Raw genomic sequence first — 54,245 nt, forward strand, 5'->3', positions numbered from 1 at the left:
AAATGTAAGCATAAAAGCAATTTTTTACTTCAATATTTTTGTTGAGTGTATTCATTATAGCCATGATTTATGGGCTTTAAATAAACTTTATCTAGGCACTAAAACAACTCATATTTACACTTTATAAAAAAATTACAAAGAAAAAGAGATAAATATGAGCTTTTGCTTAATGATATTGATATATGACAACCTTTTAAGCTCAAAAAGTTGTAAAAAAAAGATTCTGAGATTGAAGTGCGTCGGCTAAATTTGATTAAACCCAACTTGGTAAATGATTAAATAGTAGTTTGTACTTCTTTATACTGATAAATATCCAAATAAAATTACTGAAAAACTATGAGAATATAGATACTTCATGAAATTTAGGTAAAGTTAGCTGTCATCCTGGGATATTTACTAGTAAACCTTCGCAGAAATACAGCTAACACCACAATTAACAAGACTTGGAGAAAAATTAATCCTCTTTTCAAAGTTAGATAAATTTCCGCATTGCCGTAATAGGTGCATCAAACCTAAGTATTCTGTAGTTTACTTAGTACTCAGTAATGCCCCTAACTTCTCAGCGCTGAATCTGGTTAATATGCGAATCAAATATATCTCAACTTACATTTCTTATAGCCGTAATCCTGAATGTCAGATTACAGCTATGAATGCAACTATTCCAATTTGAGTTGGGGCATGAGTTGGAGAGTGCCAATACCTAAATCTTTCGGTGAAAGCGATCGCGTTTCAAACAAAGCCATCATGTCTCGTAACTGAGGATTGCCACGGGAAGCTCCTGTTAATCCTTTAGCAATGATTAAGCCACAGTAGCCCTTAGTATTTTTACACCTCTGATTCCATTTTTTTCGAGCTTCTACATGAATAGGATCTTCATCTAAAAATTCACCAAATAGGAACAATTCACCATTTTGAGTTTGCAATAAACCCAGATCGTAGCGATCGCCATCGAAAGGATCGGCACCTGGATTAAAGCAAATTGCTCTCAGCCCACCAGCTGCTTCAATTCTTTCAATTACAGTTTTAGCCTTGGGGCGAGAAGTTTGAATTAAAATCACCGGCAAACCGTCACCCACTTGTTTAATTTCACCAGCCTTATGGTAGATTACCCCCTTACGGAGGTGATCCAACATTTCCCAGGACACTACGCCTAAGCTGAGAAAGGAGTCTTCCGGTATCAAGTCATCTTGCAATGATTGGAAATTTGAGGAGTCAAGGTTGTCAATTTCCTGATCATCTTCACCAAAGCCTGCCATTTCCTCTAATTCTGCTGCTAACTGCGGCATTGTAGAGACTGTCACAGCAACAGATTTAGTTGATTCTTCCGACTGCGGCAGAGATATGCGATAGCGACGGCTGAGGGTAGGGAAGATATCCTCATGCAAATGGCGGCGGTGATCGCGAATAAAGCGGATCAGACTTTCGATCGCAACGAAGATTACCAGTGCTTCTTCGTCATACAAAACAGACCGCAGTCCTTCTAAGGGGTGGATATTACCGAAAGTAGGGTCAATTTCTGATAATGGCAGATCCGCCAAATCACTTTCTTCATCATCGTCTTCATTTTCGTCTTCATCAGCACTCTCAAACGTAAGAAACAGACAATCTTGCTTGAGAAACGCTTCTTCTAGATGCTCTGTTGAGTCTTCATCTTGTAAAACTGCGGTGCGAAACTGTTTTAAAGACTCTTCTGAGCGATAAAACAAAATCCCATACTCCATTCCCAGCATTCCCATGACTGAGGCGTAGAGTGTGCCAACATCCCACTTATTAATCTCGATTGACAAAATTTGCTGTTCTTCCAAAAATTCCCAAGGTGCTGCTTGCCAAATTGCAAATGCTTTCTCTCGCAAGATTTGTGCATACTGTGGGGGTAAGTCAGGGGTTTGACTATCGAGGATGTCAGCGAACCCGCGAAATAGTTCGTCAATTAAAGGCAGTTCTGGTGCGTAGTCAATGGCGATATCCAAATCTTGCAGCACTCCCCGCAGGTAAAATTGGATCTCGCGGTCTTTGACTACAATTCTTTGGGGTCTAGCAGGTCTTGCCGGACTGTGGGGATGCTCCATTGCTCGCATTAAGGTACGAACGATTGCTTCTGGGCCAACATCTGAGGCTACCACGTCCATTCCTCGGACAACACCTTGGGAGTAATCTACCCAAAGAATGCATTCTCCCTTTTCCTCAGAGTCTGAGTGCTGGTTTGGTGATGACAACGGACGGCGATCGCCCTCCCATACAGAAGGAATTTGAGTTAATTTCTTCAAGCGACGACTGGTAGAGCGATTAAAACTTGTCATAGAGTAAGTTAATCAAAAGAAGCAATTTGAAAGTAAACTTTGGGGGATAGCTAGCCTCGGATTAGGTTTTTATGGCTGCACCTGAAAGATAGTTGCTTCTCAGACAAGCCATGCTTGAACTCCAAAAATACCGAATCTCTAAACACACTGAGTCTCTCAATTCTAGAATAAAAACCTTTGGCTGCTTTTAACGGAGTGTTTACAATTTGGCATCTAACGACATCTAAGCCGCTAGAATGAATACAAAAACACCAAGGGAAACCCAGAGGCATTAACAAGCCGATATCGGGTAAAGCTTAGACTAATTAAGGAGTGAAAAAAGCAGATGACACAAGCAATTCAGTCTCAACAACGCGGAATTCTGTTGAGCGAAGCCGCATTGCACCAGGTAAAATCCCTCCGGGACAAGCAAGGCACAGACTTCTGCTTACGGGTAGGAGTCCGTCAGGGTGGCTGTTCTGGGATGTCTTACATGATGGACTTTGAAGACACTAGCAAGATCACCCCGCAGGATGAAGTTTTTGACTATGATGGCTTCAAAATTGTCAGTGATCGCAAGAGTCTCTTATATCTCTACGGTTTAATGCTCGATTACAGCGATGCCATGATTGGCGGTGGCTTTCAATTTACTAACCCCAATGCCAACCAAACTTGCGGTTGTGGCAAGTCATTTGGGGTTTAGCCAAGAGGAGCCGATCACGTGCGAGGTTTTCCAATATTGATTGAACTCGCCTTCAATAGTCAAGAGTCAAGGTTTTCTAACTCTTGACTATTGGCCTATGACTATTGAATCATGGCTAATGACTATTAACTAATGATTATTGACAAACTTACTATGACTCAAACAGTTGAATCCCTGTTTGATACAGGTTTAGAACGCTATAAAGCAGGAGAGGCAGTAGATTCTTTAATCCCTGTATTTAAAGAAGTGTGCGATCGCGCTCCTAAAACGAGTGCCGCTTGGATCTGTTTGGCGTGGTTGTATCTACTCGATAACAAGCCCAACTTGGCTTACAAAGCTGCACAGAAGGCTGTCAAGTTAAATCCACAAGACCCACAGGCTAGAGTCAATATCGCTTTAGCAATGCTGGAAACAGGTCAAAAAGGTTTACGAGAACATATTGACATTGCACAGCAGCTAATTTTTGTCAACCCAGAATGGCGCGATGAAATAAAAAGCAGTATCGAAGACGGTTTAACTAGAAAACCAGATTGGCAGAGTTTGACAAAAGTCAAAAATTGGCTGTTGGAGGAGTGAGAAGTTAAGAATACAGACGCGATTGCTCGCGTCTGTAGAGGAGTGAGGAGTTAAATTTAAGTCGATAACTCTCACTTCTAACTTATCCGTAGCTTAGTTAGCAGTCATAAAATTTTGGGCAATTAGACAACAGGGTAGATGAAAGATAAATTGTTAAATTGGCTAAACACAGTTTTAGTCGCAGATGTTTTTTTAGTTTTGTTTGGCTTTGTCTGGTTAGCGATCGCTGCGATCGGTGATTCTGTGGGAGTAAATTTGGGTTTAGATTTGTGGCATCAACTTTGGCAACCCGTATTTAACCCAGCGATCGGCATCCTCATGGGCGGTGCAATTCTCAGTGGTATTATCAGTTGGGTTTCCAAAAAATTTCTCTCTAGTCAAGAATAAAGCAATTGGGGATTGAAAAGAGACAGAGGGGCAGGGTGCTGCTCTTACTGAGGGGAAAACTATTCTCCCTTGCTCCCTACTCCCTTGCCTCTTCCCCATTCCCCTTGACTCTACGCAAGAATTTGTCTTAGTGCTGACTCTAAATTAGGATATTTGTACTCAAATCCTGTTTCCACAGTGCGCTTAGGAAGGACTTTCTGACCTTCTAAAACTACTATAGCCCCGTCTCCTAAAAGAGCTTCGATCGCAAAAGCCGGAACGGGCAACCAAGAAGGGCGATTCATCACTTGTCCCAAAGTTTGGCTTAAATCTGCCATTCGGACTGGGTTAGGGGTAGTAGCATTGTATATGCCTTCTATTTCCGGTTTAGTTAAAGCTTGCATAATCAAGTTAACTAAATCGTCTATGTGAATCCATGAGAACCACTGCCGACCACTGCCAATGGGGCCACCAGCGAAGAGTTTGAAAGGCGGAATCATTTTACCTAAAGCCCCACCATTGCCCAGAACAATCCCAAAACGCAGAATTACCAGTCGTACACCAGCATCTTTTACCTTTGTCGCCTCTGCTTCCCAGGCTTGGCAGACCTGGGCAAGAAAATCGTTACCAGATTGGCTTGTTTCATCAAAGTTTGCCGTTTCACTAGTGCCGTAGTAGCCAATAGCTGAAGCATTAATTAACACAGTTGGCTTGGGGTTAACGTTGGCTATTGCTTCAACTATTTTTTGTGTGCCTAACTTTCGGCTATTGAGGATTTCTTGTTTGCGTTCTGGTGTCCAACGCCCTTCACCAATAGGTTCTCCTGCCAGATTAACTACGCCATCACAACTAGCTATGACACTTTGCCAAGTACCAGATGTATTTGGTGTATAGGCAACAATTTCTACATTGGGGAAAGCCTCAGATGGAAAAACCTTTTGAGCAAAAGTGGTGTTCCGAGTTAATACTACTATTTTATGACCTTTTCCGTGGAGTTGTTGTACCAAAAGACTACCGACAAATCCTGTTGCTCCAGTAATTGCTACTTTCATTCATTTTCTACCTCAGCCAAATTCTTATTGTAAAGTTTTTGATCGACCTTTCAGCCGACAGCACTTTCTTTGTGGATAGAACAGATGCAACTGTATCAGATGCAAATAATAGCCAAAACCCTGATTCTAAAGTAGCGGCAATTCATTAATTACGCTTACAGCGTGTAGTTTTGCGTAAGTCAGATGTATATCTGGTGATGCCTAATCTCAAAACTCAAAAACTTTGCTTTTTGAATGACTTTCCGTTTAGATGCTTCGGTATTATAGGATGGACGGAGTGTTGCAAGGCGTGGGGCTATTATGGCTCGCTATACCTGTTCGTTTATTGTTTCTGTTGCTAGTGACCATCTGTTGCCGTTACTTGTAGAACTTCTACAGGACTGTCAGTTGGATATTCAATACCATACGGGCGATTACATTATCGCTCGTCAGACTCCTGGTAATGTTCCTTTTCCTAAATTGATCACAGTAGAAGTACTGGTTGATAAATCAAAATCTACTGAAACAGAAACCCGGATGAGTATTGTGATTAAAAATGAAGAACTACCTCTCCAACTAGATAATTACTGCCGACAAATGTTTGAATTTATCAAGCAGGCTATTGAAAGTAGCCGCCATTGGCATTTGATTGAAAGTATTGCAGGATAGCTTTGGTAATTGAATTGACAATCCCACGGCTTTAAGCCGTGAGAGTGTCAAATTGTGGTTGGTAGTTATAATTCAATCTCCCAGATCCTCTAAATCCTCGGCCATACCGGGGTTTATTAGTGTAATGTCGTACTCGCTCGAATCCGTTTGTCCCAAACGCTGAGTGTTTTTTAAAAGGTAATAAATGGCACGGACTTGAGGACCAAAAACGATCTCGTCTTCATTTCTGAGATCGTGGTTTGGTATTTTACGTCCATTAATCATCAAACCGTTGGAACTAGCTTTACCTTTGGCATCGCCATCCACAATCCGGTAATAGTAGCTATGACTATTATGCTCTCGTGGCAATCTCACTAATGTGGCATGGCGGCGGGAGACAAACTGCGACATCAAACGGATATTACACTCGCGGTCTCTACCGATAGAGTAGACGGGTTGCTCCAGAGAAAATTCTTTGCGACCTTGATCGTCTTCAATAATCAGTAGATGGTTTTCATTGGTTTCTGCTGCCATTGACAAATCGGTGGAACTGTGGTTTAACAAGATTTGTTTCGTATCGTACTTTGCCATTTTCGGGCACCGTCAGTCTGTGGTGCTAATCTAAATAAGCTTTAAAATTGCATAATACCTTGAAAGAGTAGAACTTGGTCGTTCTACTCCAGTAGCTATGATAGCTTTTGTAGGTGTCTTAACAGGCTTTGCGATCTGCGTAAAACCTGAATATCGGCTCAGTGTAACAAATAATTACGAATTCGTAATGACGTTCTCTACAAGAAGCAAGCTACGCACAGCGTCTCGTAGAGAACGTCATTAGTAATTACGAATTAAAAATTGTTAAGTTGAGATGGGAATGACTAAGATTTGTTATGGGAAATTTTAGGTTCAACAAAGTATTCTACGAGTGACGAGCTAATCGCCTTAATAATATTGAGTTTGTGACGACGCTAACAGAGCTAAAAGCCATTAATGCAGCAGCACCAGATGGGTTAAGGACAAAACCCAGACTAGGGAACAAAACACCTGCTGCTAAAGGAATGCCAACTGTATTATATGCAAAAGCCCAGAATAAATTTTGGCGGATTTTGTTGAAGGTGGCGCGACTAAGCTGAATAGATTCGACTACATCGTTTAAGCGATCGCGCATTAAGACAATTTCAGCAGTTTCCATTGCCACATCTGTCCCGGAGTGTAAAGCAATTCCTACATCTGCTTGGGATAAAGCTGGAGCATCATTGATTCCATCTCCTACCATTGCCACTACCGAGTAGGTAGTTGTGGGTGAGGAGTTAGGAGTTCCTTTTGTCGTCCCTGCTTGCTGTAAAGACTTAATTGCGGCCGCTTTTTTGGCTGGGGGAACACCTGCTATGACATCAGCGCCGTCTAATCCTAGTTGTTTGGCTATGGCGCTAGCTGCTTCTGGGCGATCGCCACTGAGCAACATTACCCGTAATCCCATCTGACGCAATTTGTCTACAGTGGATTGGGCATCTGGTCTGAGGGTATCAGAAACAGCAATTAATCCGGCTAGAGTTCCCCCAACTGCTACGCAAACGACTGTTTTACCATCTGTTGCCAAATCCTGTGCTACCTGTTGTGCAGTTTCACTAATTGCAATACCGTGCCAACTCAACCAGTCCCAGTTACCCAAAAGTACAACTGTGTCCTCTACCACAGCAGACACTCCTAATCCTGGTTCCGTGTGAAAGTCCACAGCTTCTGGAATAGATAACTGTTGCCGCAGTGCTTCTTGCTGAATCGCTTTTGCTAGGGGGTGGTGAGTACCGCTTTCTACGGCTGTTGCTAGTTGAATTAAGGATTGGGCATTGAGAATTGGGCTGTTATTCTCTGCCTCTTCTCCAGTTCCCAATTGCTCGATTAACAGACAATCTGTAACGATGGGATGACCTGTGGTCAGAGTGCCAGTTTTATCAAATACCACGGTATCTAACTGGTGTACTTTTTCTAAAACGTCGCCGCCTTTGATTAACAAACCCCGTTCTGCGCCCATAGCAGTCCCAACAAGAATAGCTGTTGGGGTAGCAAGTCCTAAAGCACAGGGACAGGCGACTACCATAACTGCGATCGCTAGTTTTAAACTAATTAATAAAGGGGAGTGGGGAGCTTGATGTGTAACGTGGCTCATCATCTCCATCTCACCAGACATGGTGATATCAGTCCAAAGATGAGTACCGAAAAAGTACCAAAAGACAAATGTTAATAAAGATGCTGTTAATACTCCGTATGTAAAGTAACCAGCGACTGTATCGGCTAATTTTTGTACTGGGGCTTTCCGAGTTTGGGCAGCTTCTACTAAAGCAACAATTTGAGCTAGAGTTGTATCACTTCCAGTCCGGGTTGTCTGAATAGCGATCGCTCCTGACTGGTTTAGTGTACCCCCTGTCACCGAATCTCCCGGTTGCTTAATTACTGGCACGGCTTCCCCAGTCAACATGGATTCATCGACCGTTGTTTGACCAAGCACCACTTCACCATCGACAGGGATTTTATCACCTGGCAGCACCTGTAACCATTCACCAACCCGCACCTGTTCGGCAGGAATCTCTACACTAGAAGATCCCACTCCTCCTTTTTCTGGGTTGGCAATCAATCGCGCTACCTGTGGCTGGAGTGCTAGCAATTTCCTAAATGCAGCAGCAGCGCGACCTCTAGCTTGTTGCTCTAATGTTCTTCCCAAAAGAATAAAGCCCAGCATCATGACTGGTTCGTCAAAGAAGCACTCCCAACCCATTTGGGGAAAGAGTAGTGCTACTAAACTAGCAATGTAGGCTGTCAGCGTTCCCAATCCTATCAGGGTGTTCATGTTAGGCGCATTTCGCCGCCAGCCTAGCCACCCATCTACTAAAATCGAGCGACCGGGAATTAATAGCGCCACTGTAGCCAATCCACAGTGAAACCAGATGTTATTTAACAGTGGCAGCACTGAGCTACCAAGATTACCAAAATGTCCACTTCCCGACAATAACAGCAACATTGCAGCGATCGCCAACTGCCTAACAGAAGACCGCATTTCTCGGCGTTGTCGTTCTGCTGGGTCTGGTAAGGTAGATATTTCACCTGCGACTGTGCCCCTAGCTTTTCGGGGTTGAGTTGGAAATCCAACGGCTGTTAATCTCTCTGCTAGTGCATCTGCATCTACCGCACCAGTTTCTGACTCTACAACTGCTACCTCTGTGGCCAGGTTCACACAGGCACTCTTGACTCCTGGATGTTGGGTTAGCTGTCGTTCTACCGCGTTCACACACCCAGCACACTTCATACCTCCAACATCGAGAATAATTTTCTCTAAGATTGGGTCAAGTTCTGGGGCTAGCTTAGTTTTTGGGACAAGTTGCATGGCAAGTGTTTAGATTCGCTACAGAAATTCAACGCCTGACTAAAAGCGTCTCTAATTTGAGCGTAGGCTAAATATGGAACTACGACTGTATGTCAACCCTATTAAATTTCTTAATTTATCGTACTTCGCTAAGGGTCACTGACGACTCCAGCGTAGATAAGTCACATAAATGATAGCTACAACCTGCATTGGCATGAGGACAATCAGGCTTTTCCAAAAATTGTGAATTTCCAAATTAGACATGGCGCTAAAATAGCCAAAGCCCAACAACAAGAACAGTATCCAGATCAGCTGTTTACGTTTGATGGTTAGCATAGCAGTAGGATTCATAATTTTTTAACAAAAAGCTCTAGTTATACCTATAAATCTGCACAGAATACACAATAGCTTTCATGAATAGTTACTCAAGAAAGAAGTTTACCCAAGGGGGGAGTTAATAAATTTTCTGCCAGTGCTGCAACCAAATTGCCTTGGGAAATAGCTATAGAGCGAGTCATCCCACAAGTTGGAAATGGAATTCCAGTTAAATGCTGGATAGGACAAACTAAGAATCCTACTCTATAACCTTGGTGATAAAAATAAGTACCAAGTAGGTGTACAGGAGAATCCTAGTAAACCCCACCGAACTAATTTCCCTTCGTATGACAAAATTGTCAGATTTAATCTAGTTCAGAAGATAAATAAGCAATAAGTGTTACTGGAAACAAATTCGAAAATCCAGTATTAACAAACTTACATAACTTACGCAAACATTAGCCGAAACCCTTGTTTTCATGTAGATGCAAAACTTTTCCTACAGAGTATTGCCCCTAAAACTTGTAGTTTTGCGTCAGCACTAACTTATTCCCAAGATACACTCAAGATATATAACTTTACAGAGCAACCCAAATGGAAAATCTAAGTTTTTAGAACCAGCCCTGCTTATTCACAAAGTAGGTATTTACAAATTCTTCAGGGGACTTATTCAAATAGATCATGCCTTCGATTAAACCTACAAGTTGCATAATTAACAAGGCAATACCGTAGGTAAAAGAACCCGCTACTACAGAAACCACCAACATGATAAAGCCTTCTGGAGCGTATCCTAGAATAAATTTATGAACCCCAAATCCTCCAAGGATAATTCCACAGTAACCAGCTAGAAGTTGTTTGGTAGGGTGACTGGGGTTGAGATTTGACATATTAAATGCTGCTCCTTGATAAGTAAGATATAAAAATAAAGTCTTTATTGTAATCAAAGCAAATACATTTACTTGCTTAATAAATACATTTTTAATTTTTTCAGTACAAGTAAGCCCCAAAATGACTAAAATCAGCGTGCTTCTATTTTAGAAGAGACGCTAAAATATCTTACGGCATAGCTTGAAAATCTAGCGCTCCTTAATAAATTTTGGTTTGGTGGATTGGATGACTGCAAACTCTGTTGCAGAAGTTTTGCAGCTTTTCAAGTAAGACATTTGGTCTTGAGAAGAATAAATCTCAATAATCATCAAAAACTGCAATACCACTTTTTACAAGTCCATCAGTATTATTTCCGGGTTTTTTTATGATCGCTTCCACTGGTAGTGAAACGCCATTGCACCAATGACAAGATTCAGTTATTGGCTAAAATCACCCGGATAAGAATAAATGCTTAACTAGATATTTTGTTGTCTATGTTAACAGCATTATCTGAATTGGCTTTTCAGCTAGTATTTATGCTTATAACCAATTATAACCAGTAAATTGTTCTTACATAAGCAGATAAAATCAGATATTTACATTTTTAGCAACAGTGCAGTGTAAGTATTAATTGCTACCTAAAACAAACAGACTTAATAATGTACCACTATTCCAAAGGCTGTGTAGGAGCATAGGAGCAAGGAGGTTGCGCGATCGCGTGTAGACTACCCCTAAAACGATCCCCAATGCTGTCAGGGGAAGAATTTCCGATAAGCTGAGGTGAGCGATCGCAAACAATAAACTACTGATTATAATCGATCCCCATACGGGTAAGTAACGAGTTAGAGAAGGTAACAAAAAGCCGCGAAACAGAATTTCTTCAAAAAATGGAGCAGCGATCGCTGCTGTAAAGAAAAATATACCAAGTGCTACCCCATCTTGGCTTTCTAGGGCCAGTTGCAGCAGGGGGTTACTACCACCCTGCCCTTGCCATAGCTGTTGATTGATTAAAGATACCATCACAACTATAGGTAAAGCCGTACAATAGCCGCCCAGTCCCCACAGAAACCAGTTATTTTTAAGACGGAAGCGGAACCAAAATTCCGGTAACGGAAAAAATGGCTTGAGAGAGAAATACAGCACTAACAGCGCACCGAATGCTACCAATAGGTAACTAACCAAAACAGAAAAAGCCTGAAGTCGCACATCAACAATAGGGCGCGGGATGGGTAACACCGATATCACCAAGGGCACAAAAATTTGCCCCATAAAGAAAAAGCCGACAATAAAAACCTGCAAAACCGTTTCACCATCCCAAGGCGTTGACCAAGGAATATCAGCATTTTGAGCTACTAACGAGGCTTTTCCTTTCAACAAGCGTTGAGCAAATAATAAAATCAGCAATATTAGACCAATTAAAGCCGCTAAGGTAGGAATAGTACCAATAACCGCTAATTTGAACACCGCTTGAGCAGCAGTTTCTTTTTGTGCAGCTTTTACTGCTAATAAAGCATCTTGTCGTTGTTGGAGTTGGTATAGCTGAACCAAAGCACTAGAGCGAAACCAACCTTCTAAATTCTTTTGAATCCGTTCTTGAGCATTTTGGAGCAGACGGGGAGGATTGCTCCACAGTCCACTCAATACAGCTGCGGTTTCTCCAAACTCTGGATTGACATCTGAGCGTTTTTGTAATTCGCTCCAAGTTTTCAGGGCTGTATCCGTCTGTCCTTGCTGTGCTTGTAAAATTCCCAGGCGCAGGTCTAATTCAGCCACTAATTTTTGTAATTGCTTTAGGGACTGCTGTAACTGTTGCTTTCCTTGTTTAGAGGTTTTAGTAGTCGGAGGAACTTCAGGTAGAGGTTTAGGAGGTGTGGGAGTTATTTCAGATTGAGAGCGTAATTGTGCAAGCTTATTGTTAATTTTGTCCAAATTCGCTTGAACTGACTGACGTGCCTCCTGATATTGCTTTGTGGCGCTTTCTAGGGGTTGCTCACCAAGTATCGCTTCCCGAATCCCTTGAAGATTATCATCACCGCTATCTTCTGATTGCCAACCTTGGGCCTGCAAAGCAATATTGGTTTGGTACAGTTCCAGGCGACTTTGGAACTGGGGTTCTTGCCAACTACCAAATAAAGCCGAAACTGCCAACAGAACTGCTATCGGCGTTAGCACAAAAATTAAAACCAACCGCTTGAATGTCATCTATCCCCCTTTGACTAACCAGTGGAGAGCGCGTCCCCCTTGGGAATTATCGCAAGAAAAAGTCAGAGGTGGATAAATATCATTAATATAAAGGTTTTAAGTTTGGCATCGCTAAAGAAACTCCAGTCCTAACTCAAGACTTTGAAATTCGATACTGCTGGGCAATGTAATAAAACAAACGATAGTAATCTTGAAATTCTTGGCTTTTGCTTCGTCCCTGCCAACAGTATTTCACTTGATCCTGAGTTAGTGTCAGTGTCATAGAACCTACTCTTTGATCAACTTCTACAACTAGCACCCCAGATACTCCTTGGGCGGTTTGAAAGTTGGGTTTGATCTTTTTCACTGGCTCTTGCTCTGTAACAATCGAATTCAGTAGCTGCTGACTTGCCCACCCTCGAATTTCCACCGTTTTGTTTTGGGGCGAAATAAACGCAATTCCATCACCATTTGCTGGGTCTGCTGAAGAAGTCCAGTTACTCGGATATGGAAATTCAAAGCCATAACGGGAGTTGCTATAAGTTTTCCATGCGATCGCTCCAGCGTTAAAATCATTTGCAGTACAACCCCACAAAATTATTAACAGGGCAATAACCCCGCTAACGCTGGCAGCAAACCGATAAATTCTTCGTCCCAAACTACATATTTTATTCGCAGTAGCCATTTACATTACACATTTTGCCAAAGTCACTGATTTTATAGAAATACCAGAAACTCAGATCAATACCTTGCACTGAAAGAGCGCTCATTAAAAATTAAATATTCTTTCAGGATATTTACCATTCTCTTTTGACTCCTCAGTAGAGAAGCTTATAAAGAGTGCTTTATCACACAATTTATGTACAGTGCATCTCAGACAGCCGAGGTAACTTTGGAGCTTTTTCACTTCCAAACCAACACATCTTTGCAATTTCCACCAAATCTTTCTGTAATTTGCATTGGTAAGCCAAACGACCAAAAACTACCAGATATTGATATCTCTGGCTTACCAGATTCGGATGTGGCATCTCGCATCCACGCACAAATTTGGGTGAATGGGGACGAATACCATATTACCGATTTGGGCAGTTCTAATGGTACATACATTAATGGTGCGAAACTTAAACCTCAAGTTTTTTGCCCACTGCATGTAGGAGACAGAGTTTCCTTTGGGCAGGGAGACAAAATAACTTTTATGCTTAGGGTGCAGCAACACTCTGCATCTACCGCAAAAAATCCTACACCAAATTCCGCGCCGACGAAAATTACAGCGCTTAACATCGGCAAAGAAGAGGAACAAGTAATCTTTGCTAGTAAGCTTATCGGCTTAGGGCTAATCCTCGCAGGCATTACATTTTTAAGTACAAGTATCTATGTGAGCGTTTACTTACGCAGCACACCTGGAATTTTGCTGTGTATGGGAGGTGTAGTAGCTCTAAATTGGGGTGGGCACGATAATCGGAAGCTAGGATGGGTTTTGATTGGAATCGGAATTGCTCTATTCATCGCCAGTGGTGTTGTAATCGGCTCTGTGTCTCTTTTCTCTATGCTGGTGTCATTCGCTGGCATCTCTTGTGGATATCAGTTGTTTACAACCGGAAAGGTGTTCAACTTTAATCCACTTACACTCCAAATAGTTAAAAAATAAGCCAAGTTAGGGAATCATTAATTAGCGATCGCTAATTTCCATTGAGGTTTCAGGATTTGAATCCTAAGCCATGATTAACTTCGAAGAGGTTTGTCGTGAGGGATTTATCACTCAATAAATAGCATTTCAGCTCCTAATGTGAATAAATGTAACAAAAGTAGCGTCAAAACGTTTTGCTGTCTTGACAACCAATAGAAGAACCGATAAGTTGATATACATACCCGGGTAAGACCGTTAAAGAGTTATATGCAAACGCAAACTAAGCAAAAGGTTACTTTGTATTTATCGCCAGAGTTGCACAGAAAACTGAAGATTCGTTCAGCAGTTGATTCCGAACCAATGTCAGAACTTGCCGAACGTGCCCTTGGTTTTTACCTATCTAATCAAGAATTGGTTGACGAGTTAGAAGATTCTTCTTATGGGCGGACTCATAGAGTTTATTCATGCCCAACTTGTGATAGCTCGCTAGTCTTACGTGATGGGGAACTGGTTACTTTGGGCAATCAACCAGGAGTAGTCGGTCAAGAGCATCTTTCCATTGATGATATTGATGGAGATGAAACCAACCCCAAGGGTGAGGAAGAGTTAGTTCCTTGCTAGATAGATAGGAATTATGGATTATTCATTCATGATTCGGTTGTCTTTACCAGAAGCAATGTCTCTACTGTCTCTATAAGGTCTCAAGTAGGTCGAAGTATGAAAGAAGAGCTCAATATCCTAATTCAAGCTCAATACCCTTTAATCTACCTTGTGACCTCCGAGGAAGAGCGGGCCGAGCAAGCAGTTTCCACAATCGCCCAGTTGTTGAAGCCCCAGCGCCGAGTATTTGTTTGGACAGTGACCCACGGGATTGTGGAATATGGTCAACCCCGGAATGTCACCCAACATAATACCGTTTCTCCAGAGGCGGCGATTGAGTGGATAATCCGGCAGAAAGAACCGAGTATATTTATTCTTAAAGATTTACACCCCTTTATTGATGCGCCTGCAACAAATAGATCGTTACGTGATGCGATCGCTAGCTTTAAAGGTACGCAAAAGAACATCATTTTAATGTCCCCGATGCAACAAGTGCCTATAGAGTTGGAAAAAGAAGTTGTTGTTATAGATTTTACACTGCCAGATATGGCAGAGTTAAATAAAGTACTGACTCAGCACGTAGACCAAAATCGTGGTCGGCGGTTGACAACAGAGGCTAGAGAAAAGCTCCTCAGAGCAGCTTTAGGTCTAACTAAAGATGAAGCTGAGAAAGTCTACCGAAAGGCGCAGGTAACTACAGGGCGTTTGACGGAAGATGAAGTAGATATCGTTTTATCTGAGAAAAAGCAACTAATTCGGCGCAATGGAATCTTAGAATACATTGAAGAAGATGAAACCATTGATGCAGTAGGTGGCTTAGAAGAGTTAAAAAGATGGCTCAAGCAACGCTCTAACGCTTTCACAGAAAGAGCAAGAGAGTATGGTTTGCCTCAACCAAAAGGGATGCTAATTCTCGGAGTTCCCGGTTGCGGTAAGTCATTAATTGCCAAAACTACTTCCCGACTGTGGGGTTTACCACTGTTGCGGTTAGATATGGGCCGAGTCTACGACGGCTCAATGGTGGGACGAAGTGAAGCAAACTTGCGGAACGCCCTGAAAACAGCAGAATCTATTTCCCCAGCGATTTTGTTTATCGATGAATTGGATAAATCCTTTGCTGGTAGTGGAGGTTCTTCTGATTCCGATGGGGGAACATCAAGCAGAATCTTCGGCTCTTTCTTGACATGGATGCAAGATAAGAAATCACCAGTGTTCGTGATGGCAACTGCCAACAGAGTAGAACGCTTACCTGGGGAGTTCTTGAGGAAAGGACGCTTTGATGAGATTTTCTTTGTCGATCTGCCAACACCGGAAGAACGGCAACATATTTTTAATATTCATCTGACCAAGCGCCGTGAAGACATCTCTAGATTCGATCTTGAGCAACTAGCTAAGATGTCTGATGGCTTTTCTGGGGCAGAAGTTGAGCAAGCGATCGTTGCGGCAATGTATGAAGCTTTTGCCCAAGATCGGGAGTTCACCCAACTAGATATTATTGCTGCACTGAAGGCAACATTGCCGCTGTCTCGAACGATGCAAGAACAAGTAACGGCTCTGAGAGATTGGGCCAGACAGCGCGCACGCCCCGCAGCATCCTCCGTAGCTGAATATCAGCGAATGGAGTTTTAAAAGCTTTCCTCTGCCATCCCAGGGGGAAAGGCTAGCTCTGAATGCTAGCAGTTATAAGAAAAAGCCGCATCCTGCTAAGAGCGGCTTCGCCCGAAACAAACCGTTGTCGTTTTTCTCAATCTTCTCATTGGAGGAAACCCAAATGTCTCACTTTAGCACCCTGCGTACCAAGATCACCGATGCCGAAATCCTCAAAGCTTCTTTGCGCGACCTCGGTATCAGCGTAAAGACTGAAGCTGATGTCCGTGGTTATAACGGTCAGCGCGTCCGTTCTGACATCGTTGCTATGTTAGATGGCGAATATGACCTCGGCTGGTCTCGCAACAGCGATGGTTCCTTTGACCTAATTGCTGACCTGTGGGGCGTTGCTAAGAAGCACAACCAAACCGAGTTGATCAACTCAATCAACCAAAAGTATGCCGTTAACAAAACTTTGGCTGAAGTAAAACAGCGCGGTCTGCAAAACGCCAACGTGAAGTTGGTATTGCAATAACAATTTCTCTGCGCGTTCCCAAAGCTGCACGGGTTAACCATATAAATAGCGGTTAGCCCGCTTTTTTATCGGGACTGAGATTTATTTCTCAGTCCCGATTTTTATCTAAATTTTAAATTCTTAGCTCTAAGATTGAAGGATAACAAAATGGTGGTATATCAATAATATAGGTGAAAAAAATTTATTTTTATCTCAGGCTAACTTTGACGAATACTTTAAAGATGAATTACCGTTAATTATAGATAAAGTTATTGAAAAAACCCTAGAAGCAGTTTATGCCGAGTATCCAGGTAAAATAATTTACCAAGTGTTTAGAAATTTAGATAAACATAGAGTATTAAAAGAGAAAGTTTTAGAAATTTTTCCATCCAATATTTGAAACAATCTGAGTTCCACTGATTTAATTAGATACTATTGGAAATACTTCTTAGTATATAAACTTTTTTTGCAGTTCCTCTGTTATCGCCTCCCAGCGACCGCATTTTATCCATTGGCAAGTGAGAATAGAGAGGAGTATTTACAAAAGCTATGAGTACCCAAATTATCATTACCCTACCAGATGATATTTACCAACGTGCAGAACGCTTTGCACGATTGGCAAATCGTGATGTTGCCAGCATTTTAGTAGATACCATTCAACTTTCAATTCCGCCCGTCAGTGAGGACATTAGTGATCTTGAGCCCGTCTCTGTCCTTTCTGATGAAAAAGTCCTGGTGCTGACCGAACTGCAAATGGAAGCAGAACAGGATGCTCGGTTGAGCGAACTGCTTGATCGCCAACAATCAGGTACTCTTAGTGAAGGCGATCGCTCAGAGTTACAAACCCTGATGCAGGTGTATCAAGAAGGACTTTTAAGAAAAGCCACTGCGTTAAGCGAAGCTGTCAAACGTGGGTTAATTGAACCCTTAAGCTAGTGAGCCAGATTCCTGAAAAAGTGCGGGCGCAGATACGCATACAGGCGAATAACCAGTGCGGTTATTGCCTTAGTCTCCAAAAGTATGTTTTGGGAATTTTAGAAATTGAACACATCATTCCCAAAGCAGCAGGCGGTACTGACGATGAGGAGAATCTGTGGCTTGCCTGTAGGTTATGCAATGCCTACAAAGGTATTCAGACCCATGCCAAAGATATAATAACAAACCGTAAAATCAAACTATTCAATCCTCGTCAACAAAAGTGGTCACGTCATTTCACTTGGGTAAACAATGGCACTCAAATTACAGGTTTAACTGCCTGTGGTCGTGCAACTGTATTAGCTTTGCAACTAAATAATCCTTATGCTGTAACTGTCAGGCAAGCTTGGGTGTCTGCTGGTTGGCATCCACCAACTGAAATTTGAGCAAAAGCGCGTTTTACTGCATCGTGGAATATGTCTTTCGCTGCCATAGATTCTTAAAATTTTGATTTCGCTACTATAAAACTAGCGTACTCTTTACCAAACCTGACTTAAATCTAAAACAAAACCAGTTAGTAAAGGTTCAGCATCAAGGGTTTTAGGATTATCTAATTCCTCAACTGCAATATTAGGACGATAAATAAAAACTCGGTGCTGTTTTCTATCAATTAACCAACCAAGTTGCGTGCCATTATCAATATACTCTTGCATCTTGTCTTGCAAAATTCGTAAGTTATCGCTCTCAGAACGCAATTCAATCACAAACTCAGGACAAATCGGTGCAAATTTTTTTCGCAGTTCTGCTGGTATAGCTTCCCAGCGATGGCGTTTTATCCACGCTGCATCAGGCGATCGCACTGCACCATTAGGCAAAGTAAATCCACCACTGGAACCAAACCCTACACCTGTACCATCTTGCTTTACCCAAATACCCAACTGAACAATAACGTCAAAGTTGCGTTCATCAGTTTCGGAACCAGTAGGGGGCATAATCACTAATTCTCCCACAGCATTGCGTTCGATGCGAAAATCACGGTTTAGCTGACAAAATTCGTAAAACTGATCTTCGGTTAGTGCGATCGCAGGTTGCAATTGCAAGACCATTGGTATAATTTCTGTGGCTATAGGTAAGTTAATGGTCATAATTCATATTTTGGGGCTTCACCTGTCTTTAGGATATATCTTGGCAAAATTTAAGGGGTAGTTATGTAACCACCCCTTTATTGCCCTAATAATTTAGAATTTACTTGCAGACCCCTTAATGGGAAGTTAATTTACTCAGAAATGTTAATCGAACTTTCAACTTGAGAAGTAGCCAATGTTGGTGCAGAGAAAATCCGCGAGTACAGACTTGATGGTTGCTGATGAGCAACAACTGGTAAAACTTGACGAGCATGAGCAGCTAATTCCACTGCCTTCACATCATAAGTCTGCGTTACCAATTTGGGATAGAAACCAATACCGATGATTGGCAGCAGTAAACAAGCGGTAATAAAGATTTCGCGGGGTTTGACATCAGATATTACAGCATCTAAGTGCAACTCTTGACTTTGATCGCCGTAGAACACTTGACGCAGCATCGACAGTAAATAAATTGGTGTCAAAATCACGCCAACTGCTGACAGCAGGACGACTACAATTTTGAAGCTGGAACTGTAAACATCACTGGTGGCGATACCCAGAAATACCATCAACTCACCCACAAAGCCACTCATTCCTGGTAAGGCGAGAGAAGCCATTGAACCAATGGTAAACAGAGCAAAGGTTTTGGGCATTACCTTGGCCATACCACCCATTTTATCCATCATCAAGGTGTGGGTGCGATCGTAAGTTACGCCAGACAGGAAGAACAAGCTAGCAGCAATCAATCCGTGGGAAACCATCTGTAGCACTGCACCGCTTATACCCAGTTCTGTGTAGGAGGCAATCCCAATCAGCACAAATCCCATGTGGGCAATTGAAGAGTAAGCCAAGCGGCGTTTGAGATTGGTTTGGGCAAAGGCACAACAAGCACCGTAGACAATATTTACTACACCCAAAATTGCTAACACTGGGGCAAAGGTTACATGGGCATTGGGCAATATTTCCACATTGAAGCGGATCAGAGCATAACCACCCATTTTTAACAACACACCAGCCAAAATCATCGAACCGGGTGCAGATGCTTCACCGTGGGCATCAGGTAGCCAAGTGTGTAAAGGGAAAATTGGTAACTTCACACCGAAGGCAATCAAGAAACCTGCATAAACCAACAATTCCAAGGTTTTAGGGTATTCTTTCATTCCCAGAGTCGCCATATCGAAGGTGACGTTATCTCCAGAGAATGCCATTGCAAAACCAGCAATCAAGATAAATATTGATGCGGCGGCTGTGTAAAGAATGAATTTGGTCGCCGCATAACGGCGATTTTGTCCTCCCCAGATGGAAATCAGCAGGTAAACCGGCACTAACTCGATTTCCCACATTAGGAAGAACAGCAGCAAGTCTTGGGCGACGAATACGCCAAGCTGGGCGCTGTACATCGCTAGCATCAAACCATAAAATAATCGCGGCTTGGTAGTTACTTTCCAAGCCGCGAATATTGCGAGAGTATTTATTAAGCCTGTTAGAAGCAGTAAGGGCATCGATAAACCATCAACCCCCACAGCCCAATGCAAACCTAATTGCGGTATCCAAGGATAGTTTTCTACAAGTTGGAGTCTTGAACTCTGAAAGTCGTATTTATACCAAAAGGCATAAATCATCAGTGCAAAGTCAGCGATCGCAACTCCCAGACCATACCAACGCACAGTTCTACCTTCTTTGTCTGGGATCAGGGGGATGGCTAAGGCAGCCACCAAGGGTAAGAGGATTATGGCTGTTAGCCAGGGAAATTCAATAGCATTCATCACTTCTGACAATCAATTTGGCTTCTCACTTTTGATTTCATTATATTAAGGAATCTATACTTTTGTAAACTATCTTGAACTCTAGAAGATTTAATCTTAACTATTTACAGGAATATATACTCATTGAATCTCAAATCATCAGGATAAATAAGAATAAATACTTATCGTATTTTGCCGCTTTCCATTCTAAATGTAAACTTTTGCAACGTCAACTAAAGCCACCGTTACAATACGGTTACATTTTCTAGTTAAATTTAATTGTCGGTTGACATAAAATATCGACGCAGCTACAGTGCCAAGTTGCAAAACCTAGGATTATAGCTGCGTCAGTATATTGATGAACAGGGTTGTGTAAACTATGTTGCGTGGAAAAAAGAGCAGCCCTAAGCAGTTGCAGATTGGTTTTCGAGGGGAAAAATCTGGCTTTTAAATATAATTGCAACAATTTCGAGCAACTGGCATTCTGGATAAACCTTTACAATGCGTTCACCATTTCGACAATTTTGGAGAGATACCCGATAGAGTCGATTCGTCCGCGAATTTTAGGGATTTCCAACTGGCTAGCTTTTTTGTGATTCTTCCAACGTCGGCTTTATTATATGTTTGGGGAAAGTTTCAGTTTAGCTGAAATAGCGTACTGAAGAACCATAATTTTGCTTAATTATTAGGACTTACGCACACTCTACTAATTCTTCTCTTCTCTCTGAGAAATTAAGCTTTTTGGCAATTTTTGCGTAAGTCCTAAATCTTAAATTGCTGAGTCCGTTATGAATACTGAATTTTTAATGTAATAATCCCAATCAATACAGCAAGACCTAACGCTCTACGAAAATAATTGACTCCTTGAAATAATTCCAGCCACGCCCAAGTAAATAAAGAGCCATTTGCTACCACTTCTAAAACTGTATTGATTTTACCACTTGTAAAAATTAGAGCGAGTAAAGTGGTAACTATCCAAACAATCAGCGGTAGGTTTGGCATCTGAGCTAAAACAATTTTGCCATCGCTATCACGAAAGGTTTTATCAATTAATGTATTTTCCATTATTTAAAATTCCTACCTAGTTACAAATGATTAACTTACAGAAACTATTGCATGGTCTATTGAGAATAGGATTACATTGAGTCGTAAATTCCTTAATGATATTAAATCATGTAGGAAAATCTTTTTCCAAGCATCTAATTGCTGAGATTATGACTATGTTAATAGACATAATTACGCTAAAAATATATCTGTCGTAAGAATGAATGCAATTTGGAGCAGTGAAGATTATGGATGCTCACATCATGATTATTTGGAAGTACGAGATACCGCAGGTAATGGTGACGATAGAACAGATTACGGAGTCGTTAAACGTTTAATTCACGTGGCTAACAGCTTGTCGCTAGCGATCGCAAAATAAGATTAGTCAGAGATTTCGACCTTAGATAAAAACAAAGAAATTGCTAAGTAGGAGCAATGCATGAATTGCCCCTACTTGTCTAGTTAATTGACATGATAGCTGAATTTATGCTAGCTATTACAGCACGGCTTTTTTAGGTCTGAAGAACGCGGCGATTTCCGTTCAAAATGATACAGTACAGTATTTAAGTTTTATGCTATCGCTCAACAAATAACGTTCCGTGAAAGCTAGAAGTGATAGATTTCACGATCTGTTGGGCAATATTTAAGTGACTGGTGTGACTATCCTTTAAAGTATTAGTAATTATTTATGGCTTTCCCAATCAAAGAACGTCGTTGGCTATATATTTGTCTGAGTATTTTAAGCTTGTCTTTGGCAGTGACTATTACTCCTGTTAAGGCATCTGTGCAAGTATCAGCAAAATCTACTCTGAATGTCCCAGCATCTACTAACCAGATAGAACAGGGACGAAACCTCTACCGTTCAGGACGCTTTGCAGAAGCCGTGATGATTTGGCAAACGGCAGCACAAAATTACCATACTCAAGGCGATCGCCTTAACGAAGCCCTAAGCTTAAGTTACCTTTCACTGGCACAACAGGAACTTAACCAATGGAAAGCAGCCGAAGAGTCTATTGAGCAAAGCTTAAAACTCTTACAAACCTCTATTCCCTCTGCTGATGCGATTCTTTGGGCACAGGCACTCAATACCAAAGCAAATTTGCAATTGCACAATGGCAAAGCCGAAACTGCTCTCGAAAGTTGGCAACAAGCTCAAAAATATTATGATCTAGCAGGCGATAAAATGGGCAGCTTGGGTAGTCAAATTAACCAGGCACAAGCTTTACAAAGTTTGGGATTTTATCGCCGTTCTAAACAGCAGTTGGAAGAGCTAAATCAAAAGCTAGGAGCAATGCCAGATTCGGAAATTAAAGTTAGTGGGCTAAGATCGCTGGGTTTAGCTCTGTTGATGATTGGTGACTCTGGCAAGAGCCAACAGGTGTTAGAGCAAAGTTTAGCGATCGCTCGTAAAATTGAAACTACACCTCAGTTGAGTTCCATCCTACTAAGCTTAGGAAAAACCGCCGTAGACTTAAAAGATCCAAAGACGGCATTGGATTACTTTGAACAAGCAGAACAGGTAGCAACAAATCCAGGCGATCGCTTACAGGCACGTTTAGGGCATTTCAAACTTTTCCTCGACTATGACAAGCCTGAATTGGCTACCCCACTCGCGCCTCAATTACTAAAACAACTCACAGAGCTGCCCCCCAGTCATACCTCTCTTTACGCAGCTATTAATTTTGTTGCCTCACTGAATCGGCAGTCAACTTCTAGCCAAATCATACCGATGAAAGACTTGGCGCAACTCATGGCAGTCACAGTCAAGTCTGCACAGCAGCTCCAGGATGCTCAAGCAGAAGCTTACGCACTGCATCAGTGGGGAAAACTCTATCGTCGTACACAGCAGTTATCACAAGCGCAGGAGTTAACTCAGAAATCTCTCAACATTGCACGTCAACTCCAAGCTGAGGATATCATTGCTCAATCTGCTTGGCAAGTGGGACAGTTGTATAAAGAACAGGGCGATCGCCCAGAAGCAATTACTGCTTATACTGAAGCAGTCAAAGCTTTAAAGTCAATCAGGGGAGATTTAGTTTCAGTCAACCCCGATGTTCAGTTCTCCTTTCGTGAAAGTGTGGAGCCTGTTTACCGAGAACTTGTAGGTTTACTCCTAGATCAGCAACCCAGTCAAGCAGAACTAATGGAAGCTCGTGACTTGATTGAGGCACTCCAAGTTGCAGAACTCGATAACTTTTTCCGGGAAGCTTGCTTAGATATATCTCAGCAGATTGACCAAATTGATCCCAATGCAACCGTTGTTTATCTGATTATCTTGCCAGATCGCCTAGCGGTAATCCTTTCCAAAACCGGACAACCCTTGCGTTATTATGTGACACAAAAATCTCAAGCCGACATCGAACAAACTCTAGAAAAATTATTAGTTGCCCTAAATCCTGTCTCCAACTCCAAAGAGCGCGATCGCTTGTCCCAAGAAATTTATAGTTGGTTAATTCGTCCTGCCGAAATGGATCAAGCTTTTAAAGATACCCAAACACTAGTATTTGTTTTGGATGGTCGATTACGTAATATTCCCATATCAGCTTTGTATGACGGAAAGCAATATCTGATCGAAAAGTATGCTGTTGCCCTTTCACCGGGAATGCAATTAATGAGTGCGCGATCGCTCCAAGGAAATCAGATTAATGCGATCGTCGGCGGTATCAGCCAATCTCGTAATGGTTTCAGTGCTTTGCCTGCTGTAGAATTAGAAGTTAAGCAAATCTCGAAGGCAGTCCGATCTTCGATGTTGCTCAACCAGCAATTCACTAGTCAAGCCCTTGCCAGTCGCGTCAAATCTAGTAGCGCCGATATTGTCCATCTGGCAACCCACGGACAATTTAGCTCCCGCCTTGAAGATACCTTCCTACTGACTTGGGATGGAGAAGTCAACGTTAAGGAATTGTCAGAACTTCTCAAAAATCGGGGCGGTGAATCATCGAAAGCAATTGAGTTGCTAGTACTGAGTGCCTGCGATACGGCAGCAGGTGATGATCGCGCCGTTCTTGGACTAGCAGGCTTGGCTGTAAAATCTGGTGCCCGCTCAACCATAGCCACTCTCTGGCCCGTCAAAGATAAAGCAGCCGAGATGCTGATGACGCGCTTTTATGAGCAATTGCGACAGCCCAAAATTACCAAAGCCGAAGCACTGCGACAAGCCCAAATCAACTTAATCCGTCAAACTGATTTCCACGATCCTTTCTTTTGGTCTGCCTTTGTCTTGGTTGGTAACTGGCTGTAAAGAAGGTAGCAGGAAGGAGATTTAGTGAGGGATTTAAACCGCAAGCTTCGCTGTACTTTCTGCATTTATTTTGGGCTAAGTAACTTTACTGAGTCAAATTTTAGTAATTTGTACAAACTTTGACGGTATAAAAGTTAGGTTTCGTTTATGTTTTTAATAGGTATTGAAACCTTTAAATTTCAGCCGAAAAGATTTATCCAGCTTTCTCCCACAATCAGAATCAATGTATTTAGTATTACTTTTCTCAAATGAGGTACTACATCATGAAACGTCGATATTTAGCTAGTGCATTAAGCGTCATCGCTCTATTCACCAGTACTACATTGAATAGTGCCAATGCTGTTACATTTACCCCACCAATCAACAATGGCGCTCCCAACCAAGCAACCGGAGGAGCTTCCCGTGGTAATTTCTTTATCCCTGCTTCTAGCAAAAGCGCTCCCAGACAAGCAACTGGAGGAGCTTCTAGAGGTAGTCTGTTTACACCCAGTGCCGGCAAAAGCGCTCCCAGGCAAGCAACTGGAGGAGCTTCTAGAGGCGACCTCTTTACACCTAACGCTGGTAAAGGCGCTCCCAGGCAAGCAACCGGAGGAGCTTCCAGAGGCGACCTCTTTACACCTAGCGCAGAGAAAAACGCTCCTCAACAGGCAAGTGGAGGAGCTTCTCGGGTTGGTACTTACTACTTAAATCCTTCAACTGTAGGTGCAGCAGGCCCAGCAGCCCTAATTGCACTCCTACCCCAAAGCTTCTATGGCACAACAGTGTCTGAACGTCCCACAATTCTGGTATATCTTCCTGCTTCTAATGCAGAAGAAGCTGTGTTCAGCCTCAAGGATGAAGCTGGCAATACACAGTATCAAATGACCATTCCTGTTGCTCTCAAAGCTGGAGTAGTTGCTGTCAAATTACCAGCCGAAGCACCCGCTTTAGCAGTTGGAAAAAACTACCATTGGTTTCTAGCTGTCAAAGTTGATGGACAGCTCGGCCCAAATACGCCTTATGTCGATGGTTGGATTCAGCGCATCCAGCCTAATGCTGAACTGACAACAGCAATGGAGCAAAAAGATGCTCTGAAGCGGGCGGCGGCTTTCGGTAAACATGGCGTTTGGTATGACTGCGTGGAAACACTTGCAGCCCTACATAGCACTCAACCGAGCAATGTAACTCTTAACAAGCAATGGGAAGAACTACTCTCCTCAGTTAGCTTGAAGGAGATTGTCACAGCTCCTTTATTAGTATCTACGAAGTAATTTTAGGCATGGGGCATCAGGCAAAACAGTTCCGTTAGCGGATAGCTAAGGTTTAGCCCGTGAGGAGTGAAGAGTTAAGAGTTACGAATTCTTCCCCTGCTCCCCTGCCCCCTGCTCCCTACTCCCTACTCCCTAATCCCCAGTCCCCATGTGGCGTAGATTCCAAACCTTTATCCAACATACTCGTAGTGTTTTGATTATTACTCCCACTGTTGCCCTGACTGTCATTGTCGGGCAATCGTTGGGATTTTTCAATTTGCCTGAATGGAAAATTCGTGATGAATGGGTTCGTCAGCGATGCCAACGGCCGGCTACGCCAACGCAGGAGACGATAGCGGATGAGATTGTGGTTGTCACAATCGATGAACGCGATATTCAATCGGTGCGTAAATGGCCAATTCCAGATTGGGCATTAGCAAAATTACTAGAAAAGATTCGGGCGCAGCAACCCAGAGCCATTGGACTGGATCTCTATCGAGATTTACCAGAGGGAAGCGGACATGAAGAACTTGTAAAAATCTTCCGTAGCACTCCTAATTTAATCGGTGTTGAGAAAATCACCGGGGAGCGCGTCAATCCAGCACCGGAGTTAAAAAAACTTAATCAAGTAGGGTTAGCAGATTTAGTGTTGGATGGCGATCGCTTTGTCCGTCGCGCCCTCCTGACGGCAGTTGATGCCAAAGAGCAAAACACGCTCAAAGCTGGACTAGCAACTCTTGTAGCGCTCAAGTACCTAGAAGCTGACAAAATTACCTTAGAAAGCATTGACCCCAAGCAGCAAAAGTTTCAGTTGGGTAAAGCAATTTACCTACCACTAGACAATCAAGAAGCAGGCTACTCCGATGCTGATTTAGGCGGTTATCAAATTCTGCTCAATTGGCATGGAACAGATGCGGCATTTCGGACAGTTGCCATGCGCGATGTCTTAGCAGGGAGAGTTCCAGCTAACCTAATGCGCGATCGTATGGTGTTTATTGGATCAGCCGCCGCTAGTACCAATGACTTCTTCAACACACCCTTCAGTTCCTCCTGGATCTCTGCCCAAAAAACCATGCCTGGGGTTGTTGTCCATGCCAATATTGCCCATCAACTGGTGCAAGGGGCAAAAACAGGGAAGACAAACCTGTACGGCTTTTCTGGCGGGGCTGTGTCGCTCTGGATTATTCTATGGTCTGCGATCGGCTCTAGTGGTAGTTGGTTCTTATCCAGTCGCAGGATGCGGATTCCTGGTGGCAAAATTCTCTGGGCAACTATAGGCATCTGTGGCCTGTTTGTGGGGGGTGGCTATGGGATGTTTTTACATGGCATTCTAATTCCAGTCACACCTGCTTTAGCCGCATTCATCAGCAGTGTAATTGCAACAACAAATGCCTATAAACAGAGACGGTTAGAAGAAGCAAATCAGCAACTAGAAATTGCCAATGCTCAACTATTAGATTATTCCAAAACTCTGGAGTTTAAAGTTGAAGAGCGAACTCATGAACTGCTGGAGGCCAAGCAAGCTGCTGATGCTGCTAACGAAGCAAAGAGCGAGTTTTTGGCAAATATGAGCCACGAACTACGCACACCGCTTAATGGCATCCTTGGTTTTGCTCAGGTGCTAGAAGTATCGCCAAACATGACAGAGAAAAATCTGGAAGGTGTCAGCATTATCTACCAATGTGGGACACACCTGCTGATGCTAATCAATGATATTCTCGACCTTTCAAAAATTGAAGCTCGTAAATTAGAATTGGTTACGACTGATGTACATCTGCACACTTTTTTACATGGTGTCTCCGAGATTTGCAGTATCCGAGCAAAACAGAAAGGCATTTCATTTAATATTTTAATCAGCGATCGCCTACCAGTTGCCATTGAAGTGGATGAAAAGCGACTAAGGCAAGTTTTGATCAACTTACTAGGTAATGCTATCAAATTCACAGACACCGGTAGCGTCACCTTCAAAGTAGATGTCATCAGTCATGAGTCATTCGTCATTGATCAAGAGTTGAAACCAATGACAAATGACAATGGACAAATGACACATCAGAAGATTCGCTTCCAGATTGAAGATACAGGTATTGGAATGTCACCAGACCAATTAGAGAAAATCTTTTTGGCTTTTGAGCAAGTAGGTGAAGCAGGGCGGAAATCTGAAGGTACTGGCTTGGGATTAGCAATCAGTCAAAGAATTGCGGCATTGATGGGCAGCCAAATTCAAGTACAGAGTCATTTGGGTGAAGGTAGTCTCTTTTGGCTAGATTTAATGGTACCAGTACCAGTTTCCCATGACTGGCAAATAGAAGCGATATCTACAACGAGCGTAGCAGCAGCCCTAACCCATCAAAAAATCACCGGGATTCGGGGTACTGCACCTCAAATTCTCATTGTTGATGATGATACTAACCACTGTTCTATGTTGATCAGTTTGCTCCAAGAAATTGGCTGTCGAACCTTGGAAGCAAGCGATGGCAAATATGCACTACAGATGGTAACTGAACATCACCCAGATGTGATTCTCCTTGATTTAGCTATGCCTAACATGGATGGCTTTGAGCTAATGGTTCATTTACAAGAAAATCCACAAACTCGTTTTATTCCAATTATTGTTTCTAGTGCCAGCGTCTTCGAGGAAAATCGGCAACGAAGTTTTCAGGCAGGGGCCACAGCATTTTTGCCGAAACCTCTGCAAATTGATGAACTATTTAATGCACTGAGATCGCTGCTAAAAGTGGAGTGGATTTACGATCAATCCACACCTCAAAAGTCATTTTACCAGTCTGAACAGAAAGCTGATGCTGAATTGCTTCTGCCATCACCAGATGTTTTGCAACAACTTTATCATCTGGCAATGATGGGAGATATTCCAGCAATTGAAGAAATCATAAAAGAGTTAACTAAGCAAGATAGTCAGCTAACTCCTTTCGCACGTGAGTTGAGCAAATTTACTGCCAACTTCCAAACCGGAAAAATCCGTAAATTCCTTAAATCTTTTATAACAACTGAGTCACGTCAATGATGATCGAACCTCTCTTAAAACCAATGCATATCCTTTTGGTAGATGACAATCCCAACAATCTTAAAGTGCTATCAGAAGCGATTCAGGGATGTGGTTGGAAAACACTCATGGCAACCGATGGAGAATCCGCAATCGAACAAACAGAATACTCTGCTCCCGATCTTATTCTCCTAGATGTCATGATGCCGGGTATTGATGGATTTGAAACTTGCCGCAGGTTGAAAGCCAATTCCATCACTCAGAATATTCCGATCATTTTTATGACTGCCTTGGCCGATGCCACAGACAAAGTGAAAGGACTAGAAATTGGTGCAGTTGATTATATTACCAAACCCTTCCAGCAAGAAGAAGTCATTGCTCGATTAAAATTACATTTGAAAATTTCCTATCTTACCCGTACCCTCGAACAAAGAGTGCAAGAACGCACCGCAGAATTAACCCAATCTCTCCAACAGTTACAAAACACCCAACTACAACTAATCCAGAGTGAGAAAATGTCCACCCTTGGACAACTTATTGCAGGGATAGGTCATGAGATTAATAACCCGATTGGTTTTATTAGTGGAAATTGCTCTCATATTGAGGAATATGTCAAGGATCTCCTACGTTTAGTGGATCTCCAACAGCAAAAGCTACCACATCCAGACCCAGAAATTGAAGAACTTGTTGAAGAAATTGACTTAGAGTATCTAGTTGAAGATTTACCAAAAATTCTGGGATCAATGGAGCAGGGAATTGGTCGTCTCAAGGATATCAGCCTTTCTCTAAGAACCTTTGCTCGATCTGATATCTCATCTATGGTGGAGTTTCAAATTCACGAGGGAATTGATAGTACCTTAATGCTATTAAAACATCGACTCAAAGATCAAGGAGAACGCTCTGTAATCGAGGTTGTTAAACAATATGGTGAGTTACCTCCAATCACTTGCTATCCCGGACAACTGAATCAGGTATTTATGAATATTATCGCCAATGCCATTGATGCATTTGATGACCTCTATCAAAACCGCTCAGTTGAGGAAATAGCTGCTGCTAGCCCTCATACCATCACGATCGCTACATCAATCCAGCATGAGCAACAAACCGTGACAATTTGCATCGAAGATAACGCTCTTGGTATGCCTCCTGAAGTGCAAGCGAGAGTTTTTGAGCCATCTTTTACAACTAAGCCTGTGGGAAAAGGAACTGGGCTAGGATTAGCTATTAGCTACCAAATTATTATCGATAAACACAATGGACAAATCAACTGCTCGTCAACCTCTGGTCAGGGAACGAAGTTTATTATTACTCTAGCAACTTCAGTAAACCGAAAGAAAATTTCTGCGATCGCTTTAGGCTAGTGTTCTGAGTCTCATCTTGACTTTAAGACTCAAGAACATTGGCAAAAAAGCAAAGACTAAAAATTTTTTAATATGACAGATGTGTAGATGCTTAATAGCTGATAATAAGAACTTTAGTTCTTGGCTTTCAAGTACTAAAGCCCTTACTAGAAAACACAAATCAAATTTGTAAATCGCGTAGTGCTAGACGAATTTGCTCCAAGCGCCTACGGTTTACACCAAAATCAGAGTCTCCAAGACGTGATGCGGAACGTAGATGAATTACTGACTCATTAGCAGGGAAATAAAACTCGACATCATCCACAAATTGAAATATCCGACTCTTAGAAAGAGCATGGATGTAATTATCTGTCTGTTGGATAACCTCTGTACGTGGAACCACACTAAGAACTTTGAGTAAAGTTGCTCGTGCTGTGTTGAGGTCTACATGGTAGGCGATCGGGTCAATGCTATGTTTGGAATCAGCATCTTGACTGACAGCACAGTTCGGAGAAGGCGGACAGGGAGCAAGATGGATATTGTCAACTCCCAAGCCAGAAGTGGCGGCCCAAGTAGCAGCAGGAAACATGAAGCTGCTAGTCAGGCTGAAGAATATTACACAGATAATACTCCACATAAGTCTCTGCACGTACCTCATTTCCCCGTTCACGGAGCGTTCCGTAGGAAAGGGGTATGTTTTTAGCAGACGGAACATGATCTATTTACTCCTTGTTAAGAAACATAAATATACCTGAAACACTCACCAATGACAAACAATAAATGACCAATGGACTTCACAAGTTCCTCAAACTCTTTATACAGCGCTTCCCAGAAGTTAAAAACTAATTCTAAGGACTTACGCAAGTATCATTTTTTTCGCCAAAATAGCCCAAAGTCATAAATCCCAAAAGTTTGACTTTTGACCATTGATGCGAAGATATCTAGCATAGCGAAGCGATCGCCTGCAAAAATACCGCCGCACAATTATAGAAATGCTGTTTGCTCGGTGTGGGTAGCTAATGCTAACTGCGAATTGTAAGCCTTGAACCACAAGAAGGAAGCGAATTTATCAAGTTTGCTTAACTTCACAAGTTACTCAAATTCTTTATATAAATTGAAAGTCAGACAATAACACAATAATTTTAGAATCAATTATGGTTATGGCAATTAATTATCGGGAAAGAATCATTGCTCTTTGGACAGTATTTCTACTAGGAACATTGTTTCATACACAACTGGGTTTAATACCGCTTTTTCACGGTTTATCTGTTATTGAATCTCAAAAAGCTACAAATATCAACGATATTTCTGGAATTATGTGGTTGATGTTAGGCTTTTTTGTGCTACCAATACTGGCAATTATTCTTACTATTTTTAACGATTCAAAGCATTATCGAATCATTCATTTTGGCTTAACTATCTTTTACAGCATCATGAACTTACTACACGTGATTTTAGATTTATTTGTCCAGCCAGTTCTCTGGTATCAGATAGCCTTGATGGTGTTGTTATTTTTTGTGGGTTTATTATTAAATATCACTGCTTTTAAATGGATGCAAATGCATAACAGGTCTAATAAATCACAAATAGAATTAGAAGGTTCACGTTTGTAGATTTTATTAAACCCGTATTCTAAGCTTTATTATAAATTTGATTTTGAAGAATTTTTGAATGAATATTCAATATCCATATTTTTTAAACTTGATTTAATCAATTTTAAAACAACACAGCGACAAAAGTTATCTTGTAACATCCAACATTCATTCTTCTGTGATTTACATTCCAAAATGCAAATCTACCGAGCGCGATAATGCCTAATGGTAGGATAACAGAAGCATGAAATCGTGAATACAAAAGCCCTCATTTCTCCTCAAGAACTCACATCCATATTAGCAGAAAAGTCATCACGGGCTGTCATTATCGATACACGGGCTCCCGAAGATTATGCTATTTCTCATATTCCTCAATCCATAAATATTAGAGATTTTTTCACCTATCTTTTAGAAAGTTCTTACCCAGCAGGATTAAAGGAATTACAAGAGTATTTTGCAGAAATTATGAGCAAGCTGGGAATATCGGGTGCGGAACGGTTAATTGTCTATGAGGACACTTTAAATAAAGGTTATGGTCAATCTTGTCGAGCAGCTTTTTTACTGAAGTATTTGGGTTGTGCTGAGGTATCTATCTTACACGGAGGATATAGAGTATGGCTGACAGAGGGATTACCTACTACTGATGAAGTACCATTATGTGAAAGCAGCATATTTAGATTGCATCCCAACACTGAGATGATGGTAACTACCGCCGAGATGTTGCAAGCAATTGACAATCCAGCAATTATTAAATTAGATGTGCGCGATCGCAACGAATGGCTTGGGCTGAGTTCTTCTCCCTATAATCCTGACTTTTGCCCTCGCAAAGGTCGAATCCCTAATGCTGTATGGTTAGAATGGCATCATCTGATGAATTCCGAATCGGAAATCCCCACATTCCGATCACCAGATGAAATCCGAGAAATTTGTCAATCAGTAGGTATTACTTCGGAGTCAATTGTGTATATTTACTGCTTTAAAGGTTCAAGGGCTGCTAATACATTAATAGCCCTTGAACAAGTAGGAATTTCTGCTAGAAATTATTTTGGCTCTTGGAATGAATGGTCTCGTGATTTTTCCCTACCCATTGATAGCAGAGTCATCAGCGTGTAGGCATCGCGGGCTCGGTTTTTTGCTGTAACATAATTGACGTTGGGTTTTCGAGACGCGATAAATAGCTGTTAAGACAAGTGTTTTGGTCTTATCTGAACTGTATTGCTTTATAATTCGGAATCTGTTTTGGGAAAAGGTTACTGGATTTGGCTTCAAGGTTTTTTCTTTACCATTACCCCCGGCCCGTTATCCTCAGAGGACGACACCACCTTCCCCTTTTCCCCAAAACCCAAAAAGTATTGCCTGGTTGGAAAAAAGCATGAACTGCGATCGCTAGTAGAGCAATTATACTTAACCCAATTGTAGGAAGTATTTTGCTGGGCAATTGTGCCAATCTAGCAAATAACTTTTCTTTAGATAGACTTATGGCTAAAAAATCTCAACCAAATTTAGAACAATACCAAGATGTCAGATTATCTGCCACCACAAGAATTTGGGTAATTACAGTTGCCATTCTTGGAGTTTGCGTCCCACTCTCAGCCGTTACTAGAAGTGGTGCTATTCTTCCTTTAGTTGCTATTGGTGGTGCAGCAGTTGGTACAGTTGCTGTTTGGCGTTCTGATGAGCAAAAATCAAAAACTAACTATTTGCAACAGCAGCAAATAGAACTGTTAGAGCGGAGATTAGCGAATTTAGAAACAATTGTTAGCAGTGATGACTTGAACTTGCAAATGAAAATTAAACAGATTGAGGCAAGGGATACTTTTGGTGACTCGTCTGATGTAAGTACTATACCCAGGCAACCAAAACGCAAAGGTTAAAATTAGCTAATATTCACCATTTTCGCCAATTTCAGATGATATACCCGAAAATAATCGTTACTAAGTCTTTTTAGTGGGGGTATTTGTTGACTTAACGTTGCTGCAACCTTTAAAATGCTTTTCACATTAAACTTTCCTTCGCAGCTAGAAGTGTTTCCTTAGAAACAGTATCTTGTTGTCCATCTTCGTTAGAATTGACTGACATCATTTAATTCTATATACTTCAACTGCATCAGTTCATGAAATGTCTAAGTGCTATCCATCTCTATTTTTCCCGGAAACATCTGCCAATGGCTGTGTTTTATTAGACTGCTAACATTACTGAATTTTTAATTAACTAAGGTTATAAACTTGAGTAATTGCATTGGTATAGCTTACCGTAGGTATGCAATAGTTTGCCGCAGGAATGCAGATGGATTGGATTAGCTTACTTAAATTTCAACAAGCTGACTTCCTTCAACGTGTGAAGAAACCTAAAACTTATGACTTATCTTTATTGGAAAGTCAAGTCAAGGGTTGTCACACTGAAATGATGGCTTTTTGGGGCGAACCATTGGCCAGACTCCAAGAATTTTCTCGCCAACAAGCAGAAGTTCTTGCCAAAAATCCACCGCCTACGCCACCCGAATATCCTGAGCCTCCCGACTGGACGATACCTTTTCCCAAATACTTCCAGCGCCAAGCGGAAGATTATCTTTTGCGGGAAAAAATCGTTGACCTGGTAATAGCTGAACGTTTAGGGAAGTTGGTAAAAAAGGTATCACAAGATACTTTGCAAAATATGATTTTAGATGATGAGGGAAATTTGTGTGGCGAAAGCAAATTTTCTTATGTACTTAAAGATAATCCTCAGCTAAGTGTTCAAGTTTATGTTGCTGATGGAGAAAGTTTTAATGGTATTAAGAAAGACAAAATTAAATGGTCGGTTACTCAAGAAGATTTAAAAAATCACCAAGTATTAATTTTTCTCTGTTTGTTTTATCCATCAACAGGTCAGTTAGGATACGAAAGGCAGAGTATAATTACAGGATTTTTACCTGCAAATCAAATTGAACTTACTGAACCAAAACTGTATATAAGTCCGAGTAACTTGTTGTATGCCGGTGGTCTGAGTTGGTATTTAGAATCACTTATTGGCAAAAAAGACACGTCGCCAGTAATTAATGAGAAAGCGATCGCAGATACAATACAAACTCTACCATCAGAGCATTGTCTTAAGGGTATAGTTGGTGACTGGGAATGCTGGCAAACTTTACAAGGGCACAATAGAGGTATTAATTGCCTAGCTTTCAGTTTTGCGTGCAAGAATGGTAAAGCATTACCTATATTGGCAAGTGGTAGTCGTGGAGAAACGAAACTCTGGGATTTAAGCAAGGGTGAATTAATAGATACATTATCAGAGTATCCTTGGGTGATACCTGGGCTAGTGGATGAAGTGAATTCCCTGGCTTTTAGTTCAGATGGACAGACTTTAGTGAGTTGCGGTGCTGATTCCACAATTAAACTTTGGCACGTGGGTGCTTTAGACTTGATAGATATTTTGCATAAACATAATGGGGTAGTGCGGTGTGCTGCCTTTACTCCAGATGGCAGAATGCTAGCTACAGGCGGAGATGACAGAAAAATTTTGTTTTGGGATTTGATGCATCGTCAGGTTACGATCGCACTTTCTTTAGATGATACAGCTGCTCATTCTCTGGTTTTGAGCCGAGACGGGGAAACTATAGTTACAGGTAGCTACCGTAAAATCAAAGTCTGGCGAACTTCACCCCAGACGGGGATCAAAAGTTTAAAGGATGCACAACCTCTGCATACTTTAATGGGTCATTCTCACATCGTTCGTTCGTTAGCAATCAGTGCAGATGCTAAACTGCTGGTGAGTGGTAGCTGGGATCAAACAATAAAAATTTGGCAATTGGAAACTGGAGAATTACTTCATACACTTAAAGGACATAGAGATAGAGTATATGCGATCGCCTTAAGTCCTGATGGACAAATTATCGCCAGTGGTAGTGCTGATAAAACCATCAAATTATGGCATCTACAAACCGGGGAGTTACTAGGTACGTTTACAGGTCATGGAAATATAGTCACAGCATTAGCCTTCACAGCTTCTGGCGAGATGTTGGTTAGCGGAAGTTTAGATAAGACAATAAAAATTTGGCAACGGAGTTAAGAATTTAAAATTAGGGGCTGATTGCGATCGCGAAGATGTCATAAGCATCTTCTTTGGATGCAACTTATGAAAATTTTGTTGGTAGAGGATGATGTATTACTTAGTGCAGCATTGGCAGAGTTGTTGAGTGCAAATCGCTATACTATCGACGTAGCAAGCAATGGACAAACTGGGCTAGACCTAGCAATATCGGTTGAGTATGACTTGATTTTGCTGGACTGGTTAATTCCTAAGCTGGATGGGATTAACTTATGTCGGCAACTGCGAAGGCAAGGCTACCGTAAATCTATTCTGTTATTAACAGGCAAAAATTCTAATGCAGATATTGTCGCGGGTTTAGATGCCGGAGCAGATGATTACGTCATTAAGCCCTTTGACCAGGAAGCATTACTAGCAAGAATTCGGTCTTTGTTGCGGCGGAGTGGAGTGAGTGATTCATCTACGTTAACCTGGGGAAATCTCTGTTTAGATCCAAGTGCCGGCAGAGTGACTTGTAATGAGCAGGAAATTTTGCTCACGGCGACAGAATACAAACTGCTAGAGTTATTTTTGCAAAACCCAGATCGCATCTTTAGTCGTGCAGTGATTCTAGATCGCCTTTGGGGATTTGATGATGCACCGACTGAAAATGCAGTTACGACTCATATTAAAGACTTACGAAAGAAACTGAAAACAGGAGGTCTAACAGAGGAATTTTTAGAAACAGTATATGGCATGGGCTATCGCATCAAGCCTGTACCTAATCCTTCTATCGCTGTTGGGGAAACAAATCAAGATGGGCAGAAAAAACCCGGCCCCAAAGATATAACTTCTGTGAATCGAGTACTGGAGCGATTTCGTAATTCTTTTGGCGCACAGGTTGTAGTACTGGAACAGGCAAAAATTGCACTCTTAGCAGGGAATCTAAATAAAGAGTTACATCAGCAAGCATTGCACGAAGCCCATAAGCTAGCAGGTTCGATGGGAACGTTCGGTTATCTAGAAGGCTCCCGGCTAGCACGCAAAATAGAGCATTTGCTGCTTGCAGATTTCCCCCTCTTAGCAGATAAAATCTCTGATTTTTTGCAATTGGTAACAAAATTACAACAAGAATTAACTAAGCCTGCTGTCATTCCCACCGCTCAAAGCGTCCCGATGAAGCAAACTTATCGGCTGTTAGTAATTGATGATGATGCGACGTTGACAAAGCAGTTGCAAGCGGAAGCCAACTCATGGGGGATCAGGATGAAGGTTGCACCCAACTTAGCTGCTGCCCGATCGCATCTAGCTTTAAAAACTCCTGACGCAGTTTTACTCGATTTGAGTTTTCCGGGAACAGAGGAAGACGGATTAATATTATTGAGCGAGATTGCACAGCGATCACCAAATATCCCAGTGATTGTTTTTACAGGACGAGATACCTTGGCAGATCGATTGGCAGTATCGCGTTTAAGAGCTAGACAATTTTTGCATAAGCCTGCGACAACCGAGGAGATTTTTCAGGCGATCGCTCGTGTCCTACCTCAACCGAAAATTTCTGAAGCTAAAGTCTTAATCGTAGACGATGACCCTGTAATCCTGGCTGGACTATCGGCGTTGCTAACCCCTTGGGGAGTGGAAGTAACAACCCTCTCCCAATCACAGCAATTTTGGAAGGTTTTGATGGCAACATCTCCAGATTTGGTAGTACTAGATTTAGAAATGCCAATAGTTAATGGATTAGAGTTGTGCCAAGTCGTGCGACAGGATGCCCATTGGGGAGATTTACCTATTTTGGTAGTAACAGCCCATACTGAAGCAGAATCCCTTCAGCAAGCCTTTGCTGCCGGAGCCGATGATTTTATTAGCAAGCCAGTGCTAGGGCCTGAACTCGTGACAAGGGTACTGAGCCGCATTCAAAGAAGGCGCTGGCGCTCTCAGGTAGGGAGAATTAAGGAGGCAGGAGGGCGAAGGCAGGAGGCAGGAGGTAATCCCCATAAATAAATTTAGGCGATTTATAATAGACGCTGTATTTTTTGCGCTGCGCGTCTCAAAATACACTTTTTATCTTTATTCATAAATAAATTTAGGGGCTTTAAACTTGTTTGGCAGAGAACAAAAAATATATTTTCTTCCTCCTGCCTTCTCTTCGAGACGCTACGCGAACTGCCTCCTGCCCTGTGCCTTTCTTCGGTAAAAAATAATGAGAAATTATCAGCGATTATTAGTCTATGGTATCGCTATTGGCTCAACTGCGATCGCCCTAATGCTATCGCTCTGGCTAGAACCGTTTATATCTCCAACTATTGGTGCTTTTTTTTATATAGCTATCATCGCCAGTACTTGGTATGGTGGCTTTCGACCAGGGATCGTTACAGTTGTACTTTCCACACTGGCGATTGATTATTTTTTTATCCTGCCGCGATATCAATTGGGGATTAATCAACCAGAAGATATATTGCGCCTAGGTCTTTTCCTAGTGGTTGCCTTGATGATTAACCTGATAACAGGCAATCTGAAGTACAACACAAAGAAGATTCAACAACTCAACCAACAATTGTCTCAGGAAAATGCCGAGCAATTGCGGATGACTCTTGACGATCGCAAGCTTGCACAAGAAAAGCTGCAACAGCAATTTGAGCAACAACGCTTAGTGATGGAGATGAGCCAACGCATCCGGCGATCGCTCAAGTTACAAGATATCTTGCAAACCACCGTCGATGAAGTGCGGCAGTTTCTTGAGTGCGATCGCGTCATTATCTTCCAATTTTATCCAGGTTGGGGTGGAACAGTCGTGGTTGAGTCTGTGGTACCGGAATGGATGGCGATTTTACCACTCCAGATTTACGACCCTTGCATTGGCGAAGAGAACGTTGAACCCTTTAAACAAGGCTTAGTTACTGCGAAAGCTGATATTTATACTGCTGGGATTAGTCCCTGTCACGTTGAATTTTTGGCAAGTCTCCAGGTAAGGGCAAATCTGGTCGTTCCTGTTTCATTAGGAGATGAATTGTGGGGATTACTAGCAGCTCATCACTGTGCAGCTCCTCGTGAGTGGCAATCTTCAGAAATTGTCCTGTTGCGGCAGTTAGGAGCGCAGGTAAGCATTGCTATCCAGCAAGCAGCTTTATTTGAACAGTTACAAACAGAACTGATGGAGCGTAAACAGGCACAAGTTGCCCTGCAACAACTGAATACCGAACTTGAGCAACGGGTGCTAGAACGCACTGCACAACTAACAGATACAAATGATCGCCTGCAAGAAACAGTTAGAGAACAGCAACAAACCCAGCTCATACTTTTAGAACAGGCGCATAAGCTAGAACTTCAGGCTGTAATCACCCGAAATATGGCAGAAGGGATTTGCTTAGTCAGAATCGATAATGGAATCATTGTCTATGCCAATCCGAAATTTGAGCAGATGTTTGGCTATGACTCTGGTGAACTCAACGGTCAGGATGTTTCGATTGTGAACTATGCCAGTGAATCTTTAACTGGTGAAAATGTAAATCAAGCCATTGTATCTGCCATCTTACAAAATAGTGAAGCCACTTATGAAGTCCATAATCTTAAAAAAGATGGCACACCATTTTGGTGTAGTGTGACGACTTCTATATTCAATCATCCCGACTACGGCGATGTTCTAGTTGCAGTTCATCAAGATATCACTATTCGCAAACAAACTGAAGAAGCTTTACGCCAAAGCGAAGAAAAGTTTCGTCAGTTGGCAGAAAACATCCAAGCAGTATTTTGGATGACCGATATTCAAAATCAGCAAGTTCTCTATGTGAGCAGTGCTTATGAAACCATCTGGCAAAGCAGTTGTGAAAGTCTTTACCAAAATTATTCAGACTGGTTCGATGCAATTCACCCAGAAGATCGCCAGAGCGTCGAATTTGAAATCGTTGAACAGATGAGAACAGGGCAATACGATAAAAAATATCGAATTATCCGTCCTGATGGCTCAATCCGTTGGATTCGCGATCGCGCATTTCCGATCAAAAATGAACTAGGAGAGTTAGTTCGGATTGCTGGGATTGCCGAAGACATCAGTGAAATACAGCAAATTGATCTGATCAAGAGTGAGTTTATTGGCATCGTTAGTCACGAACTCCGCACTCCCTTAACTGCAATTCGCGCAGCACTGGGTTTACTACAAAGTGGGATCTACGACAAAAAACCAGACAAGTTTAAGCGGATGATTGAGATTGCAGCCATCGACAGCGATCGCTTAGTGCGTCTTGTCAACGATATTCTCGATTTGGAACGCTTAGAGTCGGATCGAACTTTGTTAGAAAAAACAACCTGCAATGCGGCTGATTTAATTCAACAAGCAGTAGCGGGAGTGCAAGCGATCGCCAATCAGCAAAATATTACCTTTAAGATTCACCCTACCAATGCTCAAGTTTGGGCGGCAGCTGATGCCATTGTTCAAACACTCACCAATCTCTTAGGTAATGCGATTAAATTCTCACCTGCCGATTCTACTATTACTCTGAGTGTCCAACAGCAAACAGATCGCGTCCTGTTCCAGATAACCGATCAAGGACGAGGTATCCCAGCAGAAAAGTTAGAAACAATCTTTGGACGATTTCAGCAAGTAGATGCTTCTGATTCTCGCACCAAAGGCGGCACAGGCTTAGGATTGGCAATCTGTCGTAGTATTATTGATCAGCATGATGGGCAAATCTGGGCTGAAAGTACTCTTAGTGTCGGCAGCACGTTTTTCTTCACTCTGCCATTGCCAGGAAATTATGCAGGGGAGCAGAGGAGCAGAGGGGCAGGGGAAGCAGGGGGAGAATGACCAATGACAAATGACCAATGACCGACAAATGACAAATGACCAATGACCAATGACCAATGACAAAAAGATTTTTAATTGTGGATGATGAAGAACGAATTCGCGAATTAGTACAAGCTTGTTTAGAAGACTTGGGAGGATGGGACACGCTGACAGCTGCATCAGGGCAAGAAGGACTAAAAATCGCCCAGACAGAACCTATTGATGTGATTCTGCTTGATGTGTCTATGCCTGACATGGACGGCTTTGCAGTATATGAAAAACTTCAGGCAAATTCCGCAACTCAAGCAATACCAGTGATTTTTTTAACTGCGAAAGTTCAAGCAAGCGATCGCGTCCGTTTCGCTCAGATTGGAATTGCTGGGGTGATTACTAAACCTTTTGAACCCACCTCTATTTGCGAAGAAGTTACTGAGATTCTTGGATGGGACGATTAATTTTGAAGTTTTAATTTTTTATTTTTGTAATTTATTTTTCTAAATATTATCCGTCAGCTTTTGATCTCTCCAACCCTCTTAAAAAGACTACCGTGTCGTCGTCTACATACAAATCTTTGAGAGTTGCTGTGTAACATAGGGTGAACTAATCTTTGCAAGTCGACACATTAACATTGCAGGTCGATGCATTAGCATTGCAAGTCCATGCATTAGCATTGCAAGTCCATGCATTAATATTGCAAGTCCATACATTCGCATCGCAGGTCGATGCATTAACATTGCAAGTCCATGCATTAACATCGCAGGTCGATGCATTGGCATTCCTCCCCAACAGTGGCGACAAATTGCAGACAATTATTTAAATCAGAGGCAAATATGCATTCTGAAAATGAATGATATTTCTCAAAAACTATATCTGGCAGTAAAAACTGTTAAAACCCATAAAGGTATCGCTTCAATATCACATTTTTAACTTCAAACCCTTTGATCTAGTTAGCCTCTTTTATCAGGTTGCTACACTGCTGGGTTTGCATCTTAACTTCACGAATAGATTAACGAACGCGCTCTACCTAATTATTTTTTTTGTAAAAAACTATAATCCTCACCAAATCTTTAGATTTAGAGATTATTTTTTGAAAGTCTCAATTTAATTGTGACTAGCGCTTAGAGAATCTCACAGGTGTAAGAAGATGAACAACAGAAGTTTTGCAACTATAGACGGCAATGAGGCTGTTGCCCAAGTCGTCTATCGACTGAATGAAGTCATTGCTTACTCGATTACTTCTTCTTCACCAATGGCTGAGTGGGTAGATGCTTGGGCTAATGAAGGTAAACGCAATATTTGGGGTACTGTTCCCTCGGTGGTACAGATGCAGAGTGCAGCAGGTGTTGCTGGTAATGTACATGATGCTTTGCAAACTGGTTCACTGACAACCACCTTTACAGCATCGCAGGCGTTATTGTTGATGCTCCCCAATATGTACAAAATTGCCAGAGAATTCACACCTACAGTTTTTCATATAGCAGCGCGATCGCTAGCCGCCCAAGCTCTATCTATTTTTGGCGACCACAGCGATGTTATGACAGCACGTGATACTGGTTTTGCCATGTTGTGTGCCGCATCAGTGCAAGAAGCACAAGACTTTGCTCTAATCGCAACACGGGCAACTTTAGAATCACGAATACCCTTTCTGCATTTTTTTGATGGCTTTCGTACATCCCATGAAATTAACCAAGTAGAGACTTTAACAGATGATGACCTGCGAGAATTCACTCCCAATGAATTGATATTCGCCCATCGGTCACGCGCCCTCACCTGCAATAAAACTGTTTTGCGCTGTAGAACACAAAACCCTGATGTTTACTTCCAAGCCAGGAAAACTGTCAATCCTTACTATTTAGCTTGTCCAGACATAACCCAGAAAGTCATGGATGAATTTGCTGCGATGACAGGGCGACAGTACCAACTATTTGAATACCACGGCGACCCAGAAGCCGAACGAGTTATTGTGCTGATGGGTTCCGGTTGCGAAGCTGTACATGAAATAGTAAATTACCTTAACACCCTTGATCAGAAAGTGGGCGTTTTGAAAGTTAAACTATATCGCCCTTATGATGCCAAACGCTTTGTCGCTGCTTTGCCAGAAACTACCCGTAGCATCGCAGTTTTAGATTGCATCAAAGAACCAGGCGCATCTGGTGAACCATTGTATTTGGATGTAGTCGCTGCTATCCGTGAGTCATGGGGAGTAGAAGAGCAGAAAAGCAGAGGATCAGAGGTAAAATTAGAGTTAGATTCTCCCTTACCTCTGCGCTCCTCTGCACCTTTGCCTAAAATTATTGGTGGTCGCTACGGTTTATCTTCCAAAGAATTCACGCCAGCCATGATTAAAGCTATCTTTGAAAACCTTGCTGCTACTCAACGAAAAAAGAGAGTAACGCAAGGCAAACGCATCTAAAATATTGACGAGATCCTGTGTTTAGTAATTTACCAACTCAAAATTGCCAGGTGGAGGAAGACTCTTGAGCAGGGAAGCAGAGGAGCAGAAAAGAGGCGAATACCAAGTCTTTTTTCCTCTACCCCTCTGCTGAGAACCAAACAAAGTTTCCTTAGCAGACTACTAGAGCGCGTTGATGATGTAGTCTATGTAGGAGTTGATCTCAAGTCCAGGATCGCCTGTTAAACCATGATTAGCCTTGATATACTTGAGCGCTTCAGCATACCAACTGGGAACCAATTCAAAGCTGCTGTGCATTTCAGCCAGACCTGCCAACATATAATCATCAGCAGGGCCCGTACCGCCTGCAATCAAGCAGTATTGAATTATTCGCACATAATAGCCGATATCACGTAAGCACTTAGCTTTGCCGCGACCATCAGAAGCATAGTTGTTGCCTTGCATGGTGGTGGTATAGGGGAACTTTTGGTAGACTGCATTTGCAGCACCTTCAGCCAACTGTTGAGCTTTCAAACCAAGCTGCTTTGCTGCTTCCAGGTCTGCGGTAGCCAAGCGCAGGCGACCAAATGCAATTTGAAGTTCGACGTTGCCTAAGTAACGACCTTGAGAATCAGCAGATCCAACCGCTTCAGTCAATTGTGTTTTCATTTAAATGATATTTTCCTAATGTTTCAAAAAGTTTTATTTGGACAAAGCTTTAGTGCCAAAGAGCGTTAGCTGGAACGTCTCTTTGAAAAGGTGACAAGCACTTGAGAATTTTGTCTGAAAAAATGCGTGTGAGTCTACAGACTTTTAGCTTACTGCTGCTGCTGCCCGATCAAAGTAGCTGGATAATTCAGCCATCAAAGAACTACAGTCACCTGGTTGGATATTGTTGCGATCATTGGCGATCGCAATGGCAGCTTCTTTCATCTTGATGATGCTGATTCCCGTGGAAGGCCCAGGAACACCCAAAGCCAAATAAGTTTCACGCAGACCATTCAAACAGCGATCGTCCAGAACGCTGGAATCTCCCAGGAACATCGCATAGGTGACATAGCGCAAAATGATGTCCATATCGCGCATACAGGCAGAAACCCGACGGTTAGTGTAAGCATTTCCACCAGGAGCAATCAACTGGGGCTGCTCTGCAAACAATGCACGAGCTGCATTGGTGACGATCGCTGAAGAGTTACTTGTAATCCGGTTCACAACATCGGTGCGCTTCGCACCATCTTTAACCACAGCCAACAAAGCATCAATTTGCTCGTTACTGACTAACTGACCACGAGTATCGGCCTGGGAAACAACCTTGGTAAAGGCATCTAACATTAATCCAGTCTCCTAAATTTGTTCAATTGAGTAAAGTTATGTCTCAAAACTGAGAGGTTCAGTCTTTGTAATCTGTTTGTACAATGCAGTGAGAAACATTTTTATGAAAAATCATTGATACCTTTCGCATCAATGAGAATTGAAGGTAATTGCACTAATGTCTGCGAGGGTGCAGGAAAAGGAGACAAATGCCGCTGGGAAACTGCGTTTTGGGCAGAGAACTCAGCAGTTCATCTCTTGCCCTTAGCTGCAATTTTTGTTTCATTGATACTATTCTTTACACTCGAATTATTTCAAAAATGTTACATTCACCATCATTTTCTGGCTGACTCTCGCGATCGCACCCGTTTCCCTTCAGATCGGAATTTCTGGGGTGATTACCAAACCTTTTAAACCCAACTCTATTTACACAAAGAAGTTATAGAAATTCTGGGTTGGGACAATTAATTTTGAGGTTTTGTAACAAATTCTATATCTTCATTAGTTTTTTATATTTTGGATTTATCTTTCTTAGTTATAGATAAAAATATTTTGAATGATAGGAAAGTCTAATTAAATGAAATGAATATAGTAAAGGAGGTAAATACAATTAGCAAAACGATATTGCTAATTGATGATGAATTGAATGTGCGTGAAATAGTAAAACTTTGCCTCCAAGATTTAGCTGGTTGGAATGTGGTGACAGCAGATTCTCCATTAGAAGGATTACTGAGTGCAGTACGTGATAGTCCCGATGCGATTGTATTAGATATCTCAATCCGTGACACTGCTAGTTTTGAACTTATAAATAAAATTAGAAATAATCCAGAAACTCAAGCTATTCCTGTAGTCTTGCTTAGTGCTAAAGTACGATGGCTGAATTCGCAAATTCTGCGACAGTATCAAGTTGCAGGTATAATCCTCAAACCTTTTGATCCAGTTACCCTGCCTGCTCAGATTGCTACACTGCTGGGTTGGGATTTTACTTCACTAATAAATTAAAAAAGTGTCGCTTTTCCACCCCTATCTAAAGCTACGTGTAGCTTGCTTCTTTGCAGGAGTACGCGGTTCATTCTGTTATCCCTCAAAATTAATGCGATAGACCAGTAATATTCTCCATGCTGTATGGGCTGTGAAACCGCGTGTTACCCTAAATGACCAAAATAGCTTTATGATTCTCTACAAAACCATATTTGAAAATATTGTGGTAGTAGACCTAAATATTCTCAAACTCAGTCTGAAATATAGTAAATTACCTTAAAAGTGATTCGTGCAATCTGGGTATTGAACGTTTTTTCAGGGTCAAAGAAAGTGCAGGGAGATGAAAAGTATGGCTGAACACCCATTTCATGACCAACTGGGTTTAGAGGAACAAGCTGAGAAGCTTGGAAAGCAAGCAGTAAGTTTGGGTCTGATTCCCAGTTTTGTGGTGCATTACTTTCCAGATACTTGGGTATTTTATATACCTAATGAAAGTCAATCAGAAGCGCTGACACCAGAAGAGGCATACTTTCGTTTAAAGCAACTGGTTAAATAGTAGATATCTTGACAACAGATTTTTGAAGATAACAGCTAAGTACTGTAATTGTTAAGTAACAGTAGTTATGGCTAAACCTGCAATTTTAACCGTCGATGACGATCCAGAAGTGTTGCAAGCGGTGTCACGAGACTTGCGGCATCAGTATGGCGATCGCTTCCGCATTGTTCGGGCAGATTCCGGGATTACCGCTCTGGATGCGGTGCAGCAACTCAAATTACGGAATGAAGCAGTTGCTTTATTCTTGGTGGATCAAAGAATGCCCCAAATGGGAGGTGTGGAGTTCCTTGAACAGGCAAAAGTCATCTTTCCTGATGCAAAACGCGCTTTGCTGACGGCCTATGCAGATACAGATGCAGCGATTAAATCAATTAATAGTGCCAGACTTGATTACTACTTACTCAAGCCTTGGAATCCACCAGAAGAACGCCTATATCCGGTTTTGGATGATTTACTAGATGACTGGCTAGCGGGATTCCGCCCACCCTTTGAAGGGATTCGAGTCATTGGTAATCGCTGGTCGCCTTTTTCCCATCAGGTAAAAGATTTCCTGGCGCGTAACCAGATTCCCTACAAGTGGTTGGATATTGAACTGGAGCCGGATGCAGCTAAATTAGTGGAATACGCAGAAGCTGATGGTAGACAGCAATTACCCTTGGTACTGTTTCCCGATGGTTCCCGATTAATCCAACCATCTAATTTAGAGATTGCTGCCAAAATTGGACTGCAAACCCAGGCAGAGCGACCATTTTATGACTTGGCGATCGTTGGTGGTGGCCCTGCTGGACTGGCAGCCGCAGTCTATGGCGCTTCTGAAGGATTGAGTACGGTGTTAATTGAGCGTGAAGCTCCGGGTGGTCAAGCAGGCACGAGTTCGCGGATTGAAAACTATCTGGGGTTTCCTGTTGGCTTGAGCGGCAGCGATTTAGCCAGGCGGGGAGTCACTCAGGCGCGGCGATTTGGGGTAGAAATTCTCACTCCTCAAGTAGTAACTGGAGTTAAGCTGCAAGATCCTTATCGGGTTCTGCAATTGGCAGATGGCAGCGAGATTAGTTGCCATGCACTTTTAGTTGCAACCGGCGTTTCCTATCGTTGGCTAAATGTGCCAGGAGCCGAGAAGTTGACAGGAGCCGGAATTTATTACGGTGCTGCCATGACTGAGGCGATCGCCTGTAGCAATGAAGAGGTTTACCTCATAGGTGGGGCAAATTCTGCTGGACAAGCAGCAATGCACTTTTCTAAATATGCCAGCAAAGTAATCATGCTGGTACGGGGCGAGTCGCTTTCATTGAGTATGTCCCAATACTTGATTGACCAAATTGCGGCGACTGCAAATATCCAAGTTTGCACAGGTTGCAGTGTTGTGGAAGTGAAGGGAGATGAACATCTAGAAGAAATTGCGATCGCCCATAGCAAGACTGGACAAACTGAAATCGTGCCAGCGCGATCGCTTTTCATCTTCATCGGTGCTATCCCCAAAACTGATTGGCTCGATGGTGTTATTCGACGCGATACTCAGGGGTTTATCGTTACAGGCCCCGACTTAACGCAAAATGGCAAATCTCCTCCAGGTTGGCCTTTGGAACGCTCACCTTTCTTGCTAGAATCCAGCGTTCCTGGCATCTTTGCAGCCGGAGATGTGCGATCTGGGTCAATTAAGCGGGTGGCATCCGGTGTGGGTGAAGGTTCGATCGCTATTCAATTCGTTCACCGCTACTTGAGCAATGTTTAGCTGGAACAGGAAAAACTAAGGAGGTTGATTCATGTTGTGTATTGAAGAATTGATCAACTTAGACCCGTTTCAACAGCTTTCTCAAGAGCAATTGGAGTGGGTTTGCGATCGCGCTCAAACAGTTGAACTTTCTGCCGGAGAAGTGTTGTCTCATGAGGGAGACCCTGCATGTCGCTTATTCATCCTAGTCAAAGGTAAAATCAAGATCACCCGCCGCAGTGAAGGAGTTGAAATTCCCATCGGGCAACACGAAGCCCCATCTTTTTTTGGTGAAATTCCAGTACTCACGGATGAACCTGCACCTGTCACAATGCGGGCATTGACAAATTGCCACCTCTATCAACTAAAAGGAGAAGATTTCCGTAAACTGCTCCATGAATGTCGTAATTTTGAGCGGATGGTTTTCCGCATTATGGAACGTCGTCTACGGGGACTAGAGTCCTTTATTCGGGGACGGGAAAAGATGGCCGCTTTAGGGACACTTTCTGCCGGTCTAGCTCATGAACTCAACAACCCAGCCTCAGCCCTCGTTCGGACTTTAGGAGAAATGCCGGCCGCCATCCTGGAACTACAACGAATGAACTTAGTTTATGGGCAACGCAATGTTGAAGAAGCCCATACTCAAGACTGGTTGAGAATCCGGGATCAGGGCTATGATGCAATTTTGAATAATCGCCTAGATCCAGTGACATTAAGCGATCGCGAAAACGTCTTGCTGGAATGGTTAGAAGATTATGGTGTGAAGCAGGCATGGAAATTAGCCGAACCTTTAGCAGAAGGTGGTGTTGAGGTCGAAACCCTAGATAAGATGATGGAACGTTGGCGCAACGACGAGACTGAATTGCGAGAAATGGGATTGCACTGGCTATCGCTCTCATTTGAAGTCATGTCAATGATTAAACATGGTTTACGAGGAGCTGAGAGGATTTCTGAACTTGTGCAAGCGATGAAGTCATATTCTTACCTCGATCAAGGCGTTCAGCAAGAAGTCAATGTGCATCAAGGTTTAGAAGATACATTGCGACTGTTTGTTCATAAACTCAAGTGCGGCATCCAAGTACAACGCAATTACGAGCAACATCTTCCCAAAATTCTTGCTTATGGGAGTGAACTAAATCAGGTGTGGACGAACTTGATTGATAACGCCATAGATGCAATGGATGGTAAGGGACTGCTGGAAATTACAACACACCATTGCGATCGCTTTGCCCATATTGACATCATCGATTCTGGTAGTGGAATTCCACCTGAAATTAAAACCCGCATTTTTGAACCTTTCTTCACCACCAAATCAGTGGGGCGTGGTTCAGGACTTGGTTTGGAAACCGTTCGCCGGATTGTAGAAAATCGTCATCATGGTACGCTCTCATTTGAATCACAGCCAGGTAGAACTTGTTTTACTATTTGCTTGCCCAAGTCAGCCCCTTTAGGGAATTAAAAATTAAAAATTAAAGACAATCAGTGGGAGCCTGTACTAGAAATTAATTCAAAATTGTCAGGGTATCATTATCTGCTAAGGTGCCCAGAATTTGCAGAATTTAGTTTGGAGTAATTTAACTAATTCGGCGGAATTCCCCATCCATCTACACGGTGGGGATGGATAGCCGGGTGACGACGAAAACACCTCCGACTAATATTAACCGCAGGTTGATTAGAGAGTGAGGTGCAAGAGATGCCACCAATTATTTTATTTGAGTCTTTTACCACAATCTATATTTATGATAAAACAAACATATCAAGGAGGTGATATTGAGTGCTACACAAAGCTGTACAAGTTCGTTTATATCCATCAGTTGAGCAGCAAATTCAATTAGCTCAAGCTTTTGGTTGCGCTCGTTGGTGGTGGAATTACGCCCTAAATAAGTCAATTGAGACTTATAAGGAAACGGGGAAAGGACTTAGCCGTGCAGCGCTCAACGCATTTCTTCCTACACTCAAAAAGGCAGAAGAGACTGTGTGGTTATCTGATTGTTATAGCCAAGTTTTACAAGCTACAACACTGAATCTAACCACAGCCTACAAAAACTTTTTTGAGAAACGTGCTGGATTTCCTAAATTCAAATCTAGGCACGGAAAACAGTCTATCCAGTATCCTCAAAACGTCAAGATTGTAGATGGCAATGTCAAACTCCCCGGTAATATTGGGGCAATCAAAGCCAAAATACATAGACAGATTGAGGGGAAAATCAAGACTGTTACTGTGAGTAAAACGCCTTCTGGGAAATATCTTGCATCCATCCTGACTGAAATTGAAGGAGAAAATCCGGTTATTTCAGAAGGTAAAATATATGGTATCGATTTGGGGCTAAAACACTTCGCAGTTGTTACTGACGGCGAAAAAGTATCCATTTACGATAATCCTAAACACCTTGCCAAACATGAAAAAAATCTCAAGCGCAAGCAGAAGAAATTAGCACGTAAGGTAAAAGGGAGTAATTCAAGAAATAGATATAGAAGAGTTGTTGCCAAGGTGTACGAGCGAGTTACTAATTCACGGCAGGATTTTCTACATAAACTTAGTTATAAGTTGGTCAGCGATAGCCAAGCTGTCATAATAGAGAATCTTCATGTCAAAGGCATGGTACACAATCATAAATTGGCAAAGTCAATATCTGATGTGGGTTGGGGAACATTCACTAATTTTCTAGCCTACAAGCTAGAACGCAAAGGTGCGAGGTTAGTTGAGATTGATAGATGGTTCCCCAGTTCAAAACTCTGCTCTAATTGTTTCTATCAACTCAGTGAGTTGTCATTGGATGTCCGGGAATGGACTTGTCCTCATTGCAATACTCATCATGACAGGGATGGGAACGCAGCAGCGAATATTAGAGCAGAGGGTATCAGAATGATAAAGGCGGAAGGTTCAGCCGTTTCTGCTGTAGGAGGGGAGGTAAGTCCTATTCTTGGGCGAAAGTCTAAGTTTAGGCACTCCCCCATGATTACAGAAGCCCCAACTTCAACCGTACTCGGTAAGTTGGGGTAGTTCACGCACGCCAGCGAAGTACTTGATCCTTAACAGGGTTCACAAATTCTCGTCCTTCAGCGACAGACCGGGCATACTCCCGCTTTAACTGGTAATACCACTGCGCCTGCATATCTGAATCCTTAATCAGTCGCAGAACAGGATTATATTTAAGGCCAATCTGTTGCTTTTCCACAACCGTTCGGTCTTGACCCAGGAAGGTTTGTGCCAGTACATGCAGGAGTGGCTTGAAAAATCCCACCCAGGGAAGTGTCGAATAAAGAACAAAATTTACCTCAGTTTCTGTGTCTGAAATGGGTGTAACTGCCGTCAAATTAACAACTCGATGGTTGCCAATTGTGGTTTCTTCTATTCTGACGCTAGGTAAACGAAAAGAAATCTCCGTTTCCGGTACACCACCGCCAATCAGCAAGTATAATCGACCTCCATTCGCTGGTAATCGGTGTCGTCGCATAGTAAAGCCGTAGGGTGAAGCATCAAATTGCTTGACTTCCTCATGCAGTTGCCCACTTCGCCACCACCAAGCACGATGAACATAAGGTGAATGAGCAGGGTCCATCAGACCTACTACTGCATGATCCACAAAACAGGGAAATCTCATCACCTCTACAAATTGGGGCGATCGATCCTCAAACCCTGGAATCACCGGAATTTCCATCTCAGAAGCAGCAGGCTGAGATTTATCGGGATCAGCCATATATATCCAAATATTCCCTTGGGCTTCCCGAACTTCGTAGGACTGTACATCAAAGCGGCTTAAATCCATCTGCTGCTCCTCAACAAGAGATGGAATTGCAGTACAGCGTCCAGCCGGGTTAAAGCGCCAACCGTGATAGCAGCATTCCACTTCCTGTCCATCGAATCTACCACAACTCAAAGGCACGGCACGATGAGGACAAATATCTCTCATAGCCGAGACTTTACCATTCTGGTCTCGGACTAACAGCACAGGTTCACCCAAGAAAATGCGGCTGATCATCATACCTGGCTTGATATGATTACTAGGCAGAGCATAGTACCAAGTATTACGTAATACAAAGTTATCGTTATTTTTCATCACTAATTGCCTCTGCCTTTGACACAACGAAAGTTCTGGTTTGTGGAAAGGAAGGTTATGCTTAGAAACATTCTTTGAGATTTTTAATTGCTGTAAGTAAATTCAACTGATGCACTTGTTAGTCGTGTTCGTAATTCTCTCAGATTTGGGTTGTTCTGAGAGGATTGTAGATGTGAAGTTGCATTATTCGCCAGAAATTTGGACAAATACCGTTCTTTTGCGCGGCCCATCCAACTCAAAAAACAACACAGATTGCCAGGTTCCCAAAGCTAATTTCTCATCCACAATGGGAATTATCTCACTAGTGGTCAGCATCATTGCCATTAAGTGAGAGTGAGCATTAATCGGCTCATCTTCTGGAACATCTCTTAAATGCAAGTCATTATGCAAGTAACTGTCCGACTCTGGTGCTAATTTTTGCAAGAATACTTTTATATCTTCTAACAGTCTGACTTCATTCTCGTTGATAGCTAAAGCTGTTGTTGTATGTCGAGAAAATACTAAAACTTGTCCATTTTTAATTGATGTTGAAGCAAGAAACTCTTGAATTTGTGATGTTATATTATAAATATTAATTTTTGGCTCAGTTTCAATTTCTATTAGCTTATTAATAATCGGCATCTGTTCAATTTTATATTTAGGATTGCAGAGCAGGCAGAAAGCAGAATGAATGACCTCTAATTTCTAACTATAGTTTCCAAACCTTGTAATAATCTTTCTATACCTTCTTTGGCTGTCTCTTTTTGCAGCGCACCGTAAGCAACGCGCAGGTAACATCCGTCATCCATACCAAAAGTTGTACCTGGAATGACTGCTACTTTATGTTCCTGGATTAGTCTTTTAACTAACTCAAAAGCATCCATCTGAGTATTAACTTTGAGGAAAAAATAGAAAGCGCCATTAGCTGGTGTGATGCTACATAAACCTTGTAAGCGGTTAAGGGAGTCGAGTACTAATTGCCGCACTTGAGAAATTGCACCTATATTACTCTGCAAATACTCCTCTTTGGCTTGCAATGCCCCTAAAGCTGCATATTGAGAAATGACTGGCGGACAAATCAAAATTGTATCCTGGACTTTTTTGATAGCGACAAATAAGTGTTTGGGAATCACCATATAGCCAATGCGCCAACTAGCAAAACCGTATGCTTTGGAAAGGCTAAATAGAGAAATAGTGTACTTGCTACTCCCAAATGCGCCAGGAGAAACGTGTTTTACGCCGTTATAGGTAAAGTGCTGATATGCTTCATCGCTGATGTGGTAAATGCCATTAGTGTCACAAATTTGATTTACTTGGCGCAATGCTGCTTCTGAATAGACGACTCCAGTGGGATTATTGGGTGAAATTGTGACTATAGCCCTTGTTTTGGGAGTAATTGCTTGAGCGATCGCTTCTGGGCGTAGTTGGTAATTTTCATCTGTCGCCACTAACACCGGACGACAACCAGCAATTGCGATCGCCATTTCATGGTTGAAATAGTAAGGCGTATTCAAAATAATTTCATCGCCTGGGTTAGTAATAGCAAGAATGGCATTCATAAATCCCATATTGCTCCCTGCTGTCACGACGATGCAGTTTTCCCCATTGATTTCAATACCATTGAAGGCTTGCAATTTTCCAGCAAGTGCTGTCAGCAATGGGGGAATTCCCTCGACTGATTTGTATAAATTGTTAGCAGGCTCGGCGAAAAATTTGGGTAAAAATTCGATAGTTTCTGGTGGGGGGTTGTAATGAACAACACCCTGTCCTAGAGAGATTGTTCCTGGAGAGTTTTTAATCAGTTCCCCAACCACAGGAATAATCGGCGACTGTACACCCTGCATACGAGAGGTTAGGGATTCCATATTTATTGGGAATTGGGAATTGGGAATTGGGAATTGGGAATTGGGAAACCCACGGGTTTCAAGCGTGGGATTGTAACAAGGATAACGATTTAAGAGCGCTGCGTGTCTCGAAAAACATCTTTTTTCAAATGGGATTTTGACCCATAACTAAAGTTTCTATCACTATTCCCTGTTCCCAATTCCCTATTGCCAATAATAATTAACCGGATTTGCGATTAATCAAAAATTTAATCAATCGAAATCTGTTGAGGCCCACTTGCTTTGCCATTATGTGCTTCTGTTGTGCTGCTGGTATAGCTATTTGAGCGGCTCTGTTGATCCAGCCAGCTTTTAACAGGATCGTCTGCTAGATTGAGCCGAAGCACACCAGAGAATAACCCACCTACAAATGAGGCTGGATGCTGGATAAATTCTCTGAATATAGGTGACAATTCATTAATGAACATAAAAAGACTCCTGGCGGTGCCATCAAAAATTATTACTTCTTAATTGATCGTAACCTGTTGATTAGTATATGGTCGGCGGTAACGTAGTTGCGAACTTTTTGAGCTTGAATTCGAACAAAAATTCCCGACTTCTTTAAGAATTCGGGAATTTGAGCTTGCGGCATTAATAAGGAGGGAGCAGGGAGCAGAGGGGAAGGGGTATGAAGAAGAGACAAGGAAGAGGTGGGAGACGGAAAGACTTTTTTAATAATTCCCCCTTGTCCCCCTTGCCC

The 54,245-nt window shown here is 42.2% G+C and carries 49 protein-coding genes and 1 pseudogene; 29 read left to right on the plus strand and 21 right to left on the minus strand.

Annotated features, from left to right (window positions below; all coding sequences use genetic code 11):
- Positions 1-656 precede the first annotated feature (656 nt).
- The gene (locus tag G1O98_RS10350) at positions 657-2,300 is read right to left on the minus strand and encodes a hypothetical protein (RefSeq protein WP_163928718.1); all 1,644 of its coding nucleotides are present in this window, start codon (positions 2,298-2,300) and stop codon (positions 657-659) included.
- 325 nt (positions 2,301-2,625) lie between these two features.
- Here G1O98_RS10350 and G1O98_RS10355 point away from each other — a divergent pair, with 325 nt between their 5' ends.
- The 3 genes from G1O98_RS10355 to G1O98_RS10365 all read left to right on the plus strand — a co-directional run bounded on the left by G1O98_RS10355 (position 2,626) and on the right by G1O98_RS10365 (position 3,945).
- Positions 2,626-2,982 (plus strand): iron-sulfur cluster assembly accessory protein, encoded by a 357-nt coding sequence (locus tag G1O98_RS10355; protein WP_012407303.1) that lies wholly within the window; start codon positions 2,626-2,628, stop codon positions 2,980-2,982.
- 153 nt (positions 2,983-3,135) lie between these two features.
- The gene (locus G1O98_RS10360) at positions 3,136-3,558 is read left to right on the plus strand and encodes a hypothetical protein (RefSeq protein WP_163928719.1); all 423 of its coding nucleotides are present in this window, start codon (positions 3,136-3,138) and stop codon (positions 3,556-3,558) included.
- Between the two features lie 138 nt (positions 3,559-3,696).
- Positions 3,697-3,945, plus strand: coding sequence for a hypothetical protein (locus G1O98_RS10365; RefSeq protein WP_012407305.1), 249 nt, complete (start codon positions 3,697-3,699; stop codon positions 3,943-3,945).
- Between the two features lie 110 nt (positions 3,946-4,055).
- Here G1O98_RS10365 and G1O98_RS10370 read toward each other — a convergent pair whose 3' ends face one another.
- Positions 4,056-4,976, minus strand: coding sequence for a TIGR01777 family oxidoreductase (locus G1O98_RS10370; RefSeq protein ID WP_163928720.1), 921 nt, complete (start codon positions 4,974-4,976; stop codon positions 4,056-4,058).
- Positions 4,977-5,276: 300 nt separating this feature from the next.
- On the opposite strand from G1O98_RS10370, the gene G1O98_RS10375 reads away from it, so the two are divergent.
- Positions 5,277-5,624: a hypothetical protein gene (locus G1O98_RS10375; protein ID WP_012407307.1), complete on the plus strand. Its 348-nt coding sequence runs from the start codon at positions 5,277-5,279 to the stop codon at positions 5,622-5,624.
- A 72-nt stretch (positions 5,625-5,696) separates the two neighbouring features.
- On the opposite strand, the gene G1O98_RS10380 is transcribed toward G1O98_RS10375, so the two are convergent.
- The 7 genes from G1O98_RS10380 to G1O98_RS10410 form a co-directional block, all read right to left on the minus strand.
- Complete coding sequence (locus G1O98_RS10380) at positions 5,697-6,194, minus strand: FHA domain-containing protein (protein ID WP_163928721.1); 498 nt, start codon at positions 6,192-6,194, stop codon at positions 5,697-5,699.
- 325 nt (positions 6,195-6,519) lie between these two features.
- Complete coding sequence (locus tag G1O98_RS10385) at positions 6,520-8,979, minus strand: heavy metal translocating P-type ATPase (protein WP_163928722.1); 2,460 nt, start codon at positions 8,977-8,979, stop codon at positions 6,520-6,522.
- A 135-nt stretch (positions 8,980-9,114) separates the two neighbouring features.
- The gene (locus tag G1O98_RS10390) at positions 9,115-9,309 is read right to left on the minus strand and encodes a hypothetical protein (RefSeq protein WP_228058364.1); all 195 of its coding nucleotides are present in this window, start codon (positions 9,307-9,309) and stop codon (positions 9,115-9,117) included.
- 74 nt (positions 9,310-9,383) lie between these two features.
- Positions 9,384-9,476, minus strand: a complete 93-nt coding sequence (locus tag G1O98_RS39830) for a hypothetical protein (protein ID WP_243458393.1) — start codon at positions 9,474-9,476, stop codon at positions 9,384-9,386.
- Positions 9,477-9,884: 408 nt separating this feature from the next.
- Entirely contained in the window at positions 9,885-10,160 is a 276-nt protein-coding gene (locus G1O98_RS10400) for an NINE protein (RefSeq protein WP_114084755.1), read from the minus strand.
- A gap of 607 nt (positions 10,161-10,767) precedes the next feature.
- Entirely contained in the window at positions 10,768-12,342 is a 1,575-nt protein-coding gene (locus tag G1O98_RS10405; protein WP_163928723.1) for a CPBP family glutamic-type intramembrane protease, read from the minus strand.
- A 133-nt stretch (positions 12,343-12,475) separates the two neighbouring features.
- Positions 12,476-13,006, minus strand: coding sequence for a hypothetical protein (locus G1O98_RS10410; protein WP_163928724.1), 531 nt, complete (start codon positions 13,004-13,006; stop codon positions 12,476-12,478).
- A gap of 174 nt (positions 13,007-13,180) precedes the next feature.
- Here G1O98_RS10410 and G1O98_RS10415 point away from each other — a divergent pair, with 174 nt between their 5' ends.
- The 6 genes from G1O98_RS10415 to G1O98_RS10440 all read left to right on the plus strand — a co-directional run bounded on the left by G1O98_RS10415 (position 13,181) and on the right by G1O98_RS10440 (position 18,010).
- A complete protein-coding gene (locus G1O98_RS10415) occupies positions 13,181-13,969 on the plus strand; it encodes an FHA domain-containing protein (RefSeq protein ID WP_163928725.1) in 789 nt (262 codons plus the stop codon).
- Positions 13,970-14,215: 246 nt separating this feature from the next.
- On the plus strand, positions 14,216-14,569 hold the full coding sequence (locus tag G1O98_RS10420; protein WP_163928726.1) for a hypothetical protein: 354 nt from the start codon (positions 14,216-14,218) through the stop codon (positions 14,567-14,569).
- 96 nt (positions 14,570-14,665) lie between these two features.
- Entirely contained in the window at positions 14,666-16,177 is a 1,512-nt protein-coding gene (locus G1O98_RS10425; RefSeq protein WP_012407316.1) for an AAA family ATPase, read from the plus strand.
- A gap of 142 nt (positions 16,178-16,319) precedes the next feature.
- The gene (locus G1O98_RS10430) at positions 16,320-16,670 is read left to right on the plus strand and encodes a DUF1257 domain-containing protein (RefSeq protein ID WP_012407317.1); all 351 of its coding nucleotides are present in this window, start codon (positions 16,320-16,322) and stop codon (positions 16,668-16,670) included.
- A gap of 528 nt (positions 16,671-17,198) precedes the next feature.
- A complete protein-coding gene (locus G1O98_RS10435; RefSeq protein ID WP_163928727.1) occupies positions 17,199-17,585 on the plus strand; it encodes a hypothetical protein in 387 nt (128 codons plus the stop codon).
- On the plus strand, positions 17,585-18,010 hold the full coding sequence (locus G1O98_RS10440; RefSeq protein WP_163928728.1) for an HNH endonuclease signature motif containing protein: 426 nt from the start codon (positions 17,585-17,587) through the stop codon (positions 18,008-18,010). The genes G1O98_RS10435 and G1O98_RS10440 overlap by 1 nt, the downstream gene beginning before the upstream one ends.
- A gap of 93 nt (positions 18,011-18,103) precedes the next feature.
- Here G1O98_RS10440 and G1O98_RS10445 read toward each other — a convergent pair whose 3' ends face one another.
- From G1O98_RS10445 to G1O98_RS10460, 3 genes are all read right to left on the minus strand, one after another.
- Entirely contained in the window at positions 18,104-18,709 is a 606-nt protein-coding gene (locus G1O98_RS10445) for a Uma2 family endonuclease (protein WP_163928729.1), read from the minus strand.
- Positions 18,710-18,840: 131 nt separating this feature from the next.
- Positions 18,841-20,454, minus strand: a complete 1,614-nt coding sequence (locus G1O98_RS10450) for an NAD(P)H-quinone oxidoreductase subunit 4 (RefSeq protein WP_163928730.1) — start codon at positions 20,452-20,454, stop codon at positions 18,841-18,843.
- Between the two features lie 765 nt (positions 20,455-21,219).
- On the minus strand, positions 21,220-21,498 hold the full coding sequence (locus tag G1O98_RS10460) for a hypothetical protein (RefSeq protein WP_163928732.1): 279 nt from the start codon (positions 21,496-21,498) through the stop codon (positions 21,220-21,222).
- Between the two features lie 199 nt (positions 21,499-21,697).
- Here G1O98_RS10460 and G1O98_RS10465 point away from each other — a divergent pair, with 199 nt between their 5' ends.
- From G1O98_RS10465 to G1O98_RS10485, 5 genes are all read left to right on the plus strand, one after another.
- Positions 21,698-21,856: a hypothetical protein gene (locus G1O98_RS10465; RefSeq protein ID WP_163928733.1), complete on the plus strand. Its 159-nt coding sequence runs from the start codon at positions 21,698-21,700 to the stop codon at positions 21,854-21,856.
- Positions 21,857-22,165: 309 nt separating this feature from the next.
- Positions 22,166-24,718, plus strand: a complete 2,553-nt coding sequence (locus tag G1O98_RS10470) for a CHAT domain-containing protein (protein WP_163928734.1) — start codon at positions 22,166-22,168, stop codon at positions 24,716-24,718.
- Between the two features lie 263 nt (positions 24,719-24,981).
- Positions 24,982-25,968 carry a DUF928 domain-containing protein gene (locus G1O98_RS10475; RefSeq protein ID WP_163928735.1) on the plus strand — a complete coding sequence of 329 codons (987 nt, stop codon included), beginning with the start codon at positions 24,982-24,984 and terminating at the stop codon, positions 25,966-25,968.
- A gap of 148 nt (positions 25,969-26,116) precedes the next feature.
- A complete protein-coding gene (locus G1O98_RS10480; RefSeq protein WP_163928736.1) occupies positions 26,117-28,969 on the plus strand; it encodes a CHASE2 domain-containing protein in 2,853 nt (950 codons plus the stop codon).
- The gene (locus G1O98_RS10485; RefSeq protein ID WP_163928737.1) at positions 28,966-30,309 is read left to right on the plus strand and encodes a response regulator; all 1,344 of its coding nucleotides are present in this window, start codon (positions 28,966-28,968) and stop codon (positions 30,307-30,309) included. The genes G1O98_RS10480 and G1O98_RS10485 overlap by 4 nt, the downstream gene beginning before the upstream one ends.
- 160 nt (positions 30,310-30,469) lie before the next feature.
- Here the strand turns inward: G1O98_RS10485 and G1O98_RS10490 are convergent, their stop codons facing one another.
- Positions 30,470-30,946 (minus strand): DUF1499 domain-containing protein, encoded by a 477-nt coding sequence (locus tag G1O98_RS10490; protein WP_163928756.1) that lies wholly within the window; start codon positions 30,944-30,946, stop codon positions 30,470-30,472.
- Positions 30,947-31,448: 502 nt separating this feature from the next.
- Here G1O98_RS10490 and G1O98_RS10495 point away from each other — a divergent pair.
- From G1O98_RS10495 to G1O98_RS10530, 9 genes and pseudogenes are all read left to right on the plus strand, one after another.
- Positions 31,449-31,901 (plus strand): hypothetical protein, encoded by a 453-nt coding sequence (locus G1O98_RS10495; RefSeq protein ID WP_163928757.1) that lies wholly within the window; start codon positions 31,449-31,451, stop codon positions 31,899-31,901.
- 231 nt (positions 31,902-32,132) lie between these two features.
- A complete protein-coding gene (locus tag G1O98_RS10500) occupies positions 32,133-32,993 on the plus strand; it encodes a sulfurtransferase (protein ID WP_163928738.1) in 861 nt (286 codons plus the stop codon).
- Positions 32,994-33,358: 365 nt separating this feature from the next.
- Positions 33,359-33,754, plus strand: coding sequence for a hypothetical protein (locus G1O98_RS10505; protein ID WP_163928739.1), 396 nt, complete (start codon positions 33,359-33,361; stop codon positions 33,752-33,754).
- A 412-nt stretch (positions 33,755-34,166) separates the two neighbouring features.
- Positions 34,167-35,930: a WD40 repeat domain-containing protein gene (locus G1O98_RS10510; protein WP_163928740.1), complete on the plus strand. Its 1,764-nt coding sequence runs from the start codon at positions 34,167-34,169 to the stop codon at positions 35,928-35,930.
- A 66-nt stretch (positions 35,931-35,996) separates the two neighbouring features.
- The gene (locus G1O98_RS10515; protein ID WP_163928741.1) at positions 35,997-37,892 is read left to right on the plus strand and encodes a response regulator; all 1,896 of its coding nucleotides are present in this window, start codon (positions 35,997-35,999) and stop codon (positions 37,890-37,892) included.
- 199 nt (positions 37,893-38,091) lie between these two features.
- Positions 38,092-40,692 carry an ATP-binding protein gene (locus tag G1O98_RS10520; RefSeq protein WP_163928742.1) on the plus strand — a complete coding sequence of 867 codons (2,601 nt, stop codon included), beginning with the start codon at positions 38,092-38,094 and terminating at the stop codon, positions 40,690-40,692.
- Between the two features lie 56 nt (positions 40,693-40,748).
- Positions 40,749-41,126 carry a response regulator gene (locus tag G1O98_RS10525; protein WP_163928743.1) on the plus strand — a complete coding sequence of 126 codons (378 nt, stop codon included), beginning with the start codon at positions 40,749-40,751 and terminating at the stop codon, positions 41,124-41,126.
- Positions 41,127-41,278: 152 nt separating this feature from the next.
- On the plus strand, positions 41,279-41,488 hold the full coding sequence (locus G1O98_RS39435) for a hypothetical protein (protein ID WP_207794496.1): 210 nt from the start codon (positions 41,279-41,281) through the stop codon (positions 41,486-41,488).
- Between the two features lie 327 nt (positions 41,489-41,815).
- Positions 41,816-43,045: pseudogene (locus G1O98_RS10530) on the plus strand (pyruvate:ferredoxin (flavodoxin) oxidoreductase); the annotation flags it as partial.
- A 201-nt stretch (positions 43,046-43,246) separates the two neighbouring features.
- Here the strand turns inward: G1O98_RS10530 and G1O98_RS10535 are convergent.
- Together G1O98_RS10535 and G1O98_RS10540 are read right to left on the minus strand one after the other, a co-directional pair.
- Positions 43,247-43,732 (minus strand): phycocyanin subunit alpha, encoded by a 486-nt coding sequence (locus G1O98_RS10535; RefSeq protein ID WP_114080581.1) that lies wholly within the window; start codon positions 43,730-43,732, stop codon positions 43,247-43,249.
- A gap of 144 nt (positions 43,733-43,876) precedes the next feature.
- Positions 43,877-44,395, minus strand: a complete 519-nt coding sequence (locus tag G1O98_RS10540) for a phycocyanin subunit beta (RefSeq protein ID WP_163928744.1) — start codon at positions 44,393-44,395, stop codon at positions 43,877-43,879.
- A gap of 561 nt (positions 44,396-44,956) precedes the next feature.
- Between G1O98_RS10540 and G1O98_RS10545 the strand changes: the two genes are divergently transcribed.
- The 4 genes from G1O98_RS10545 to G1O98_RS10560 all read left to right on the plus strand — a co-directional run bounded on the left by G1O98_RS10545 (position 44,957) and on the right by G1O98_RS10560 (position 49,081).
- A complete protein-coding gene (locus G1O98_RS10545) occupies positions 44,957-45,376 on the plus strand; it encodes a response regulator (protein ID WP_163928745.1) in 420 nt (139 codons plus the stop codon).
- A 328-nt stretch (positions 45,377-45,704) separates the two neighbouring features.
- Positions 45,705-45,911 (plus strand): hypothetical protein, encoded by a 207-nt coding sequence (locus tag G1O98_RS10550; RefSeq protein WP_163928746.1) that lies wholly within the window; start codon positions 45,705-45,707, stop codon positions 45,909-45,911.
- A 67-nt stretch (positions 45,912-45,978) separates the two neighbouring features.
- Positions 45,979-47,643: an FAD-dependent oxidoreductase gene (locus tag G1O98_RS10555; protein ID WP_163928747.1), complete on the plus strand. Its 1,665-nt coding sequence runs from the start codon at positions 45,979-45,981 to the stop codon at positions 47,641-47,643.
- A gap of 31 nt (positions 47,644-47,674) precedes the next feature.
- On the plus strand, positions 47,675-49,081 hold the full coding sequence (locus tag G1O98_RS10560; protein ID WP_163928748.1) for an ATP-binding protein: 1,407 nt from the start codon (positions 47,675-47,677) through the stop codon (positions 49,079-49,081).
- A gap of 119 nt (positions 49,082-49,200) precedes the next feature.
- Here the strand turns inward: G1O98_RS10560 and G1O98_RS10565 are convergent, their stop codons facing one another.
- Positions 49,201-49,350: a hypothetical protein gene (locus G1O98_RS10565; RefSeq protein ID WP_163928749.1), complete on the minus strand. Its 150-nt coding sequence runs from the start codon at positions 49,348-49,350 to the stop codon at positions 49,201-49,203.
- Between the two features lie 46 nt (positions 49,351-49,396).
- Between G1O98_RS10565 and G1O98_RS10570 the strand changes: the two genes are divergently transcribed.
- Positions 49,397-50,626, plus strand: a complete 1,230-nt coding sequence (locus G1O98_RS10570; RefSeq protein WP_163928750.1) for an RNA-guided endonuclease TnpB family protein — start codon at positions 49,397-49,399, stop codon at positions 50,624-50,626.
- Between the two features lies 1 nt (position 50,627).
- Here G1O98_RS10570 and G1O98_RS10575 read toward each other — a convergent pair whose 3' ends face one another.
- The 5 genes from G1O98_RS10575 to G1O98_RS39440 all read right to left on the minus strand — a co-directional run.
- Positions 50,628-51,683 (minus strand): aromatic ring-hydroxylating dioxygenase subunit alpha, encoded by a 1,056-nt coding sequence (locus tag G1O98_RS10575; protein ID WP_163928751.1) that lies wholly within the window; start codon positions 51,681-51,683, stop codon positions 50,628-50,630.
- Positions 51,684-51,866: 183 nt separating this feature from the next.
- The gene (locus G1O98_RS10580; RefSeq protein ID WP_163928752.1) at positions 51,867-52,304 is read right to left on the minus strand and encodes a secondary thiamine-phosphate synthase enzyme YjbQ; all 438 of its coding nucleotides are present in this window, start codon (positions 52,302-52,304) and stop codon (positions 51,867-51,869) included.
- Positions 52,305-52,360: 56 nt separating this feature from the next.
- The gene (locus tag G1O98_RS10585) at positions 52,361-53,527 is read right to left on the minus strand and encodes a pyridoxal phosphate-dependent aminotransferase (protein ID WP_163928753.1); all 1,167 of its coding nucleotides are present in this window, start codon (positions 53,525-53,527) and stop codon (positions 52,361-52,363) included.
- Positions 53,528-53,754: 227 nt separating this feature from the next.
- Positions 53,755-53,973, minus strand: coding sequence for a hypothetical protein (locus G1O98_RS10590; RefSeq protein WP_012407370.1), 219 nt, complete (start codon positions 53,971-53,973; stop codon positions 53,755-53,757).
- 32 nt (positions 53,974-54,005) lie between these two features.
- A partial coding sequence (locus tag G1O98_RS39440) for a hypothetical protein (protein WP_207794497.1) occupies positions 54,006-54,245 on the minus strand: 240 nt, incomplete at its 5' end.

The organism is Nostoc sp. UIC 10630 (assembly GCF_010747425.1).
Classification (GTDB): Bacteria; Cyanobacteriota; Cyanobacteriia; order Cyanobacteriales; family Nostocaceae; genus Nostoc.

Bases quoted from the DNA above. Each gene is read 5' to 3' on its own strand.
- G1O98_RS10350 (WP_163928718.1), bottom strand. From the start codon at position 2,300: ATGACAAGTTTTAATCGCTCTACCAGTCGTCGCTTGAAGAAATTAACT.
- G1O98_RS10355 (WP_012407303.1), top strand. From the start codon at position 2,626: ATGACACAAGCAATTCAGTCTCAACAACGCGGAATTCTGTTGAGCGAA.
- G1O98_RS10360 (WP_163928719.1), top strand. From the start codon at position 3,136: ATGACTCAAACAGTTGAATCCCTGTTTGATACAGGTTTAGAACGCTAT.
- G1O98_RS10365 (WP_012407305.1), top strand. From the start codon at position 3,697: ATGAAAGATAAATTGTTAAATTGGCTAAACACAGTTTTAGTCGCAGAT.
- G1O98_RS10370 (WP_163928720.1), bottom strand. From the start codon at position 4,976: ATGAAAGTAGCAATTACTGGAGCAACAGGATTTGTCGGTAGTCTTTTG.
- G1O98_RS10375 (WP_012407307.1), top strand. From the start codon at position 5,277: ATGGCTCGCTATACCTGTTCGTTTATTGTTTCTGTTGCTAGTGACCAT.
- G1O98_RS10380 (WP_163928721.1), bottom strand. From the start codon at position 6,194: ATGGCAAAGTACGATACGAAACAAATCTTGTTAAACCACAGTTCCACC.
- G1O98_RS10385 (WP_163928722.1), bottom strand. From the start codon at position 8,979: ATGCAACTTGTCCCAAAAACTAAGCTAGCCCCAGAACTTGACCCAATC.
- G1O98_RS10390 (WP_228058364.1), bottom strand. From the start codon at position 9,309: ATGAATCCTACTGCTATGCTAACCATCAAACGTAAACAGCTGATCTGG.
- G1O98_RS39830 (WP_243458393.1), bottom strand. From the start codon at position 9,476: ATGACTCGCTCTATAGCTATTTCCCAAGGCAATTTGGTTGCAGCACTG.
- G1O98_RS10400 (WP_114084755.1), bottom strand. From the start codon at position 10,160: ATGTCAAATCTCAACCCCAGTCACCCTACCAAACAACTTCTAGCTGGT.
- G1O98_RS10405 (WP_163928723.1), bottom strand. From the start codon at position 12,342: ATGACATTCAAGCGGTTGGTTTTAATTTTTGTGCTAACGCCGATAGCA.
- G1O98_RS10410 (WP_163928724.1), bottom strand. From the start codon at position 13,006: ATGGCTACTGCGAATAAAATATGTAGTTTGGGACGAAGAATTTATCGG.
- G1O98_RS10415 (WP_163928725.1), top strand. From the start codon at position 13,181: ATGTACAGTGCATCTCAGACAGCCGAGGTAACTTTGGAGCTTTTTCAC.
- G1O98_RS10420 (WP_163928726.1), top strand. From the start codon at position 14,216: ATGCAAACGCAAACTAAGCAAAAGGTTACTTTGTATTTATCGCCAGAG.
- G1O98_RS10425 (WP_012407316.1), top strand. From the start codon at position 14,666: ATGAAAGAAGAGCTCAATATCCTAATTCAAGCTCAATACCCTTTAATC.
- G1O98_RS10430 (WP_012407317.1), top strand. From the start codon at position 16,320: ATGTCTCACTTTAGCACCCTGCGTACCAAGATCACCGATGCCGAAATC.
- G1O98_RS10435 (WP_163928727.1), top strand. From the start codon at position 17,199: ATGAGTACCCAAATTATCATTACCCTACCAGATGATATTTACCAACGT.
- G1O98_RS10445 (WP_163928729.1), bottom strand. From the start codon at position 18,709: ATGACCATTAACTTACCTATAGCCACAGAAATTATACCAATGGTCTTG.
- G1O98_RS10450 (WP_163928730.1), bottom strand. From the start codon at position 20,454: ATGAATGCTATTGAATTTCCCTGGCTAACAGCCATAATCCTCTTACCC.
- G1O98_RS10460 (WP_163928732.1), bottom strand. From the start codon at position 21,498: ATGGAAAATACATTAATTGATAAAACCTTTCGTGATAGCGATGGCAAA.
- G1O98_RS10465 (WP_163928733.1), top strand. From the start codon at position 21,698: ATGAATGCAATTTGGAGCAGTGAAGATTATGGATGCTCACATCATGAT.
- G1O98_RS10470 (WP_163928734.1), top strand. From the start codon at position 22,166: ATGGCTTTCCCAATCAAAGAACGTCGTTGGCTATATATTTGTCTGAGT.
- G1O98_RS10475 (WP_163928735.1), top strand. From the start codon at position 24,982: ATGAAACGTCGATATTTAGCTAGTGCATTAAGCGTCATCGCTCTATTC.
- G1O98_RS10480 (WP_163928736.1), top strand. From the start codon at position 26,117: ATGTGGCGTAGATTCCAAACCTTTATCCAACATACTCGTAGTGTTTTG.
- G1O98_RS10485 (WP_163928737.1), top strand. From the start codon at position 28,966: ATGATGATCGAACCTCTCTTAAAACCAATGCATATCCTTTTGGTAGAT.
- G1O98_RS10490 (WP_163928756.1), bottom strand. From the start codon at position 30,946: ATGAGGTACGTGCAGAGACTTATGTGGAGTATTATCTGTGTAATATTC.
- G1O98_RS10495 (WP_163928757.1), top strand. From the start codon at position 31,449: ATGGCAATTAATTATCGGGAAAGAATCATTGCTCTTTGGACAGTATTT.
- G1O98_RS10505 (WP_163928739.1), top strand. From the start codon at position 33,359: ATGGCTAAAAAATCTCAACCAAATTTAGAACAATACCAAGATGTCAGA.
- G1O98_RS10510 (WP_163928740.1), top strand. From the start codon at position 34,167: ATGGATTGGATTAGCTTACTTAAATTTCAACAAGCTGACTTCCTTCAA.
- G1O98_RS10515 (WP_163928741.1), top strand. From the start codon at position 35,997: ATGAAAATTTTGTTGGTAGAGGATGATGTATTACTTAGTGCAGCATTG.
- G1O98_RS10520 (WP_163928742.1), top strand. From the start codon at position 38,092: ATGAGAAATTATCAGCGATTATTAGTCTATGGTATCGCTATTGGCTCA.
- G1O98_RS10525 (WP_163928743.1), top strand. From the start codon at position 40,749: ATGACAAAAAGATTTTTAATTGTGGATGATGAAGAACGAATTCGCGAA.
- G1O98_RS10535 (WP_114080581.1), bottom strand. From the start codon at position 43,732: ATGAAAACACAATTGACTGAAGCGGTTGGATCTGCTGATTCTCAAGGT.
- G1O98_RS10540 (WP_163928744.1), bottom strand. From the start codon at position 44,395: ATGTTAGATGCCTTTACCAAGGTTGTTTCCCAGGCCGATACTCGTGGT.
- G1O98_RS10545 (WP_163928745.1), top strand. From the start codon at position 44,957: ATGAATATAGTAAAGGAGGTAAATACAATTAGCAAAACGATATTGCTA.
- G1O98_RS10550 (WP_163928746.1), top strand. From the start codon at position 45,705: ATGGCTGAACACCCATTTCATGACCAACTGGGTTTAGAGGAACAAGCT.
- G1O98_RS10555 (WP_163928747.1), top strand. From the start codon at position 45,979: ATGGCTAAACCTGCAATTTTAACCGTCGATGACGATCCAGAAGTGTTG.
- G1O98_RS10560 (WP_163928748.1), top strand. From the start codon at position 47,675: ATGTTGTGTATTGAAGAATTGATCAACTTAGACCCGTTTCAACAGCTT.
- G1O98_RS10575 (WP_163928751.1), bottom strand. From the start codon at position 51,683: ATGAAAAATAACGATAACTTTGTATTACGTAATACTTGGTACTATGCT.
- G1O98_RS10580 (WP_163928752.1), bottom strand. From the start codon at position 52,304: ATGCCGATTATTAATAAGCTAATAGAAATTGAAACTGAGCCAAAAATT.
- G1O98_RS10585 (WP_163928753.1), bottom strand. From the start codon at position 53,527: ATGGAATCCCTAACCTCTCGTATGCAGGGTGTACAGTCGCCGATTATT.
- G1O98_RS10590 (WP_012407370.1), bottom strand. From the start codon at position 53,973: ATGTTCATTAATGAATTGTCACCTATATTCAGAGAATTTATCCAGCAT.